Annotated in this window: 53 protein-coding genes (1 of these 53 running past the window's edge); 9 read left to right on the top strand and 44 right to left on the bottom strand. The window is 47.6% G+C overall.

The genetic code is table 11. The features are described from left to right. Window positions 1-1,227, top strand: partial view of an ATP-binding protein gene (locus QM657_RS13805; RefSeq protein WP_415067281.1) — the 3' portion only. 636 nt of this gene lie to the left of the window's left edge; 1,227 of the gene's 1,863 nt are visible here — the last part of the coding sequence; its start codon lies beyond the left edge, outside the window; it ends in the stop codon at window positions 1,225-1,227. 101 nt (window positions 1,228-1,328) lie between these two features. On the opposite strand, the gene QM657_RS13800 is transcribed toward QM657_RS13805, so the two are convergent. The 6 genes from QM657_RS13800 to QM657_RS13775 all read right to left on the bottom strand — a co-directional run bounded on the left by QM657_RS13800 (window position 1,329) and on the right by QM657_RS13775 (window position 8,094). Continuing rightward, window positions 1,329-2,507: a ribose-phosphate pyrophosphokinase gene (locus QM657_RS13800; protein WP_415067280.1), complete on the bottom strand. Its 1,179-nt coding sequence runs from the start codon at window positions 2,505-2,507 to the stop codon at window positions 1,329-1,331. Window positions 2,508-2,588: 81 nt separating this feature from the next. Continuing rightward, the gene (locus QM657_RS13795) at window positions 2,589-3,575 is read right to left on the bottom strand and encodes an ATP-binding protein (protein WP_415067279.1); all 987 of its coding nucleotides are present in this window, start codon (window positions 3,573-3,575) and stop codon (window positions 2,589-2,591) included. A gap of 30 nt (window positions 3,576-3,605) precedes the next feature. Further along, complete coding sequence (locus tag QM657_RS13790) at window positions 3,606-4,595, bottom strand: DnaD domain protein (protein WP_415067331.1); 990 nt, start codon at window positions 4,593-4,595, stop codon at window positions 3,606-3,608. A gap of 506 nt (window positions 4,596-5,101) precedes the next feature. Beyond that, window positions 5,102-6,481, bottom strand: coding sequence for a UDP-N-acetylmuramate--L-alanine ligase (gene murC / locus QM657_RS13785; protein WP_415067278.1), 1,380 nt, complete (start codon window positions 6,479-6,481; stop codon window positions 5,102-5,104). A gap of 220 nt (window positions 6,482-6,701) precedes the next feature. After that, entirely contained in the window at window positions 6,702-7,508 is an 807-nt protein-coding gene (locus QM657_RS13780; RefSeq protein ID WP_415067277.1) for a hypothetical protein, read from the bottom strand. Window positions 7,509-7,590: 82 nt separating this feature from the next. Further along, a complete protein-coding gene (locus QM657_RS13775) occupies window positions 7,591-8,094 on the bottom strand; it encodes a QueT transporter family protein (protein WP_415067276.1) in 504 nt (167 codons plus the stop codon). Between the two features lie 514 nt (window positions 8,095-8,608). Here QM657_RS13775 and QM657_RS13770 point away from each other — a divergent pair. After that, complete coding sequence (locus tag QM657_RS13770) at window positions 8,609-9,652, top strand: FecCD family ABC transporter permease (protein ID WP_415067275.1); 1,044 nt, start codon at window positions 8,609-8,611, stop codon at window positions 9,650-9,652. Window positions 9,653-9,751: 99 nt separating this feature from the next. Beyond that, entirely contained in the window at window positions 9,752-10,894 is a 1,143-nt protein-coding gene (locus tag QM657_RS13765) for an ABC transporter substrate-binding protein (protein WP_415067274.1), read from the top strand. A gap of 198 nt (window positions 10,895-11,092) precedes the next feature. Here QM657_RS13765 and QM657_RS13760 read toward each other — a convergent pair whose 3' ends face one another. The 14 genes from QM657_RS13760 to QM657_RS13695 form a co-directional block, all read right to left on the bottom strand. Beyond that, on the bottom strand, window positions 11,093-11,431 hold the full coding sequence (locus QM657_RS13760; RefSeq protein ID WP_415067273.1) for a cupin domain-containing protein: 339 nt from the start codon (window positions 11,429-11,431) through the stop codon (window positions 11,093-11,095). Window positions 11,432-11,454: 23 nt separating this feature from the next. Further along, window positions 11,455-12,189 carry an SDR family NAD(P)-dependent oxidoreductase gene (locus QM657_RS13755; protein WP_415067272.1) on the bottom strand — a complete coding sequence of 245 codons (735 nt, stop codon included), beginning with the start codon at window positions 12,187-12,189 and terminating at the stop codon, window positions 11,455-11,457. A gap of 23 nt (window positions 12,190-12,212) precedes the next feature. Continuing rightward, complete coding sequence (locus QM657_RS13750; RefSeq protein WP_415067271.1) at window positions 12,213-14,117, bottom strand: heparinase II/III family protein; 1,905 nt, start codon at window positions 14,115-14,117, stop codon at window positions 12,213-12,215. A 20-nt stretch (window positions 14,118-14,137) separates the two neighbouring features. After that, window positions 14,138-16,120 (bottom strand): DUF4962 domain-containing protein, encoded by a 1,983-nt coding sequence (locus QM657_RS13745; RefSeq protein WP_415067270.1) that lies wholly within the window; start codon window positions 16,118-16,120, stop codon window positions 14,138-14,140. Next, window positions 16,095-16,637: a hypothetical protein gene (locus tag QM657_RS13740; protein WP_415067269.1), complete on the bottom strand. Its 543-nt coding sequence runs from the start codon at window positions 16,635-16,637 to the stop codon at window positions 16,095-16,097. The genes QM657_RS13745 and QM657_RS13740 overlap by 26 nt, the downstream gene beginning before the upstream one ends. 7 nt (window positions 16,638-16,644) lie before the next feature. Then, a complete protein-coding gene (locus QM657_RS13735; RefSeq protein ID WP_415067268.1) occupies window positions 16,645-17,046 on the bottom strand; it encodes a hypothetical protein in 402 nt (133 codons plus the stop codon). Beyond that, window positions 17,039-18,142: an ABC transporter ATP-binding protein gene (locus tag QM657_RS13730; protein ID WP_415067267.1), complete on the bottom strand. Its 1,104-nt coding sequence runs from the start codon at window positions 18,140-18,142 to the stop codon at window positions 17,039-17,041. Before QM657_RS13730 ends, QM657_RS13735 begins: the two co-directional genes overlap by 8 nt. A 14-nt stretch (window positions 18,143-18,156) precedes the next feature. Then, window positions 18,157-18,606 carry a hypothetical protein gene (locus QM657_RS13725; RefSeq protein WP_415067266.1) on the bottom strand — a complete coding sequence of 150 codons (450 nt, stop codon included), beginning with the start codon at window positions 18,604-18,606 and terminating at the stop codon, window positions 18,157-18,159. Continuing rightward, entirely contained in the window at window positions 18,599-19,150 is a 552-nt protein-coding gene (locus QM657_RS13720; RefSeq protein ID WP_415067265.1) for a hypothetical protein, read from the bottom strand. Before QM657_RS13720 ends, QM657_RS13725 begins: the two co-directional genes overlap by 8 nt. Before the next feature lie 53 nt (window positions 19,151-19,203). Next, entirely contained in the window at window positions 19,204-21,306 is a 2,103-nt protein-coding gene (locus tag QM657_RS13715) for a hypothetical protein (RefSeq protein ID WP_415067264.1), read from the bottom strand. A 37-nt stretch (window positions 21,307-21,343) separates the two neighbouring features. Continuing rightward, window positions 21,344-22,207, bottom strand: a complete 864-nt coding sequence (locus tag QM657_RS13710) for a carbohydrate ABC transporter permease (RefSeq protein WP_415067263.1) — start codon at window positions 22,205-22,207, stop codon at window positions 21,344-21,346. Window positions 22,208-22,226: 19 nt separating this feature from the next. After that, window positions 22,227-23,192 (bottom strand): ABC transporter permease, encoded by a 966-nt coding sequence (locus QM657_RS13705; protein ID WP_415067262.1) that lies wholly within the window; start codon window positions 23,190-23,192, stop codon window positions 22,227-22,229. Continuing rightward, window positions 23,173-23,751: a hypothetical protein gene (locus tag QM657_RS13700; protein WP_415067261.1), complete on the bottom strand. Its 579-nt coding sequence runs from the start codon at window positions 23,749-23,751 to the stop codon at window positions 23,173-23,175. Before QM657_RS13700 ends, QM657_RS13705 begins: the two co-directional genes overlap by 20 nt. A 283-nt stretch (window positions 23,752-24,034) precedes the next feature. Continuing rightward, window positions 24,035-24,790 (bottom strand): IclR family transcriptional regulator, encoded by a 756-nt coding sequence (locus QM657_RS13695; RefSeq protein WP_415067260.1) that lies wholly within the window; start codon window positions 24,788-24,790, stop codon window positions 24,035-24,037. A 234-nt stretch (window positions 24,791-25,024) separates the two neighbouring features. On the opposite strand from QM657_RS13695, the gene QM657_RS13690 reads away from it, so the two are divergent. The 3 genes from QM657_RS13690 (at window position 25,025) to QM657_RS13680 (ending at window position 27,725) form a co-directional block, all read left to right on the top strand. Next, complete coding sequence (locus QM657_RS13690; protein WP_415067259.1) at window positions 25,025-25,714, top strand: Crp/Fnr family transcriptional regulator; 690 nt, start codon at window positions 25,025-25,027, stop codon at window positions 25,712-25,714. A 123-nt stretch (window positions 25,715-25,837) separates the two neighbouring features. Beyond that, window positions 25,838-26,554, top strand: a complete 717-nt coding sequence (locus QM657_RS13685; protein WP_415067258.1) for a DUF542 domain-containing protein — start codon at window positions 25,838-25,840, stop codon at window positions 26,552-26,554. Beyond that, on the top strand, window positions 26,538-27,725 hold the full coding sequence (locus QM657_RS13680) for an MBL fold metallo-hydrolase (RefSeq protein WP_415067257.1): 1,188 nt from the start codon (window positions 26,538-26,540) through the stop codon (window positions 27,723-27,725). Before QM657_RS13685 ends, QM657_RS13680 begins: the two co-directional genes overlap by 17 nt. Window positions 27,726-27,788: 63 nt before the next feature. Here the strand turns inward: QM657_RS13680 and QM657_RS13675 are convergent, their stop codons facing one another. From QM657_RS13675 to QM657_RS13645, 7 genes are all read right to left on the bottom strand, one after another. Further along, complete coding sequence (locus QM657_RS13675; RefSeq protein WP_415067256.1) at window positions 27,789-28,994, bottom strand: MFS transporter; 1,206 nt, start codon at window positions 28,992-28,994, stop codon at window positions 27,789-27,791. A 42-nt stretch (window positions 28,995-29,036) separates the two neighbouring features. Next, the gene (locus QM657_RS13670; protein WP_415067255.1) at window positions 29,037-30,116 is read right to left on the bottom strand and encodes a spermidine/putrescine ABC transporter substrate-binding protein; all 1,080 of its coding nucleotides are present in this window, start codon (window positions 30,114-30,116) and stop codon (window positions 29,037-29,039) included. 39 nt (window positions 30,117-30,155) lie between these two features. Then, window positions 30,156-30,944 (bottom strand): ABC transporter permease, encoded by a 789-nt coding sequence (locus QM657_RS13665; RefSeq protein WP_415067254.1) that lies wholly within the window; start codon window positions 30,942-30,944, stop codon window positions 30,156-30,158. Window positions 30,945-30,975: 31 nt separating this feature from the next. Beyond that, on the bottom strand, window positions 30,976-31,833 hold the full coding sequence (locus QM657_RS13660) for an ABC transporter permease (RefSeq protein ID WP_415067253.1): 858 nt from the start codon (window positions 31,831-31,833) through the stop codon (window positions 30,976-30,978). Beyond that, window positions 31,830-32,915 (bottom strand): ABC transporter ATP-binding protein, encoded by a 1,086-nt coding sequence (locus tag QM657_RS13655; protein WP_415067252.1) that lies wholly within the window; start codon window positions 32,913-32,915, stop codon window positions 31,830-31,832. Before QM657_RS13655 ends, QM657_RS13660 begins: the two co-directional genes overlap by 4 nt. 238 nt (window positions 32,916-33,153) lie before the next feature. Continuing rightward, window positions 33,154-33,852: a response regulator gene (locus tag QM657_RS13650; RefSeq protein WP_415067251.1), complete on the bottom strand. Its 699-nt coding sequence runs from the start codon at window positions 33,850-33,852 to the stop codon at window positions 33,154-33,156. A 1-nt stretch (window position 33,853) separates the two neighbouring features. After that, window positions 33,854-35,368 carry an ATP-binding protein gene (locus tag QM657_RS13645; RefSeq protein ID WP_415067250.1) on the bottom strand — a complete coding sequence of 505 codons (1,515 nt, stop codon included), beginning with the start codon at window positions 35,366-35,368 and terminating at the stop codon, window positions 33,854-33,856. A gap of 255 nt (window positions 35,369-35,623) precedes the next feature. On the opposite strand from QM657_RS13645, the gene QM657_RS13640 reads away from it, so the two are divergent. Continuing rightward, a complete protein-coding gene (locus QM657_RS13640; protein ID WP_415067249.1) occupies window positions 35,624-36,922 on the top strand; it encodes a TrkH family potassium uptake protein in 1,299 nt (432 codons plus the stop codon). Window positions 36,923-36,932: 10 nt separating this feature from the next. Continuing rightward, window positions 36,933-37,616 carry a potassium channel family protein gene (locus QM657_RS13635; RefSeq protein ID WP_415067248.1) on the top strand — a complete coding sequence of 228 codons (684 nt, stop codon included), beginning with the start codon at window positions 36,933-36,935 and terminating at the stop codon, window positions 37,614-37,616. A gap of 68 nt (window positions 37,617-37,684) precedes the next feature. Here QM657_RS13635 and QM657_RS13630 read toward each other — a convergent pair whose 3' ends face one another. The 9 genes from QM657_RS13630 to QM657_RS13590 all read right to left on the bottom strand — a co-directional run bounded on the left by QM657_RS13630 (window position 37,685) and on the right by QM657_RS13590 (window position 47,200). Further along, the gene (locus QM657_RS13630) at window positions 37,685-38,587 is read right to left on the bottom strand and encodes a class I SAM-dependent methyltransferase (RefSeq protein WP_415067247.1); all 903 of its coding nucleotides are present in this window, start codon (window positions 38,585-38,587) and stop codon (window positions 37,685-37,687) included. Window positions 38,588-38,749: 162 nt separating this feature from the next. Next, window positions 38,750-40,459 (bottom strand): glycosidase, encoded by a 1,710-nt coding sequence (locus QM657_RS13625; protein WP_415067246.1) that lies wholly within the window; start codon window positions 40,457-40,459, stop codon window positions 38,750-38,752. Continuing rightward, on the bottom strand, window positions 40,449-41,423 hold the full coding sequence (locus QM657_RS13620) for an adenylylsulfate kinase (RefSeq protein WP_415067245.1): 975 nt from the start codon (window positions 41,421-41,423) through the stop codon (window positions 40,449-40,451). Before QM657_RS13620 ends, QM657_RS13625 begins: the two co-directional genes overlap by 11 nt. A gap of 36 nt (window positions 41,424-41,459) precedes the next feature. Further along, window positions 41,460-42,161, bottom strand: coding sequence for a tyrosine-protein phosphatase (locus QM657_RS13615; protein ID WP_415067244.1), 702 nt, complete (start codon window positions 42,159-42,161; stop codon window positions 41,460-41,462). 23 nt (window positions 42,162-42,184) lie between these two features. Continuing rightward, a complete protein-coding gene (locus tag QM657_RS13610; protein WP_415067243.1) occupies window positions 42,185-42,955 on the bottom strand; it encodes a metallophosphoesterase family protein in 771 nt (256 codons plus the stop codon). A 118-nt stretch (window positions 42,956-43,073) separates the two neighbouring features. After that, window positions 43,074-43,919, bottom strand: coding sequence for an MBL fold metallo-hydrolase (locus QM657_RS13605; RefSeq protein ID WP_415067242.1), 846 nt, complete (start codon window positions 43,917-43,919; stop codon window positions 43,074-43,076). Window positions 43,920-43,928: 9 nt separating this feature from the next. Continuing rightward, the gene (locus QM657_RS13600) at window positions 43,929-44,783 is read right to left on the bottom strand and encodes a carbohydrate ABC transporter permease (protein WP_415067241.1); all 855 of its coding nucleotides are present in this window, start codon (window positions 44,781-44,783) and stop codon (window positions 43,929-43,931) included. Next, entirely contained in the window at window positions 44,783-45,691 is a 909-nt protein-coding gene (locus QM657_RS13595; RefSeq protein WP_415067240.1) for a carbohydrate ABC transporter permease, read from the bottom strand. Before QM657_RS13595 ends, QM657_RS13600 begins: the two co-directional genes overlap by 1 nt. A gap of 117 nt (window positions 45,692-45,808) precedes the next feature. After that, window positions 45,809-47,200 (bottom strand): sugar ABC transporter substrate-binding protein, encoded by a 1,392-nt coding sequence (locus tag QM657_RS13590; RefSeq protein WP_415067239.1) that lies wholly within the window; start codon window positions 47,198-47,200, stop codon window positions 45,809-45,811. A 285-nt stretch (window positions 47,201-47,485) separates the two neighbouring features. Here QM657_RS13590 and QM657_RS13585 point away from each other — a divergent pair, with 285 nt between their 5' ends. Continuing rightward, window positions 47,486-48,469, top strand: coding sequence for a LacI family DNA-binding transcriptional regulator (locus tag QM657_RS13585; protein WP_415067238.1), 984 nt, complete (start codon window positions 47,486-47,488; stop codon window positions 48,467-48,469). Between the two features lie 62 nt (window positions 48,470-48,531). On the opposite strand, the gene QM657_RS13580 is transcribed toward QM657_RS13585, so the two are convergent. From QM657_RS13580 to QM657_RS13545, 8 genes are all read right to left on the bottom strand, one after another. Next, window positions 48,532-49,347 (bottom strand): carbohydrate ABC transporter permease, encoded by an 816-nt coding sequence (locus QM657_RS13580; protein ID WP_415067237.1) that lies wholly within the window; start codon window positions 49,345-49,347, stop codon window positions 48,532-48,534. After that, window positions 49,344-50,219, bottom strand: coding sequence for a carbohydrate ABC transporter permease (locus tag QM657_RS13575; RefSeq protein ID WP_415067236.1), 876 nt, complete (start codon window positions 50,217-50,219; stop codon window positions 49,344-49,346). The genes QM657_RS13580 and QM657_RS13575 overlap by 4 nt, the downstream gene beginning before the upstream one ends. 4 nt (window positions 50,220-50,223) lie before the next feature. Beyond that, complete coding sequence (locus tag QM657_RS13570) at window positions 50,224-51,519, bottom strand: sugar ABC transporter substrate-binding protein (RefSeq protein ID WP_415067235.1); 1,296 nt, start codon at window positions 51,517-51,519, stop codon at window positions 50,224-50,226. A gap of 84 nt (window positions 51,520-51,603) precedes the next feature. Continuing rightward, the gene (locus QM657_RS13565) at window positions 51,604-52,317 is read right to left on the bottom strand and encodes a phosphatase (RefSeq protein ID WP_415067234.1); all 714 of its coding nucleotides are present in this window, start codon (window positions 52,315-52,317) and stop codon (window positions 51,604-51,606) included. A gap of 13 nt (window positions 52,318-52,330) precedes the next feature. Beyond that, entirely contained in the window at window positions 52,331-52,993 is a 663-nt protein-coding gene (gene pgmB, locus QM657_RS13560; RefSeq protein ID WP_415067233.1) for a beta-phosphoglucomutase, read from the bottom strand. After that, window positions 52,990-55,320 (bottom strand): glycoside hydrolase family 65 protein, encoded by a 2,331-nt coding sequence (locus tag QM657_RS13555; protein ID WP_415067232.1) that lies wholly within the window; start codon window positions 55,318-55,320, stop codon window positions 52,990-52,992. Before QM657_RS13555 ends, pgmB begins: the two co-directional genes overlap by 4 nt. A gap of 46 nt (window positions 55,321-55,366) precedes the next feature. Further along, window positions 55,367-56,374, bottom strand: coding sequence for a LacI family DNA-binding transcriptional regulator (locus QM657_RS13550; RefSeq protein ID WP_415067231.1), 1,008 nt, complete (start codon window positions 56,372-56,374; stop codon window positions 55,367-55,369). Window positions 56,375-56,543: 169 nt separating this feature from the next. Further along, window positions 56,544-57,428, bottom strand: a complete 885-nt coding sequence (locus QM657_RS13545; RefSeq protein WP_415067230.1) for an SDR family oxidoreductase — start codon at window positions 57,426-57,428, stop codon at window positions 56,544-56,546. Between the last annotated feature and the right edge of the window lie 243 nt (window positions 57,429-57,671).

The raw sequence follows: 57,671 nt of genomic DNA, 5'->3' as shown, positions 1-57,671 counted from the left end.
GAATATGAAAACCAGATTCAGTCTTACCAGAAACGGCGTTCTGAGGTGAAGACCACTTTAGATGAGCGGCAGAAGGAAAAGGAAGAGCTGCTTCAAAAAGTCGCCAGAGGGCGGCAGATGCTGACCGGCAACCAGTTTTCTGATCAGGAATCCATCCTCGCCTATTTGGAAAAGGCCCAGGAAACCTTTGACGAGTATAAGGAAGCAAAAGTCTCCTGTGAGAAAAAGCCCAGAAAGGCCCTGTCCATCCTTTCTTTAGTCATCGCTACGCTGCTCTTATGCTGCACGGGAGTGATGTACTATCTGGGGGAATCCAATTATTTTACGGCTTATTACGGATTAGACTTAATCCTTTTAGTAGGGCTTTTTATCGGGGCCTCTATTATATTCTATCTGATCGGCCTGATTCTCTTTCTGCGGATGAGGCACAGCCAGCGGGATATGGAAATGAGCGCCAAGGTTCTTCAGGAAGTCCTCTCCAGGCATCTGGGCAATACCGATATCTCTGAGGACGCCATGAAAGCCTTCCAGGCCAGGATGGCGGAGTTCACCCGCCTCTGTACGGCTGTCACCAAATCAGAGGCCGCTATCGGCCAGAAAGCGGCTGAGATCGAACAGCTTCAAAAGGAACAGGAAGGCTGCGGGGAATCCATTGAAAAGCAGCAGAAAAGCCAGTGGGAGCTGGAGAAAAAGCTGGAGCATTTATCCAACTGCAAGACCCAGGCAGAGGGGCTGAAACACATTTTAGAGGAAAATGACCGCATCCGGGAAGAGATATCCGCCATTGATCTGGCCCTGGAAACCATGACCTCCCTCTCCTCCTCCATTCGTGATTCCTTTGGCCTGTATTTAAATAAGGCCGCCTCTGACTTGATTGCCGGAATCACAGGGGGTATTTATACCAGCATGAGCGTGGATGAAAACCTCAACGTATTTTTAAATACAAAGACCAAGCTGGTTCCCTTAGAGCAGGTCAGCAGCGGCACCATGGATCAGGTGTATTTAGCCCTCCGTCTGGCAGCCTCTTCTCTGGTTCAGGAGAATACGGACCGGATGCCCTTTATCTTTGACGACAGCTTTGTGCTGTATGACGATGAGAGGCTCCGCACTGCCTTAAAATGGCTGGTAAGCACTTATTCCGACCAGATCATCATCTTCACCTGCCATCAGCGGGAAGCCCAGATGCTGACCGCAAATCTGATTCCTTATCATCTGGTAGAAATATAATCATCGAACCGGTGCAAAAAACATGAAAAAATGCACCTCCAGGCTGTTTTTACAGATCAGCTTGAAGGTGCCTTTTTTATGTGCCTGAACAGGGAATTCTATTACCTGTCTCCGGCCCTGTAGCGCTCCAGAATGCGGTTGATTCTGCCCGTTGGATTCAGCAGCTCGCTTAAGGATGCGTCATGGTTTAAATTATCTATAATGAGGGCAATGTACTTGCTCATATCCACATTAATGTAATACGGTCTGGAAAGGAGGTCAGGAGTCTGATATACCAGGTTGGTGGTCAGAATCCGGTCAATGAGGCCTTTCTCATAATACTCATCAAACTTCGCAAGGCCGTTTGTAAAGAGTCCGAAGGTGGAGCAGACAAATACCTTTCTGGCTTTCCTTCTCTTAAGCTCCTTGGCAACATCAAGCATGCTTTCTCCGGAGGAGATCATATCGTCAACGATGATCACATCCTTGCCCTCCACGCTGCTTCCCAGGAATTCATGGGCAACGATGGGGTTGCGTCCGTTGATGACCTGGGTGTAATCCCTGCGCTTATAGAACATACCCATATCAAGGCCCAGAACGTTTGCAAAATATACAGCGCGTCCCATGCCACCTTCATCGGGGCTGATGACCATCATGTGATCGCTGTCAATTTCCAGTTCCTTTTCTACCTTTAACAGGTACTTGATAAACTGGTAAATGGGCTGAACCGTCTCAAAGCCCTGTAAGGGAATGGCGTTCTGCACTCTTGGGTCGTGGGCATCAAAGGTGATGATATTTTCAACTCCCATGTTCACCAGTTCCCGAAGAGCCAGGGCACAGTCTAAGGACTCCCTGCTGGTTCTCTTGTGCTGTCTGCTTTCATATAAGAAGGGCATGATCACATTGATTCTGCGGGCCTTGCCTGCGGAAGCTGCGATCAGACGCTTTAAATCCTGAAAATGGTCGTCCGGTGACATGTGGTTGGTCATTCCGCAGAGGGAATAAGTGAGGCTGTAATTGCACACATCCACCATGAAATAGAGATCATCTCCCCGCACTGACTCCAGCAGGGCTCCTTTTGCCTCTCCGGTTCCAAATCTGGAAGTCTTGGCCCCGATGATATAGGAATCCCTCTGATAACCGGAAAAAGCGATGGTAGATTTGTGCTCGCTCTCCCTCTCATGTCTCCAGGACACCAGGTAATCGTTGACCTTGTTTCCCATTTCCTGGCAGCTCATGAGCGGCACCAGGCCAAGAGGGCCTACCGGAATGGTCTCTATAATTTTCTCTTCGTAAAGCATTATCTTTTCCTCCAACGTATTCAATTGCCTTGCAACGGTTCTTTTATATCATTAAGTCGGTCAATAGTCAAGGCTATCGGCTTATTTTGCCTTCTTCCTGATGCGAATATCATCGCCGTAAAGGGGAATCACCGTGTAGCGGCTGATCAGCCGGGAAGTCACGCGCTCCGTATAGCGGTCTCTCAGCTCGTTCATGGGGTGATTGGTGGAAATAATGGTGGACTTTGAGGAGTTGAGCCGTTCATTGATGCAGTAAAACAGTTCAGAGGAAGTGAAGCTATTGTTAAGCTCTGTTCCCAGGTCATCAATGATCAGAAGATCGCAGTCTAAAATGTACTGATACATGCCCCTCATATCTTCCTCATTCTGGTAATCGAACCTGTTTTTGGAAAACACCTCAAATAAGTCATTGGCAGATAAGTAAATGACGGAATAATACCGGTCCATCAGCTCCTTTGCAATGCAGTTGGTGAGAAAGGTCTTTCCAACCCCTGTCGGGCCTGTAAAAAGCAGGTTTCCATGGTCCCTGGAAAACTTGTCCACAAAATTGCGGCAGATTTCCACCACCTGCCCCATATACTGTTTCACGGTCCGGTTGAGAACGGGAAGCACTCTGGTGTCATCAAAGTATTCATAGGAAAAGGTGCTGAAGTTTTCAACGGCAACAATTCCCTCAATATTGGACTGGGCATAGAGGTACTTCATTTCAGACTGGCGGAAGCAGTGGCACTTTCTTCCATCTCCATATCCTGTATCCTTACAGTCCGAACACCGGTATTTCATTTCCATATAGTCTGCCGGAAAGCCCGCTGATCTTAAAAGCACCCGCTTTTGTTCTCTCAAGTCTGCGATTTCACTCCGCATTTCCTTAAGGGCTTCCTGATCTCCTTCCAGCAGCCTGCGGGCGCTGTCCACCGCCTTGGTGCTGATGGAATCATCAAGCTCCTTCATAACCGGAATCCTGGCATATACTTCTGCTATCCGTTCCTCCTGTTCATGGCGGTTTTTAAACTGCTGCTGCCCATAGGCCCGCATGATGGCATCGTATTGTGAATTGCTCAGAGCCATAACGGCCTCCTTCCCATATATACTGGTATGCTACTGGTCTGCAAGCTGCTGCAATACCAGCGCATCGTAATCGATTTCTCTTTGGGGGAAATTCTGGAACTGGTTCTGGCCGCCTCTTCCCTTTGAAGAAGGTGCCTGCTTATACGTTCCGGCTTTGCCGTCAGATTCCGGCTTTTTGCCTCCCCTTGCATCTGCGTTTCTCATCCGGTCGGCGTGCTGTTCATCCAGCTTTTTCACCTCTTCTAAGGAACGGACACCTGACTTTTTCCAGCCCTCCAGAATCTTGTCTGCATACTGGAAGCTGGGGGAGTGGGTGGCTGCCAGAGTCCGGTTGCAGGCTTCGATTACCAGCTCTCTCGTAAAGCCGTAGGATTTAAACCACCGGTCCATAAAGCCCCGCTCCATATCACCCGGTTTCCTGTCATTGAGTCCAAATGCCTTCATAACGGCAAAGGAATCCTTGGAAAAGGAAACAGCGTGGTTTTTGGCTTCTTCCACAGTCCGAAAGCCCTTTTCATGCCAGCTTATGGCCACGGTTTCAATGTAGCGGATGCTGCTGTGTCCACCCTGGACGCAGTATTCCACCACGTACTCCAAAAGTTCAGCAGGCATGGAAAGGCCGTCGTAGAGATAGGCAAAGACCTCGCATTCCCTCTGGGTAAATACCTTGTTCATATATTTCTGAGCTATGTAGAGAAGCTGGGAAAAGTCTTCGTCGCCGGCAAGGCTGCTGATCTGGTCAGGAGAGTAGGAAGGGCGCTTTAAAGGCGTAGCTGGGGTTTTCTCGGCAGGAGCCGTTCCGACGGCGCAGGCTGTCTCTGAAAAGGCTGGAGACGGTTCCTGTTTTGGGGGAAGGTCTTCCAATAAAACTCCGGCCTTTTTCCAGTAAGATAATGCCCGTGTCACATCCGCTTCCGTATGGTTTAAGGCATCGGCGATCATGGAGATGGTCACTTCCTCGCCTTCGTGGCGCATTAAGTACAAGTATGCTTTTACATACTCTCCGTTGGCGCCTGCCATATGCTCATCAATGAAATCGTTGGATATTATGGTTGCATTTATCTGAAAACTGCTCTTTATATTCACTGGTATAACCTCGCTTTTTGGGGGGGCTGGGGTGTTAGCCGGTTAGTCCGCTGGTCCGCAGTGCCAAGCCAGGAAATCCTGGGGATTTCCTGGCTCACGGGCGTTCGCCCTATGAATCAGGTCATGTGAAAATTTTCTTATGTGCGAGCACAACGAAAATTTTCGCACGCCCTGATTCTGCACTGCTCATCGCTTTCGTGAACATCATAACACAACTCCCCTCAAAAGGAAATAGGGGGGGTTATCCACCAAATGAATTGTGGAAACTGTGGATAATGTGGAAATCAGGTATACATAATTTGTATTTTCTTCCCGATTCCTGTCGATTTGCTGATAAAACCGTGACTTTATAAATTGTAAGACTATAAATTATGTAAATTAAAAAATCCACATAGTTTTCCAGTTAAAAATGTTGAAAACTATGTGGATAATGTGGATAACTACAAGCCTAATAGCTTTTCTCCCACTTTTACAATGTCTCCGGCCCCCATAGTTATCAACAAATCACCGTGTATACAATTTTCTAAAATAAATGTTTCAATTTCATCAAACGACGGCAGGTAATGCACCTTTACCCCTCTTTTTTCAATTTTCTCAGCAATATCCCTGGAACTGACCCCTAAATTGTCGGTTTCACGGGCCGCATAGATGTCCGCCAATATCACCTCGTCAGCAAGAGACAAAGACTCCGCAAATTCCTCCAGAAACGCTTTTGTCCTGGTATAGGTGTGGGGCTGGAACACCACCCACAGCTTATTCTTCGGGTAATGCTGTGCCGTTTCCAGAGTCGCCCTTATTTCCTGGGGATGGTGGGCATAATCGTCAATGATGGTCACGCCGCCCAGCTCACCCTTCTTTTCAAAGCGCCGGTTGGTCCCTGTAAAACGCTTTAATCCCTTTTTGATCATTTCCAGAGATATCCCCAGTTCCATGCCGACTGCGGCTGCGGCCAGAGAGTTATACACATTGTGTTCTCCCGGAACTCCAAGTGTAACCGTATCCACAACCGTTCCGTCTATCTTAAGCTCATAGGAAGCCCTGGCAAGCTCATCGAAGCGGATCGCCTCCGCCTCATACCGGCTTCCCGGCTTTTTGCCGAAGGTGATGATCTTGCAGGGCAGATCTCTGGTGATCTCTTCCACGCTCTCAATATCATTGTTAATAACCAGTACACCTTCCTTTGGAAGCTTCCTGGCAAACAAACGGAAGGAATTGCGGATATCCTCCAAATCCTTAAAGAAATCGAGATGGTCGGCCTCCACGTTTAATATGACTTCCATGGTGGGGAAAAAGGATAAAAAGCTGTTGGTATATTCACAGGCTTCCGTTACAAATAATTCAGAGCTTCCCACGCGGATATTTCCGCCGATGGAATTTAAAATTCCGCCTACGGATATGGTGGGGTCCGTATCCGCTGCCAAAAGGATTTCCGTCAGCATGGAGGTGGTGGTGGTCTTGCCGTGAGTTCCGGAAACAGCGATGGCATTTTCATAGTTTGTCATCATCTGGCCTAAGAGCTCCGCCCTGGTCAAAAGGGGAATTTCTCTTTTCTGAACCTCTGCAAACTCCGGATTATCGGGATGAACTGCCGCCGTATAGACTACCACATCAATTCCATCGGTGATATTTTCAGGCCTCTGGCCGTAAGAAATCCTCGCTCCCTTGGTTTCCAGGTGGCGGGTCAGGGCTGATTCCTGGGCATCAGAGCCTGTGACCGTGAAGCCTTCGTCAATGAGGATTTCCGCCAGACCGCTCATGCTGATTCCGCCGATTCCTATGAAATGAATTGCTGACTGTTTATGAAAATCAATCTGATACATGTTTTTTCCATCCTTAATTTTTCTATTTGGTTGATACTTCTTCTTACTTTTCAGCAGTAAATTGGGTTCCTTCTATTATACAGGAAAGCAGTAAGAAAATCCACAATATAATCTTATAGAAAAACACCTGCCCTCATGCCTCTGTTCTCAAAACAAAAGGCCGAAAAAAAGCCCTCCGGACTTACAGGGTCCGGGGACTTTGAGTGAAAAAGCTATGTAATTACTGCAAAACCGCTTCAACTTTACTGGAATCTGACTCCACCGCCAGGGTGACCATATGAAGCAGCTCCTTAAAGCTTCGGAAGGAAAGCTGCTCTCTGCCTTCCCGCCAGTAGACGACTCCCTGCCACGTAGCCCGCTCCCGGTACATGATTTTAATGGAAAAAGAAGCCTTGATTCCCGGTTCCATGGATAAATCGGAAGACAGCCCTGTACCGTTTCCTTCCATAAAGCATTGCAGGGTAGAGGCTAAGTCCACCGGAGTGTGAAACTGCCTGGTCTTATTGGCGGATATGCTTTGATAGCCGCCAATAAATTTTCCCAAATCGTAATCAGCTACGGTCAGATGGCAGGAATTCAAGCCTCCCTCTTCTCCTGTTTCTGGAAAAGTCCGGTTGACCCCGCCCTTAATCAGTTGAAGCAGTTGGAGTTCGCTTTCAAATGCCTCTCTTTTCTCGCCGTTTCGCCAGCTCACAGTGCCCTGCCAGCCTGCATGGTAGCGGTACTGGATGCAGACCGTAAAGGTTTCTGCATTTCCCTTCCGTGGCTCTCCGCTATATCGATTTACAGTAAAATCAGAAGGAATGATTCCCGGAAAGCAGCGCATCTGAAGCGTCTGTTTGGGGCTTCCCACATCATCAAGGATCTGGTCTATATTCAAAATCAGTTCCTGCACACTGCCAAAGCAGATTCCGGAAACTCTCTCATGAAAGAGGATTCCGTTCATTCTCCAATCGCTGCACTCATCCACTGCTATTGTAAAATAGTGATCCGCATTACTGACTAAGCTCATTCTTCCTACTGACATATTCTCCACCACGATTCTTTTGTAATGTTAACATTATAAGTCATACCGGCTTTATCAGTAATACTCTTCCGGACCGGACATTTCACTTAGCGGAAAAACGTCCGAAAACAATATGCTTATAATGGTTTAAAGCACTCATTAAAATATTTCCCAGAACACCGATTGCAAGTACCTCACCAATGCCCACAGTGATCATGGAATATAGAATGAGATCTTCCGAACCGTAGGCATACCGCAGCACCCATGGAATGACAAGGGTATTTGCCAGAATCGGCGGCACGCATACGAGCCACTTCGTTTTGCGAAACTTATAGGACCCTATCGCTCCCGCCAGAGTCGCCAGGCTGCCGAAAATGACATCCAGGGTAGCCGCGCCGCACAAAAAGTTGGACAGCAGACAGCCGATAAACAGTCCCGGAACTGCCGCAGGCGTAAAAAATGGGAGGATACAAAGGACTTCCGAAACTCGGAACTGGATTGGGCCAAAGCTGATAGGCGCAAATATCAGGGTCAGTACGGTGTAGATTGCGGCAATAGCCGCTGAAAAGACAATAAAATGGGTCCTTTCAGATGTTTTGTAATTCATATTCAATTCTCCTTTAGTTTTGTTTTAGGTGTGGAAGGTCTCGAACACACCGGTCTTTGTTGTGAAATCCCTTTAAAGCCTAGGGTTTCACGGCCTTATTCGGGTGTAACTATAGCATAAAAACAGGGGAAATGCAAGCATGCACCCCGTTTTACCCCATCCTGTATCATATCGGCATAAATCGCCTTTCCATAAAGGCAATATTCAAATTTTCTTACATTTTACTGATCTTTTTTGTTCACTTTCGGTTACTCTATTATATCTTCTTATGGCGTTTTTTTCAATAATGTATTGTCTGAATTGACCTCTGAATGACTTTTATCCGTAAAATACCAAAATTTCTTCCATATATTCCCATCATCTTATCGTGATAACCGTTCCATTCCGCTTTCTTTTTAAAAACTTCTTGACTTCATTACCATAATTCGCTAAAATCGAAAAAGACTTCGAATGTTTTTTAAAAATATATCGTTTGGCGGTGAAAGTAATATCTTCAAGCCGGAAAGAGGAAGCCATGAAAACCGACCAACAAAAAACAGGAAAGAGAGCGCATCCGGGCCGGAACTTCCTTTTTATGGGGATCATCCTGGTTTTTGCCGTTTTGCTGGCCTGTGTCACCGGTCAGTATTATCTCAGTGTGGAAGATATTTTAAAAACAGTATACGATGCTCTGGCGGGCAAACCTGCTGCAGACGAGACGGCGTATACCGTTCTTTTCCACGTACGCCTCCCCAGAATCCTGGCGGCTCTCCTGGTTGGAGCTGGTCTCAGCACAGCAGGGGCCTCTTATCAGGGAGTGTTTAAAAATCCCATGGCCTCTCCCGACCTTCTGGGTGCATCAGCAGGGGCCAGCCTGGGAGCCGCAGCCGCCATTTTGATGAACTTTAACTTTGCAGGCATCCATATGATGAGCTTTGGCATGGGCATTATGGCTGTAGCGCTCACCTTTTTCGTGGCCTCAGCCATCAGCTACGGAGGCAACCAGGTCCTCACCCTTGTCCTCACGGGCATGGTGGTGGGAGCCTTGTTTCAGGCTTTCGTTTCCATTACAAAGTATGTGGCCGACCCTTACTCAAAACTGCCCGTCATCACCTTCTGGCTCATGGGCGGCTTTGCTTCCATCGGTTTTAAGTCCCTTTTGTTTATGCTGCTTCCCCTTCTGTTTGGAGTGATTCCCCTGATGTTTCTCCGCCACCGGATCAACATCCTGTCCTTCGGGGAAGAAGAAGCCTATACCCTGGGTGTGGACGCCCGGCAGATACGCCTGATCATCATCCTCTGCTCCACCTTAATCACGTCGTCCTGTGTGGCCGTAGCCGGTGTGGTGGGCTGGGTGGGTCTGATCATCCCTCACCTCTCCCGTCTTTTGATGGGGCCTAATTATAAAGTGCTTCTGCCCGCATCAGCCCTGATCGGTTCCATCTTTCTGGTTCTGGTGGATACCATAATCCGGGGAATGTTCATCGTGGAACTGCCCATCGGCATCCTCACTTCCATTATGGGAGCGCCTTTTTTCATCCTTCTGCTTTTGAAAGGAAAACGGGATGCTTTAAAATAAAGCCGGAAGCAGACGGCACCTAAACCTCTGTTCATTGCGGACGGCAGCATAAAAAGCTTTATTCTGCTGTTCCGTTAATAAAAAATAAGGAGAATACCTATGAAACGTACTTTATCCCTCATCCTGGCGCTGACCCTCTCACTGTCATCTTTAACAGCATGCGCCCCCCAGCAGTCTCCTACGGCCGCTGCTACCCAGCCCAGCCAGACCGCTGCAAGCACTGAAGCGCCTTCCGCAGAAAGCTCTGAGGCTGCCTCCGGCGAAAGAACTGTAACCATTTTAAGTGACGGCACACAGGCCCAGGTTCCTGCTGTGGTGGACAAGGTGGCCGCCATCTTCGGTCCAGCTTATGAAAGACTGGTTGTCTTAGGCGCTGAAGACAAGATCGTCATGGCTTCCGCCTCCCACAAAAAGGCCTGGCCCTGGTCCAACCTGATATATAAGCGTCTGGGCGAAATCGATGTGCTGGAAAATGGAACCGATCTGGACACGGAAGTTCTGCTGAACAAAGGCACTCAGGTGGCTTTCTGCTTTGGCAATCCCCAGACCGTAGAGGCCATTAACCGGGCCGGTATGGTGGCTGTGCCCTGGGACCCCAGCCCCGAACCGTTTGACAACATCAAGGGAATTCTTTTCCGCTATGCGGACATCGTGGGCGGAGACGCGCCTGAGAGAGCCCAGAAGTATGCCGATTATTTCGATGAGAAGATGAAGCTCATCACAGACTATACCAATACCCTGACCGATGAACAAAAGCCTACAGTCTACTTTGCCAGCAGCGGCATTGAGCGTTCTGTAGGAGCTGACTCCGATGTTACGGAAATGATCGCCTATGCAGGCGGAACCAGCCTTTCCAAGGAGATTCCGGGCCATTCCTTTGTAGATGTTTCTCTGGAACAGATCATTTCCTGGAATCCGGACCACATCTTTGTAGACCACATCGGCGTGTCCCAGGGACAGACCATTGACCAGGTTCTGGCCGAGCTCACAGGCGATCCCAAGTTCGCCTCTCTGCAGGCTGTAAAAGACGGCAGGGTCTATGCCTCCCCGGTGGGCGTATTCTATTGGGATTCCGGCGTACAGTGTATCCTTCAGCTCATGTGGATGGCTCAAAAGCTCCACCCGGAAGCATTTACCGATATTAACATGGCAGAAGAAGTCAAGTATTTCTATCAGGAATTCTTTGACTATGAGCTGACCGATGAACAGGCTCAGAAGATTCTTAACCTGGAAAATCCGTGATTTAAAAAATGTGTAATGAAAGACAAGAAAACGGGCTCAAAAAGAGTCCGTTTTTTCATATCATAGGCGAAAGGATGATAACTGTAATGGATGTTGAAAACCCTTATGAGGATTCCATATACTTAGAAAAAGCATCCCGTTAAAAACGGGATGCTCTTCAATTAAACATTTTCTTAAAACCTTGTTTCCTTAAATCCTTTACACCTCTTTTGCACTCCCAAGAAAATCCTCCCGCTGAGGCGTAAAGATATCCAAAATCACAGAGTCTTCCAGTGCAGCCGCCCCATGGAGCACATCCGGTTCCACATAATAGCTGTCACCGGCTTTCAGCGTATATTTGACGCCATCCGCTTCATACCGGAAGGAGCCGGATACGATATAGCTGACCTGCTCATGAGGATGTCTATGAAGGCTGCCGACAGCCCCCTTTTTAAAGGACGCCTCCACCCCCATCATGCTGCCGCCTCTCGCCAGAATGCGTCTGGTGATTCCCGGCTCCGGGTTTTCAGGGGTTATATCTTCATACTTTAATACCATTTCAAAGTTTCCTTTCTATCCTATTAAATGAACACCTGGCCGCCATTGATCTGGATCACTTCTCCCGTGATAAAGGAAGCTTTTTCAGAAACCAGGAATCCGATGACGGAAGCTACCTCTGACGGTTCTCCAAGGCGTTTCATGAGAATTCCTTCCTTCCAGGAGTCCAAAATCTCACGTTTTGTGGCGGAGTGGAATGCGGTGTCAATGGTTCCCGGTGATACGGCATTTACACGGATTCCATACTCTGCAAGATCCTTTGCCAGCGCCCGTGTCAGCCCTTCAATAGCAGCCTTGCTTGCCGCATAGATTCCTGCGCCTGGGCCGCCTCCGGAGGTGACTGCAATGGTGCTGTAGTTAATGATGGAGGGACTCTTTCCCTTTTTCAGCAGAGGAATCGCCGCGCGGCTTGCGAAAAATGCGCTGTCAAAGTTGAGGGCCATCACCCTTCTCATAAAAGACGTTTCCATCTCTTCCAATCGCTGTCTTCCTCCAAGTCCGCCCACGTTGTTCACCAGCACATCGATGGAATCATATGTCTGGGCAATCTTTTCAAAGCAGAGATTGACGTCTTCTTCCTTCATGGAATCCGCATAAATGAACTCGCCCTTTATTCCATGGCCCTTTAATGTCCCCAGTGCCGTTTGTGCATCCTCCTGATTAATTCCGGTGATAATGATGTCGTAACCGGCCTTTCCCAGCTCCATTGCCGCACTTAAGCCAATTCCGCTCGTTCCTCCTGTGATGACTGCTCTCATATTCAATCTCCTTTTCTCCGTTTTTATTGTTTTGTCTCCAGCATTATTTTCAAATGATAATGGGGAGAAGTTCCTGTACTCCTCAGTAAAATCGTATTTCTCCTCTGATTGACCGGATTGTCCATGGTCTTTAACAGATACAGCCGTTGATTCTCTTGAAGGTCAATCCGTATGCTCCATGCGGCATCTTCTGTTCTGACATGAAGCACAACCTGACTTTCTTTCGTTTTCACCCGTTTCGTTTCAAGGATATGCTGATAGCCGTTTTCCTGAAATCCCAGGTCCCCGTCCTCCAGCTCCAGGTCATATTCCAGACAGAGGCCGGATTCCAAGTGGAAAGCGTAGTCAAAAACTCCATCCTTTTCACTTTCCACCCAAAAATCATCGAGGAAGGAGTCCTCCGTAATCTGCATTGTCCTGGTATAGTGAATCCCTTCATAGACATTTCTGGCTTTTGCAGTGACCTTATTTTCATCATAATACAGGCATTCCCCCGGACTTATGGAGGTGATGTCCTTTCCGTTCCAGCAGACCGTATTATGGGACAGGGTTTTCCGGTGCCATTCATTGCAAAGGCGGGCCCGGTATCCTGCATTCGATAAATCCCTGGATATTCTGTGATCCCCGCACATCAGCTCCACATTCATAATGTCGGGATGGGCATGGGATTTGCCGTTCAGCCCGTATTTCATGAACCCATTCCATGTGTTATTTCTTAAAATCACATAATTGGATTTGGGGAAGTTGCGGGATTTCTGTTTTACCGGGGTGAATTTCCCGTAATCAAAGTCAATGTTAAATAAAAGCTGCTCCAGGCAGACTCTGTTATTGCAGTAATATGGCTCTGACAAGGGCAAAGCCGTGCGAACCGAATCCGATGCTTCTATGTTCTTTAAAAGGTTGGCGACTGCGCTGTCCCCTCCCATGGCCCTGGCAGCCGTGTGGTAGATATAGCTGAACGTCTTCAAATTTAAGTTGGGCCAGCCATCGTTGGGATTGGGGAGAAAATGATTGTCAAATGCATAATCGTATGCCTGTACAAACATATTCTGTAAAATCTCAGTCCCTGTTCTGCCAAAGTCGTAATCGTAAATCCTGCTGAACAAAAACAGGTACGCAATGCCTTCCAGCAAAAAGAAATTATAATGGATGGAGCCCTCATACCAGAAATAGTCCTTGGTCACACCTGTTTCTAACTGTCTTCTGATATTGAACTCACTGCTGAATGCAAAATCGATCATCTCCTGATCCTGAAATGCCAGGCCCATCACGCCGATGGCCGATAAGTTCCAGCAGCTTATATTGTGAATTCTGGTGGCCTGGGGGGCCAGAAGAGCATACATTTCCCGGAACATGCCGTGATACATCAGATCAAGGAATTCCCGGCTTAATTCATCCCTTAAAATCTCAATGGTCTGGACGAAACGGATTGCCACAATGGATTCATTAAGGCCCTGAGGCATCATCCTTCCACAGCCCCACGGCATCGCATCATAGGACTCCCCGGTTAAGTTTTCTTTGTTATGTAAGGGAAACTCCTTATAATGTCCGGCATAAAACTCCATCACCGCCACGGAATAGTCAAAATACTTCTTTTCCTTCGTGGCTTTATAAATAAACGCAGACACCAGAGCCATGATCACCGCTTTATTGCGGTAAAAATAAACCCATACCCCATCAAAAACCTGATCTTCAAATATCTTGCCGCACACCTCACACCGGTGCTTATAGGGGGAATTTAAATCAAAGATCAGCCTTCCTCCGTCATCATCGCAAAAGTAATAGTGCCCCCACCGGCTGAGCCGGTCCGGGGAATCCGAAAAAGAGGGAAGAAATTCGTCCACTTCCTTTTTCATTTCCTCTACCAGCTCCCGGTTTTGGGCGCCCTCATTGATCAGGCGGTAAAACGTGTCATTTACATACTTCATTTTCTTTCCTCACCTTTTCCTCAACATGATGGAATCCGATAGCTCTTTCTCTCCCCGTTTTCGCCGGGGGCCTCTATGGTGATCCCAGCCATTTCATCGCCAAAGGTCAGCCGGTATTCCTTTTCCCTGCACTTAATAAAAAGCTCATTTCCTTCATATATAATTTCCGTATGAACTTCGTCAAAGGTAAAGCATTCTATGAACCTCTGCTCTTTAACCGGCACAGCCGATTGAAATGCCAGGGTATTGATAGAAGCCTTGCAGACTTTGTCCGGTTCCTGGGTCGTCATCACGCTGACTACTTCCTGGGTATACTGTTCTGCGCGGATTTCACAGTCTGAAAAAACCGTATACGTCATGTCTCCCGTTTCCATGGGGTATTTATATCGGTGGCCGCTCTGCTTTTGGGCCGGCATATCCGTATTGGAAATGATGCGGTAGATATGCTCTTTTTCCGATATGCACACGTCTGCAAACAGGAAAAAGGATAATTGGTCCGTAAATAGCAGGCGGCTCACTTCTTTCATGGCAAGCTCTTCCGGGTATATCCCTGATGTCTCGCCTTTGTAAATGACCAAGGAACCGTCCAGCTCAAGGCGGACCACTTCTCCCCTGTAGCGTTCCTCTATGGGGTATAAAGGGTCTTTTTCAAGCCTCATCCGGGCGCTGCTCACATAGATATCATTTTCATCAACTGCATCGGTGTATTGGCCGTCCACTAAAATCACATTGTGGTTATCCGGCATGATATTCCGGTTATACCCGTCTTCACACGTTAAGTATTCACTTCCCCTTGCAAAAATATAGGAAAGATTGTCCGGATGGTGGTGGGAAAGGGAAAGACACTTCACACCCTCCCTGCGGTATAAATCCCAGCCATTGACCCATTGCTTCCTGCCTCCTGGGCAGCCGCATTTTATGGTCAGGACCTTGCTGCTTTGGCTCCAGTCCTCCCTCATATACAGCAGACCTAAATCCTCAAAAAACCTCACCTTCGGAAGATCGGAAAGCCGTTTCTCCAATACCTCAGGGTCATACCATAAAAATTCAAATGCCGCTTCCGGCAAAATGCCCGGCTTGATCTTGCTCTCTCTGGCTTCAGCTTCCAGAAATTCATCAAGAACCAGATTTCCAAAGGTCTGGGCAAATCCATCCTGATATTCCGCAGCCGTTTTATAATAGACACAGGGGACGTGGCCGCTGTGACGGTCGTGACAGTCTCCGAAATTCATCTGCTGCTCAAGATCGCCGCAGGATTGATACAGGCGGTAATAAAAGGTGTTCTTTAAATAACCGCTGGTCTGAAAATAATTGATTCCTTCCTGAACCTTAAGAAGATGGGCATATACAAACAGCCACATGCCTCCGTATCTCCAGTATGGAACGCCTTCATAATTGGAACCGTCATCGGCCAGCAGCGAAAACACCCTGGAAAAGTTGTTTTTCGCCTCCGATCGATACCGGGCAGACCTGCTTTCATCTTCTGAGAGCGCATATCCGGCTGCGGCCAGACCGGTCATATTGATCCAGTTGTGGTTCTGGTAGTAATTGGTGGACCAGCCGCTTCCGTATGTATCCAGCTTATACTGATACATGATGTCCCCATGGTGTTTGATCTTGGCAGAAATCCGCTCCTTTTCTTCTTCCTTTAAATACGGCTTTAACCAGTCGTATCCCAGGGACAGGCCGAATAATATCCAGGAAGCGGACAAATCCACGTTTACCAGATGGGCATTTCCCCATTTCTCATAGGACAGGACCGCTTCCATGAACCGTTTGGCCTCGGACAAGTACCGCTCCTCTTCGCTGAGGCGGTAGGCCAGGGCCAGGTTCATGATTGCAATTCCCATATAAGTGGTGCTCTCCTTCGGGTGCCGGGCGGGCAGCTCACAGGAGGCATACCGGTCTGCCTGCTCAAGAAGCCTTTGATACTGCTTTTTCCTGGCTCCGTTCATCTGTTCCTTATAAGGCTTTAAATCACCGATAAATACGAGACTGTTCATCCTGCTTTTCCCTCCCTTTCCGCTTCATTTGTTCCGCTTTATCCCCCAGCCTCGTCAGCAGATGGTAATAGATGACGTAAATTGCAGCAAAGCCGAAGGGCTCTCCCGGAATGATGACCGTTCCTTTGGGAAGGCGGAGCAGACTCTCCAACAGCAGATTTACGGTTTGATAGGTCATATAGACAAAAAATACGAGAACCATATTTTTCAGGATTTCAGCCAGCTTAAACCTTGCATTCTGCCAGCCGCTCCTCTCAAAGTAAGACTGGTTGTAAACCTTTCCGTTTCTTACAATATCAAACATCCGGTAGGCCACCGGATTGTAAAGAAATAAAGTCGCAATCCCCAGACCCAGGCCCAGGAAAAAAATCAGGTCCAGGGGGTCGGCAAAGCCGCCTGCCTGTGTGCCGAATCCAATAAAGAAGTAGCACATGCCCGCAATCCACCACCGGAATATTCCTGCCTTGACACTGTCCGGAATTTTCTTTTTTCCATACTTCTTTTCTCTGTTCAACATAATCCCATCACCTGTTCTTTATTAAGCCTGCGATCATCAAAACGCCGGAAATGACATAAGCCAGAATAATCCCCATGCTGAAAACCACCGCATTTCTCACCACGTTCACATCGAGAGAACGCTGCAGAGAAATCGCATTTTGGTAAATCGTCACCAGATATAATCCGAGTCCTGCTGCCGCAAAGCATATGAGCGCTGTAAAAATCCGCTCTGCCTTCTCATCTTTCTTAATGCGGGTCGACTCAAACAGGGCAACCAGCCCCATGAGGACGAATAAAAACATCACAAAACCGCACATCTCATGTTCCAGCAGAAGCAATGCCTTTACATGAATATTCGTAAAAATCAGATGTGCGATTGAAACAACCGCGATGACCGCTTTCCCTATACCGGTTAACTGTTTATTCATCGTTTTCGCCCGCCTTTGCATACAGCACTAACTCCGTCGTTTCCTTATCGAAAAAGTAGAGGTGTTCCATTTCAAAATGAATACTGACCTGTTTATCAAACCTGTCTTCTATACTCTCAATCTGGCATGCCAGAACTGTTTCCCCGATTCTCACATACAAAATATAATAATTTCCCAAAAACTCCTTATTTTCCAGCTCCCCCGTCACGGTGTTTTCAGCCGCCCCATCAGAAACGGAAAACTGTTCCGGCCTGACCCCTAATATGAGGCTTTTGCCGGAATATGCTTTTAAGGAATCCGCGGCCTTTTGGGGAAGAGTAAGGGCGTGGGAGCCAAATAAAAACCGGTTTCCCTCAACCGTCCCTTCCATGAAATTCATCTGCGGCGCTCCGATAAAACCGGCCACAAATAAATTGCAGGGTTTATAATAAATCTCATTGGGAGTCCCTACCTGCTGGATGATCCCATCCTTTAAAACCACCATGCGGTCTGCCATTGTCATGGCCTCCGTCTGGTCATGGGTGACATAAATGGTCGTTACCTTCAATTCCCTTTGAAGCCTGACGATCTCAGCCCTTGTGCTGGTCCTCAGCTTTGCATCCAGGTTTGACAGAGGCTCATCCATGAGAAATACTTTGGGCTTTCTCACCACTGATCTGGCGAGAGCCACCCTCTGCTTCTGGCCTCCGGACAGTTGCCCCGGCAAACGGTTTAAAAGACTTTCCAGGCCTAAAATCCCGGAGGCTTCCTTCACCTTATCGTATATGACTGTATCCCTTTCATGTCTGAGGCGCAGGCTCATTCCCACATTGTCATAGACAGACATGTTGCCGTATAACGCATAATCCTGAAATACCACTGCGATATCCCGCTCTACAGGCGGGCACTTATTGATCACCTTATCCTCCAGAATAAGTTCTCCCTCGGATATCTGTTCCAGGCCTGCGATCATGCGCAGAACCGTTGATTTTCCGCAGCCGGAGGGGCCTACGAAAACAATAAATTCACCGTCTTCCACCTCCAGATTGAAGTGATCGACTGCATGGAATCCATTGGAATATACTTTACTGATATTTTTAAACAGGAGTTTCCCCATACCTTTCACCTCTCCTAGCCGGCATTTGACTGATTTAACTGTTCCAGCAGCCGCTGTCTTCTGTTCGTATTCTTCAAGCTGATCAAACCGGCTGCCAGGAGTATGATTCCTCCCACAATATTTGCAGCTCCGATTTCCGTCTGCCTGCCGTAGGGCTTTAACAGGAAAGGCACCAGTACGGACATGCGTACCAGCATATAAATTCCCAGAAAAACAGCGGTGACAGCCCATTTTTTATGGTAGACGCTGACCTTCATGGCGCAGGTGAAGAGGGCAAATAACATCATGATGTTGACCATTACCGTAATTCCCATCAGATAGCTGACAGGCATCACATCCAAAACCATAATCACATAGACCAGTTCCGCCAATATGGAGCATAGAATCAGGGAATACGGCAGCACATTCTTTTTATACAGTGAGACGTACGCCTTTTTTTCCTTTTCAAGTGATCGGCTATCCATTCCTTGTGCCTCCCTTTTTCTGATTATTCAGGAATTTAAAATGACTCCGGCAGATGACAACGCCATAATACAGGCTGCATATGATGCTGGCCCCATAGATTCCCGTTCCTACCCGGAAGGTGGTGAAATGAGGCTCATAATCGCTTGCGCTCTCCAGCCTTAAATACTGGAAATCCATCCCGCTGTAGTAGGCTTCGATGGCCTGGAGATTAAACAGGGCATAGGCACAGCACAAACAGCAGGCAGCCAGTGACAGCTCTATTACGATCAAAGCAAATTTATCAGGTATCTTCTTAAAGGTCTCCAACAGAAAGGAAAGCAAAAGAACGAGAACCCCAAGTACTGCAAATGCAAAGATCTGTTTGTTAAATACCTGCAGGATGGAATCGTGGAAAAAGGAAATCTGGGCATTCTGCTTTAATTTCAGCCCGAATAAGTCTTTATACTCTGTCATAAAGCAAAGAGCATATAGGAACACAGCCACTGCGATTGTACCGTGCAGCCATGCTGCCAGTCTTTGAGTTTTTAAGCACTTCTGCATCATCCGCTTCCACCTCTTTAACAGGGGAGGAGAATTTCCCCTCCCCGATTTTCCTGCTATTTATCCGCTGTCATAACCTCATAAGCTGCCTGATACGTTTCTTCATATATACCGAGGCCCCGCTCATTGAACTTTGCCAAATAATCTTCATAGCTTCCTGCTACTTCTGCTCCCTGAGGCGCATTGCCCTTTGCCTGATAGCGGACGATGTTAAACATGTACTCCACAATATCATCCGTATCCAGGGACGTTGTATCTGATACGGTTTCCTTCTGTCTGGAAGTCAGGGAGAATACCGGAGGCACCATCTTGTAGTAATTGGGGTTATCTCCTGCGATTCCCTTTCCTGCATAAGTTGCAAAGTTAGTCGTTGAATTCTGCAGAAGGGCCCAGCCGTCAAATCCCCGTTCAGAGGTATACTGATATTCAAAACCGATTTCCTTCTGGTATCCGATTGGCATGAGACAGCCCATCCAGTCTCTTAAGAACGTCGATAAGTCTCCTTTTGCCACGTTGTTTGAAGTTTCATATACCCATGGAGTGAACAGCGGATACTGGATTCCGTCCGGTCCTTCATACGTTTTTCCAGCTTCCAGGTTCATAGGCAATCCGTAATTCTGCAGTACGCTTCCTTCTTCTGTAAAGAAGTAATCCATAACCGCACAGGCTCTTTCCACTTCCGCTTCTGTGGAACCTGCTACGGAAATGGCCCAGCCGTCAGGCTTGATGGCTCTTCCGTTGTCCAGGAAATACTGCCATGCGCCGTTTACCTTGGCAACAGGAGGCAGAATCACAACGGTATCGGGATTTAAGGAATCAGCGGTAGAAGAGGCAATCCAGTCGTAAGTCATAAATCCAAAGGAAGGTGCTTCTCCGGTGTCGGTTCCCCATAAGGTGGAGCGGTAATTTGTCTTTTCATTTAAATCATAGGCGTCGGAATAGATCAGTCCTTCCGCTTCCATCATGGATAAGTACTGTAACACCTTGTAAACGCCTTCTTCCGCATAGGTGTACTGCACATCGCCATTTTTATCAATATACCATCTGGCCTGATAGGAGTCGGCTCCATGGACCTTGATGCCGTCAAAGTATGTAGACAGGCGGAGCAAATCCTCACGGTAGGTGGACTGTCTGACAAAGAGAGGCCATACGGCTTCTGCCTTTCCCTCTGTGAGCAGGGCAGGATTGGCTTTGATACAGCGCATCAGGGCGATCATCTCGTCAATGTCGTAAGCAGCAGCTTCTCCAAGGAATAACTCAGACGGATGCTCATAATCGTAATTGTCTGCAATATACTGGATCAGCGCCTTTGTTAAGGTTTCTCCGTTTTTCACATCCAGCGCATTCTGGATTTCAATGATGCTCTGGTCTGTTTTCTTTACAATGTCAATTCCAATCTTAGGAGTAACGGTTCCTCCGTTTTCCCCCACTCTGCGGTTGCCTTCCACATAAAAGCCGTTATAATGCACATCATACGGTTTCTGATCATAAGCAGCGCCTTCTGCATCCAACAGCCCTGTCACCCAGGATTCCCGGATGACAAAGGTTCTTGCGATCTGGTTTAACTCAGCGATGTAAGGCACATGATAGATGCTTCCGTCGTAAGCCGTAACAGCCGCCTTCACATCGGGATTCTTTTCCAGATATTCTTTAAAATTCGGCATATAGCCGGCTTCCATCTTCTCCGTCAGGTTTACAAACTTGCCTTCCGTTCCGTAAAACATAAGGCGCTCTGCAATGGACTCGCCGCCGTAAATATTGGCCCCTGAAAAGTTGGAGGTGGACTCGGTCTGGATCATGTCTTTTGATTTCACATCCTGTATGGTCACGTCGGAAAACTTGCTGTTTAATTCCTTTTCCACGTAGGTCCACATGGGCTTGAGCATGCCGGCGGTGACCACTGTGCCGTCCGGCAGGGTCAATGGCGACTCCTGATTGTAGGTCATGGTTCTCGATTTGTTTCCGTTGGCAATATTGAACTTTAACGGAACCGTTTCTGATAAGTCAGTCTTATCCGCTGCCTCCGTTTCTGTCTGCTGCACTGTTTCTGCAGTTTCTTTCGTTGTCGTTGCCTGATCCACGATGGAAGAATTGCATCCGGATAACAGCGATGTGATCATCGCGGCACAAAGAATACCCCCTGCTACTTTGTTTCTCATAAAAAATCCTCCTTCTGCCTTATGGCAATAAATACATTTATCCTTTTACACCGCCTACATTCACACCTTTTGCAAAGTATTTCTGAATATACGGGTAAATAACTAACACAGGTATGATCGAGCATATGATGATGGCATAAGCCAGACTGTCCGCAGAATAGGCCAGGTTAACCGGAGATTCATCGTACAGCTTCTGATAATTTTCAATTAACTGCCTTAAATACACCTGCAAAGGCTGCTCATAGGGATTTGCCAGCAGCATCTTGGACCAGTAATAACCGTTCCATCTGGAAATGGCATAAAACAGCGTTACAGTCGCAATGCTGGCTGTGGACATGGGTATGTAGACCTTTCCCAGAAGCTGAAATTCATTGGCCCCATCCACAATGGCCGCTTCCTCGATTTCCTTGGGAATACTGCTGAAATAATTTCTGAGAAGAATGATGTTATAGGCCTGAATTCCGAATGCAATGATCATTCCCCACCGGTTATCCACGTGCATGGTCTTATAATTTAAATACAAAGGGATCATACCGGCGCTGAACCACATGGTGAACACCAGCAAAAAGTTCCACTGCCTTCTGAACATCAGCTTTGACTTTTGCAGCGCATAGGCGCCTGTAATGGAAATGACCATGCTCCAGGCAGTTCCAAGTACGGTATAGAACAGGGTGTTGGTATAGGCAATCCAGAAACCCTTGTTGTGAAGCACCATGTCGTAAGCCTGGAAGGTCACTTCTTTTGGCAGGAGTACAATCTGGCCGCTTTCATATGCCACCTTTCCGCTGATCGATACACTGAATGCATATAAAACCGGATACAGGGTGAGCAATGCAAAGATGATCACCATTGTATAGGAGAATACTTTAAATATCTTTTCACTTCTGTTTAATCGCTCCATCAATTCCACCCTTCCATGACTACCACAATGATGTTTCCGATATGCTTCTGCTGATGGTATTGGCCCCGATGACCAGCGCAAAGGCAATCAGCGAGTTGAATAAGCTGACCGCGGCTCCGATTCCGTAATTGCCCGCCAGAATACCGATTCTCTGTTCAAAGGTGGAAAGCACGTCTGCCGTCACATAGATATTGGCATTGTACAAAAGCAGAACTCTTTCATAGCCGATGGTCAGCATGCTTCCGATCCTCATAATGATCATGATGATCAGAGTGGGCGCCATGCCGGGAAATGTGATAAAGCGGATTTCCTGAAACTTGTTTCCTCCGTCCACCTTAAGCGCCTCGTACAGGGAAGGTGAAATTCCCATGATAGCCGCAAAATAAACGATGGAATTATATCCGCTTTCCTTCCATATTCCAGCCATAATGTAGAGAGGCCTGAAATAATTGGACTTTTGCATCATGGACATCCCCGGTTCGATGAGCCCCAGATGCTGAAATAAGGAAGCGATGATTCCGCTTGAGCGGACGCCGCTGTATACCAGCATGAGGGCGATTCCCGTAATGGTAACCTCAGAAAGGAAATGAGGAAGATATGTAGCTGTCTGGGTCAGTTTTCTGACCGTATCATTTCCGATCTCCGCAAACAGCAGAGCCAGGATAATGGGGACAGGAAAACCGAATATGAGGCTGTAGGCGCTGATGATAAAAGTATTTCTGAATGCCTGCCAGAACTCGACCTTATTGACCCCTGAAACCAGGTTGATGAAATTGTCGATGCCTTTAAACTCACTTCCCCAGACACCGAACTGAGGGTCAAACCTCTTAAATGCAATCAGCAGTCCTCCCATGGGCTTATAGGCCCATAAAGCAAACCAGACCACCAGGGGAAGCAGGAGCACATACAATCGCCAATCCTTTTTCACTGCTTTCCATATCTTTTTCGCCTGAGGCTCCCGCATTTTAACTTCTTCCGTTTCCATTGCCTTCTCCTTCCGTCTCAGTAAAGTAATATCTCATATCGCAAATGAGTCCGTTCCGCATTTGCAGCACACAGCACACGATGGTGTTGATGATCAGGGTAAAAAATGCTGCTCCAAAGTAATCCATGGCCCCCGTTGTCTCCCCTGTCAGCAAAAATATGGCGACTCCCTTTCCGACAGACAGGCTGCAATGGGAAAGGAAGATATAAAGCAATAAAAAAACGTGGCCCTCTGCAATGGTATCCCTGTTCCGGTCCCCATAAACCGCCATGGGAATGGCTATGAATGCATTAGACAGGACGTAAAACAAAATTCCGGACCAAAGGGGCATATCAGAAAACAGGATGCCCGGTATTCCTCCGATCATGGCTGCAATAACACCGGTCCAGCCCCAGCGGATCATGGCGATGAGGCAGAGAACTGTAGAAAAGCTGAAATGAAAACCGCTGTTCCAGACTCCCAGCATCCCATAACTCATAATTTCTGAAACAGCGGCGAGTATGGAAAAAAACAACAGATCCAAATGCCGGAAGGAAAAAACCTCTTTTTCTCTGTTCATAATTAAGAACTCCGTTCATGATAATGTTTAATAAGTGAGATCTCTTTAAAAGAGATCTTAAAATTCATAAAGTTCATATATAAGAACTAGGTTTTCAATATGAGCATATTATACATTTCATTTATGTTTTTGTCAATATAAATGTGCATTTTATATTATTCCTTCACAAATATACAGGGCGTACAAAGAAAAAATGCGAGAATTCCCTTTATGTTGTATTTCTCATCACAAGTAAAAAGGATATTTCTCGCATAACACATGCTCACCGGCATACACCGGGCTGTTACGGGTGGGGATTGTATCCCAAATTTTTTGATATGTTCATGGCCACTTCTTTCAGTTCCTTGGCAACCTGCTCATTGTCAATTTCTTCATTATAGATATCCGACAGGGAGACAGCCGCTATCACCCTTCCCGTATAGTCAAAAACAGGGGCTCCGCAGCAGCTCGTTATGTTCTCCAGCTCCCGCTGGTCCAGGGAATATCCGCGTTCCTTTGTCTTTTTCAATTCTTCCAGCAGCTTTTCCTTGGAAGTGATGGTGTAATCGGTTAAGGGCTTAAAGTCAATCTTATCCAGGACCGCGCTCTGCTCTTCCTTTGGCAAAAATGCCAGGATGGCCTTTCCAAGAGAGGTTGCATGGGCATCCTTTCTGGTTCCGATGGCGCAGGAGGCCAGTCTGGCGTTCTGCGCCACGTACTTATGCACATACACGATCTTGGTTCCATTTAAAACTGCCACGAAAGCGGTTTTGTTATACTTTTCAGCGATTGGCTGTAAATTCACGCTGCATTCCTGTATCAGGCTCATTTCATCCACATATTTCATGCCCAGGGAAAAGGTCTCTATTCCCAGACAATACTTCTTATCATTGTCCCGAAGTGTTGTAATGTAGTTCAGTTCCAGTAAAGACTGAACGATGACAAAAACGCTGCTTTTGGCCATCCCCATTTCATTTGTGATCTCCTGCAGGGTTATGCCCCTTTTCCTGCCGGCGATCAACTGCAAAATCATAAATGTGCGCTCCACGGTCCGATTCATCTCATACCTCCAAAAGTTTATATATACGAATCAAATTCATAATTACATTGATTGTATTCTGTTTTTGCCATAGTGTCAATATTGAAGATCAATGTTCTGGAATTCCTTTCCATTATTTTCTGCCATAACCTTGTAAAACCGGTTGAAAAAACCATTCAGGTCCGGTATAATTTTCAGCAACAGACACTGATTCTGATGTAAAAGGCGGGTCGTCAGGAACCGGAAAGGAATCCCATGGAACACCACTGCAACTGCTGCAACCGATTATGCACCTCCAGAATTCCCCTTTTTCAGCCTCTTTCCGTGGAAGAGCAGAAAGCCTTGATATCCAGGGCCCTTCATCTGGATTACAGAAAAGGGGAAACCCTCCTGCATGAACACGATCCTGCGGAAAAAATCATGATCATCCGGTATGGAAAAATCAAAATTAATCACTATTCCCTGGAAGGAAAGGAATACGTTCTGGACATACTGACAGAAGGGGATATCTATGGCGAACAGAATATTTTCGGGGGAAAGGATTTGGAGGCAAACGCCATTGCCCTGGAAGAAAGCGGAGTATGCCTCATCTCCCTGGCCGATATCCAGGACCTGATTTTGAAAAAACCGGAAGTCGGAATTAAAATGTTAAAAGTTGTGGGAGAGAAGCTTTCTCTGGCCAATGAACTGACCCAACTGTTATCCGTCAACGATGCAAAGGCCAGAATTGCCGGATTCCTCTTATTCCGCAGCAACCGGATCAAAGGGGAGGCCATTGAGCTGACGAGAGAAGAAATCGCCGCCTATATCAACATCCGGAGGGAAACCATAAGCCGGAAGCTGGGAGAGCTTCGGGCAGAGGGAGCCATTGAACTTAAGGGAAACCGGATGATTCTCATTCAGAATAAGGATATCCTGAGAAACATTCTTGAAAATGGAAGCTGAAAATTTAAAAAAAGTTAAAAATAATGATTTAAATCACATTTTTTCTCCTCTGATCCAGGTATACTGGCCTTACAAACAAAACAAAGCGTTCTAAAGTGAGCAGGAATCTGAGGAGGATAAATTATGATTACAAATAAAATGAGGATTACCGATGTTGTAAAAGCTTATCCCAGAGCAGTAGAAATCTTCAATGACTTTCACATTGATTACTGCTGCGGAGGAAAAGATTTTTTAGAAGATGCCATACAGGAGCTGGGAATTGACTCCAAAAGCTTTATTGATCTGCTCAATAAAAAGCTCGCTAAAACAGCCGGGGCAGCCGATACCGGGCAGGTGCTTCCCATAGAACGGCTGGAAAAGATGAATGTCCCTGAACTGATCGACTATATTATGGAAACTCACCACACAAAGGAAAGGGACCTTCTGGCAGAATGCGATGAACTGATGAACCGGGTGCTTCTGGCCCATTACGGACACCATCCGGAACAGGTAATCCCCCTTCACGGACTTTTTTCAGACTTGAGAAAAGAGCTTCAGGAGCATTTTGCAAAAGAAGAGAAGCTGGTCTTTCCTTACATGAAGGAAAGCTGTCTGGGCAATGGAAACAGCGGATATGTGAAGGAGCTGGAGGATGAGCACGATGCAGCCGGAAACCTGATTAAGGAAATCACAGCCTGCACCAATGACTTCACTCCCCCAAAGGACGGATGTGCCTCTTATCATCTGCTCTTTCAAAAGCTTCAGGAACTGGTAAAGGATATATACATTCATATATTTACAGAAAATTCACTATTATTTCAAAAGTATGAGGAGGAACAAAGCGATGAAAAAACTTGTTAAAAATAATGTTTACTGGGTTGGATTTATGGATTGGGAGCTGGAGTCCTTTCACGGAGCGGATTACTCCATCAACCACGGCTCCAGCCAGAATGCCTACTTAATAAAGGAAGAAAAGACAGTCCTCATTGACACGGTCTGGAAGCCTCACTCCACCGAGTTCATTGACAATCTGGAGAGGGAAATCGATTTAAAGGAAATCGACTTCATCGTTGCAAACCATGGAGAGGTGGATCACAGCGGTTCCCTTCCTGCCTTGATGGAAAAAATACCGGGCACCCCCATTTACTGCACGGCAAACGGCGTGAAATCTCTGACAGGACAGTACCACCATCCGGAATGGAATTATCAGGTGGTGAAGACAGGGGATTCCATTGATATCGGAAACGGCAAGAAGCTGGTCTTTGTTGAGATGAGAATGCTTCACTGGCCTGACAGCATGGCAACCTATCTGACAGGGGATAACATCTTATTTTCCAACGATGCCTTTGGACAGCATTTTGCAGTAGAAGAATTGTTTAATGACAAGGCCGACCAGTGCAAGCTTTGGGAAGAGGCCCTTAAGTATTACGCCAACATCCTGACCCCCTTCTCCCCTCTTGTGAAGAAGAAAGTCGAGGAAATACAGGCCTTAAACCTGCCTATCGATATCATTGCCACCAGCCACGGTTCTATCTGGAGGGAAAATCCCTTACAGATCGTGGAAAAGTATTACGAGTGGTCCCAGAATTATCAGGAAGATCAGATTACCGTGGTTTATGATACCATGTGGGATGGCACAAAACAGCTCGCCCATAAGATCAGCGCTGAAATCTCACAGATTTCACCGGAGACCAGAGTGAAGATTTTCAACATTTCCAAGACGAATAAAAACGATATTATGACAGAGGTCTTTAAGTCCAAAGCCATTGCCCTTGGCTCCCCCACCGTAGGCGGCAGCATCCTCTCATCGGTAGGCGGCTGGCTGGATTTCCTGAAAGAGCTGAAATTTAAGGGAAAGAAAGCGGCTGTATTCGGCTGCTACGGCTGGAGCGGAGAAGGCACTAAGGTTCTTCGTGAGAAGCTGACAGAAGCGGGATTTTCCGTAGCAGAGGCAGAAGCCAAATGCCAGTGGAACCCGGAGGAAGAAGACTTTAACAATGCGGCAGAGGTTGCCAAAGCTCTTTGCCAGTAAGAATAGAAAAGAAAAAATCTCCAGCCTGCAGGATTACAGTTCCTGTTGGCTGGAGATTTTTTATCACACTTTGATGCTTCTTACAGAAGGGGTAAGCATCATGGCAGATGCGAGCCCTATGGACAGAATGCCGCAGATAAAGAAGCAGTAATTGACTCCTATGAATTCAGAAACAGTGCCCCCAAGCAAAAGCCCCAGGGGAGCGGCAAATAAGCTCACGCTGTAGGCCAGGGAAAGAACTCTCCCCAAGTATTCTCCCGGCACGCTGCTTTGAAAAATGGCAGTCCGCAGCCCGTAGAAAAAAGGAAGGGTAAAGCCCATAATGCCCGAAAACACAATAAACGGCTTCAGTCCATCAGGCGGCAGCAGACCGGAGAGCATGACGCCCACGCCGTATATGCCGATGGAGGCGGTGATCGCATAGACCTTATTCACCTTATTTCCCACGATTCCGAGGATGAGGGCCCCCACCAGAGTGCCACCGGAAAAGACGATTTCCACCACGCTGGACTCTGCCACGGTTCCCCCAAAATAAGTCATGGTGATTAAGGGATACAGGGAGCCGATGGGGAAGTAAATAAACGCATACATGGTGCTGATGACCATAATCGCCATCAATCCCTTCTGCCTGCGGAGGACTTCAAACCCTTCCCTGGTATCCTGCCAGATGCGCAGGGACTTGCCCTCTTCCTCCCCACCATGAGCCGGTATGGGAAGAATCCATACAATAGAAATGGCGATCAGCGCTCCTGCCACATCTAAAAATATGATGGAGCTTAAATCCCAAAATCCAAATAAAAAGGCTGCGATAGCGGGGCTGAGTATGAGGGATACGGATTCAAAGCCCTGGGTGATTCCTGCGCAGCGGGCCAACTGCTCCCTGGGGACAATGGAGGGAACCACTGCATTAAAGGAAGGAGTATGAAACGCCGCACCCATGGACCGGACACACAGCATGACAAAGATCAGCCACACCGGAATCTCTCCCCAAAAGGCCACAAGCCCAAGGGATACGGCTGCCAGGGCAATGATGAGATCGGAGAACATGATGATCTTTTTCCTGTTGAACCGGTCGATAAAAGTTCCGGTAAAGAGTCCCAATACTGCCCTGGGCAGGTATCCGGCCAGGGTTGACATGGTCACAATGGCAGGCGAGCCTGTTTTTTGAGTTAAATACCATACGATTGATATTTGAAGGATTGAGCTGGTCAGCATGGATACTGCCTGCCCGATCCCCAGAAATATAAATTTTGCTTTCCAGTTTTCCATGGGTCCTCCGTGAAAAATTCGGGCTGCCTGCATTTCGTTGTTTTATTGTCCGCAGGCAGTTTTAAACTCAGTCCAGATTTTGGCATGAAGGTCCTGAGCCTCTGAACCGATATTCTGGATCATTTCCGTATCACCGCTGAAATCAGCAGGAAGGGTGAGGAAATCCCGGTATTCCTCGGCAATGAGTCCGTCGGCAGCCTTGTTGGTGCTGTAATATCCCAGCCATTCAAAGCATTTTGCCGCATTTTCAGGCTTGAGCACGTATTCCAGGAAGCTGTAGGCCGCATCCGGGTTGGGAGCCTGGGAAGGGATAAATGAAGGCATGATTCCAAGGCCGATTCCCTCTGTCGGGAATACGACTTCCAGCTCAGGATTTGCCATCTTGGCCTGGGTCACCTGAGAGGTGTACATGATGGCCGCATTGATTTCTCCGGAAATCAGGTCATCCTGCAGATTATCATCCTTGATCAGACGGATATTTGGTGCCAGGGTGAGAAGCTTATCTCCTGCTGCCTGGATTTTATCCGTATCCTCTGTATTATAGCTCTCACCCAGAACCTTGAGAGCCATGCCGTTGATAACCCGGTAATTGGCTACAATTCCCAGGCTGTCCTTTAAAGAAGAATCCCACAAATCAGCGTATCCGGCAATAGGAAGGTCAACCGCCGCCGGGTTGTATACAATGGTCTGCACGCCGGCACCGTAAGGCACGGTATACTCATCGCCTGGATCAAAGAACTGTCCCTGGAAAATGGGGTTCACATTGCCGATGCCTGGCAGCTTGCTCTTATCCAGTTTCTGAGCCAGGCCCTCGGCAATGACCGTCTCCACAATATAGTCATCAGTGATCACAAGGTCATATTCACCGCCCTTTGCCGCCTGAAGCTTGGTGAGCATGGTTTCACCGAAGTCGTAATTGGAATAATTGATCTTGATTCCCGTCTCCTTTTCAAAGCCGTCCAGCACTTCCTGGGGGAACATTCCTTCCCAGGTGTAAAGATTAAGCTGGCCTGCCTCTTTTTTCGGCTGATCGGCACTCTGAGAGCCACCGGAGCTGCCGCAGCCTGTAAGAAGGCCGGCAATCAGCAAAGAGGAAGCGATTTTTATCATAGATTTTTTCATAGTATCATTCTCCTTTTTTCTATATTTCATTTCCCGGTTTCAGACGCGATCCTTCCGCGGCCTTCCAATCCACATGGAAAGGAGCCCTAAAAGCAGGGTAAAGCCAAACATCAGGGCGCATAAGGCGTTGGTTTTTGGGGTCACGCCTGTCTTTAACTGGGTATATATCTTAATGGGCAGAGTATTGGTGTTCACATTGGTGAGAAACATGCTGATGATCACATCATCCATGCTCATGGCAAAGGAAATCAGCATACCTGACACAATGGCGGGCCGCAGAAGGGGAAAGGTAATGTCCCAGAAAGCCCGCATATCCCCTGCTCCCAAATCCCTGGCAGCTTCCACATAGCTTTTATCCATTCCGGCCAGCCGGGCCTTTACCATGGTAAATACATAGGGAATGCAAAAAACCGTATGGCCGATGATCAGGGACGTCATGCCAAAGGGCAGACCGATCAGGGAAAAGAACACCAGAAATACCATACCCAGAATAATTTCAGGAATCATAATAGGCAGTGTGGAAAGATACTCCACCGGACCGTTAAAGCGGCAGATGGTCCGGGCCATGCCTGCTGCACCAAGGGTTCCGATTGCCGCCGCACACGTGCTGCTGGCGGCTGCTAAAATTATACTGTTGCGCAAAGCCTCAAAGATGGAGCGGTCCCGGAAGAGCTCCTGATACCAGCTGAGGGAAAAACCGCCCCATACGGAGCTGATGCGGCTGGCATTAAAGGAATAGAGAATGACCAGAAGCAAAGGGATATATGTAAGAATCAGGATTACCGCCAAATACAGGCCGGGAAACAGGCCTCGTCTTTTCTGTTTCATGTCATCCTCCCTTCTGTACATTTACAACGTATCATACAAGACCCTCCAAATCCTTTACCTTGGTTATGCGGCGGTAAAGGTAAATAAGCAGGCTGGTAAGAACCATGAGCACCACGGAAAATGCCGCTGCAAAGGGCCAGTTATGGGCTTTCATTAACTGCTCCTGTATCACGCTTCCCACCAGCACCACTTTATTTCCCCCTAAAATATCAGCCACAAAGAACAGGCCCATGGAAGGGATAAAGGTCAGCACAACACCGGAAAGCAGGCCGGGCATGGTGAGTTTAAAGGTGATGGTGAGAAATGCCTGCATTCTGCTGGCACCCAAATCCCTGGCAGCCTCCACCAGGTTCCAGTCCATTTTTTCCGCATTGGAATACACGGAATAGATCATAAAGGGCAAAAGCACATACACCATGCCAGTCACCACGGCGGGATAAGTATAGAGCAGTTTTAAAGAATCCTGTATCACTCCTGCTTTCATAAAAATTCCGTCCAGCACTCCTCCGGCGCGGAAAATAATGATCCAGCCGTACAGACGCATCAGGGAACTGGTCCACATGGGAATGATGAGGAAAAAGGAAACTGCCCTGCGCTGCCTCTCAGGCAGCCTTGCCATAAAGTAGCCGAAGGGATATCCGATGAGGGCAATGAGAGCAGTGCAGAGAAAGGCCAGTTTCAGGGACTGGCGTATGGTTCCCAGGTATACAGGTTCCAGAATATTGATGTAATTGCGCAGGGTCACGGTGTTTTCCACGCCCCAGGTCTCTGAACGGCTTAAAAAGCTGAGAGCCACCATATAGGCCAATGGGCCTGCCACAAAGACCAGGGTGGTGATATAAACAGGCAAAAGCGCCAGGATGGATGGAAGCTTCACTTTACCTTTCATACGCTCTCCTCCAGGTCAATGAGCGCCCCGTGCTCTGCCTCCCAATCCAGCCAGACCCGGTCTCCCGCTTCCACATCAGCCTTAATGCCGCACCGGCTCACGACCATCTCTTCCCCGTCATCTAAGGATACGAGAATGCGCAGCATGCCGCCTGCGAGGTTTTTCTCCAAAACTGTGCCTGAAAGGCCGCGAAAACTGCCTTCTTCCGCTTTTCGTATGTTCACCTGCTCACCGCGGACGGCTGCATTCACCTTCTGACCCGGCTTTACACCGGCACCCCGGCGCTGGATGGAAAAGCTTCCGTTTTTATGTCTGATAAAGACCTCATCGTCTTCCACCTTCTCAATCCGCCCTCTCAGGATGTTGGCACTGCCCACAAAGCCTGCCACAAAGCTGGTTTTAGGCGTGCTGTATATCTCATCAGGAGCGCCGATCTGTTCAAACTGCCCTTCCCTCATGACGACGATGCGGTCGGACATGTTGAGGGCTTCCTCCTGATCGTGGGTGATGTAAATAAAGGTAATTCCAAGCTGTTTTTGCAGCCGCTTTAATTCGCTCTGCATCTGGCGCCGCAGTTGAAGGTCCAGAGCCCCCAGAGGTTCATCCAGCAAAAGAATGCGGGGGCGGTTGACAATGGCCCTTGCTATGGCGACTCTCTGCCTCTGTCCCCCGGAAAGCTCGTTAGGCATGCGCTTTTCATAGCCCTCCAGTTGCACAAGGGATAAGGCTTTTTCCACCTCCCGGCTGATTTCCTGTTTGTTTACGCGTTTCAGGCGCAGACTATATCCTATGTTTTCCTCCACCGTCATATGAGGGAACAGGGCGTAATTTTGAAATACCGTATTGACATCCCGCTTATTGGGCTCTGCCCACGTCACATCCCGTCCTCCCACCAGCACACGCCCCTGATCCGGCATTTCCAGGCCGGAAATAATGCGCAGAGTCGTGGTCTTTCCGCACCCGGAAGGCCCCAGCAGCGTGATAAATTCCCCGCTGTAAATTTCCAGATCAATGCCCTGAAGCACCTGGTTTTTGCCAAAGCTTTTGGCAACCTGCTCCAACTGTAAAATCACTTCACTCATTGTCCTACACCCGCCGCCTTCCATATCCGCATTCCCCATGGCGCTGATTATAGGAAATCATTGCCTTTTATGGGAATCTTTTTCAATAAGATAGATGATTACTATCATAGTACTCTTTTTTTGCTGTGTCAATATCGGGAAGAGGCCGGGACAGCCGTCTCCGAGACGCAAAAATGCTGTTTCTGCCATATGAATACGGAGAAACAGCACCTTATGAAATATCCCTGTTTTTGCTTCCTCACTCATCCACCAGCCGGTAACCAACCCCAATTTCGGTCATAATATACCGGGGCTTTGAGGGATTCGCTTCTATTTTTCTTCTCAATCCAGCCATCAATGCCCGCAGAGCCTGGGTATCACTGCCGTAATTCACCCCGTAAAGCTCCTTTAAAATATTTTTTGTCGTCAAAACCTTTCCCATGTTTCTAAAAAATAAAGAGAGCAGGCTGTACTCCAGGGGCGTCAAATGGATTTCCTGTCCATTCAAATATGTCAAATGCCGCTCAAAGTCGATTTTCAGCTCCCCCACCTGACGGACGCTGTGTTCTACTCCTGCTCCCTGCCTGTATAAATGGCGGAGGGCAACCCGGATGCGGGCCAGCAGTTCGGTGGCGGAAAACGGCTTCGTCAGATAATCATCCGCTCCCATATCCAGCACAACCGCCTTTTCCTTGTCCTGATCCCTGGCAGAAACCACGATAATGGGGATTTCAGACCATTCACGCACGCTGCGTATGACCTCCATGCCGTCAAAATCAGGAAGTCCCAGGTCAAGAAGAATCAGATCAGCCACCCCTTCCTTCACGCAGCTTAAGGCCTCTTTTCCGGTGCTGACTGCCACGCATGAAAAGCCGGCCATCTGAAGAGAATATTCTATAAAATTCTGTATTTGTTTATCATCCTCCACTACGAGAATGCGTTCCCTGTACTGATCCATCTTATTCTCCTTCTAAGGGCAATGTAAAAGTAAACTCTGCGCCTGAATCAGAGCCGCAGTTTTTTGCTGTGATCGTCCCGCCGTGAGCCTTGACAATGGTGTCGCAGATAGAAAGCCCCAGACCGATTCCCGGCCTGGCAGTGGAATGAGGAGGCATCGATGTGTAGAACATCTGGAATAAGTGGGGTAAGTCCGCCTCCTTAATTCCCGAACCATTGTCCTTCACTGAAAATACCGCCTGATTTTCCGTCTTATCCTCCATAACTGAAATGCTGATTTCACCGGAGGGCTGGGTGTGCTTTACGGCATTGTCCAGAAGATTGATCAGCACCTGGCTGATCAGTTTTACATCCATAGGCACCCAGAACGGCTCCTCCGGCGCAAAGACTGCAATATCATATTGGGGATAACGCCGTGATATCTGGCCCAGAGCCCCGGCGAGAACCTCTTCCACCGCCTCGATCTGCTTATCCACAATCAGCTTGCCGCTCTGTAAACGGGTCAGGCTTAAGATATTTTCAACCAGCGAGTAGAGCCAGCCGGCATCATTTCCGATTCCCTCAATCAGCGGATACCGCTGGTCCTCCTCACCCGTCATGGTGAGAAGCATTTCCGTAGCTCCTAAAATACCGGAGAGAGGCGTCCGCAAGTCGTGGGAAATGGAGTGGAGCAAATTGCTGCGGTAACGCTCCTGTTCTGTTTCCTCCCGCAGCTTAATGCGCTGCTGGGCCGACCGGAAACGGTCCATAGCCAGTGCAATGCTCTCGATCATGGAAAAAAGCAGCCGCTCCTGGGACTTATTTAAAAACTGCGCCGTTTCCTTTGGCAGCCGTATGACTCCCAGAGTCATTTCCCTGCCGCAGATGGGCCAGTCGTAAAATTCCTCTCCCACACAAGCCCCGCCATTTGCCTGTTTCATTTGGCGCAGAAAAGCTTCCCGGTTATCCAGGCTGCGCTGTATCTGTTTTTCAGGGGTTATCTGCTGGACAAAGGTTTTTTCCGGCATCCCTTTTTCATCAAAACACAGGCACCCGGCCTGGCCGCAGGTGACACCGCTGATAGCGCTGACGGCAATTCCTGCAATATCATGGATATCGGAGGCGTCAGTCAGGCACTTGGTCAGCCCGTGCAGGGCCTTTGTTTCCGCTTCGCTCTCCTGGGCCCTTCGCTCGCTCAATTTTGTATGGGATACCAGGGTGCTTGTAATAAACGCTGTCACCACCATGATCACAAAGGTAATGATGTAGCTGGAGGCATTGACTGTAAAGGTAAAATGAGGCTTCATAAAAAGAAAGTCAAATGCAAAAGCCGAAAGAACCGATGTGATGAAACCAAAGAGATATCTTGGGATCAGGAGCGTGGAAAGCAGCACTGCCAATAAGTAAACGATGGCAACATTGGCCTCCGGAAGGCCGAAACCGAGAAATATGAATCCAATAACAGAAGCTGCTCCAAGCAGCATCAGCATCGCCGCTATGCGCAGCGCATAATTTTTGAAAAACAACCTTACTTTCATATGTTCCCTCCTGATAAATCAGACGGATATGCCTGCATCTGTATTTCACATATATTGTTTGATATTGTACTTCTAAACTTCAAACTTTACAAGATGGACTTTTTTGAACAGGCGCTTCCCTCACAGCTTTCTCACATACCGGAAGCTATTCTCACACCGCCCTCACACCATACCCGTTATAATGCTATTTAGAAGCTGCACAAAGCACAAATTTCCTACAGAGATAGGTATGTGCAAAAATAAAACACAAGGAGTGTGACATCGTTGAATACAAAATGGTTAAGTCCGGAACGGTTTATAGCCCTGGGTTTTGCCTCTGTAATCCTTTTGGGAGCTCTTTTACTGCTTCTGCCTGTTTCCGCCAATCCGGGCGTTACAATCCATCCGGTGGATGCGCTGTTTACTTCCACCAGTGCCGTCTGTGTGACCGGGTTGATCGCCATCGATACGGCTGATCATTTCAATGTTTTTGGCAGGACTGTAGTGGCGCTGCTGATTCAGATCGGAGGGCTGGGAATCACCTCTGTGGGCGTTACGTTTATTTTGCTGGCAGGAAAAAAGGTGGGGTTAAAAGAGCGTGTCCTTGTAAAAGAATCCCTGAATCTGGATACACTTCAGGGCATGGTGCGGCTGGTGAAAGCGATTATCATGATGACGCTTTGTTTTGAAGGGGCCGGTTTCATTCTCAGCTATCTCGTATTTTCCCAGGACTATCCCCCCTTATCAGCCTTGGGCATCAGCGCCTTTCACACCATCGCCTCATTTAATAACTCAGGTTTTGACATCCTGGGAGGCTACCAGAATTTGATTCCTTACCGGGATGATGTGCTGCTGAATTTAACGACCTGCGGATTGATCATCTTCGGCGGTCTGGGATTTTGTGTCATACGGGAAATCCTGCATAAGCGGTCCTGGAAAAACCTCAGTATGAATACAAAAATCGTACTTACCATGACAGGTTCCCTGCTTTTATCAGGTACTGTCTTGTTAAAGCTTACGGATGACGTGACCTGGCTGGGCGCCTTTTTTCAAAGCACATCTGCCAGGACAGCAGGCTTTAGCACTTATCCTCTCGGTGAATTTTCCACAGCAGGACAGTTTATTCTGATCATCCTGATGTTCATCGGAGCTTCCCCAGGTTCCACAGGCGGCGGTATCAAGACCACCACCACCTTTACACTGGTAAAAAGCCTTCTTTCCTCTGCCACAAACCGGGAATGCACGGCTTTCCGGCGTAAAATTCCTCACGAAAGCATTATTAAAGCGTTTACCGTGACCAGTATGGCAATGATCACCGTCTGTATCATAACCCTTTTGATCTGCGTGATCGAGCCGGAGCTTTCTTTCATGCAAGTTCTTTTTGAGGTGGTTTCAGGCTTTGGCACTGTGGGTCTGTCTACAGGCATCACCCCTCATCTGACAGACGGCAGCAAGCTCTTGTTATGTCTGATTATGTTTATCGGGCGGATCGGTCCCCTCACCATGGCGTGTGTCTGGGTGTACCGGCCTTCATCAAGTATTTCCTACGCGGAAGAACGAATAACCATTGGATAGGAGAATCATTATGTTTGATTATAAAGCGAGTATCGCCTTCGGGGTGATCGGATTAGGACGTTTCGGATTTGCTCTTGCTGAGACCCTTGCGGAAAACGGCCAGGAGGTTCTGGTTTTGGACAACTGCGAAAGCAAAATAAGACAGATTCAGGATAAGGTTCAGCAGGCCTTTGTGGTGCCGCAGCTTGATAAGGCGGCCTTAGTAGAGGCGGGAATACAAAATTGCGGCACTGTCATCGTTTGCATCGGGGAGCAGATTGAGGTCAGCATCCTGACAGCTCTCAACGCGATTGAGCTGGGAGTTCCCAGAGTCCTGGCAAAGGCCATAAGCGCCGAACACGGCCGGGTACTGCAAAAAATCGGTGCAGAGGTGGTGTATCCGGAAAGAGACCGGGGCATACGCCTGGCCAACTCCCTGACAGCCCCCAGAGCACTGGATTTTATTGACCTTTCCAGCGAATATTCCATATCAGAATTGAGGCTCACGGACAAATTTTCCGAAAAGAGCATTCTGGAGGTGGATTTCCGCAAACGGTTCGGGCTCAATATCATTGCAATCGTAAGGGAGAATGAAACCATTGTGGAGATCACTCCTGATCTCAAGCTGCACACCGATGATTTGATCGCTGTGGTTGGCCAGAAAAAAAGCATTTTAAAATTTGAGCATCTCTTACTGACAAAGGATGGCCGGTAAGCAGGGCTGTTCCTCATGATGTGATAATGGAGCGGGGTTCAAAAGAATCCCGCTCCAGCTATTAACAATTACCCCCTCTCCTCCACCTTCCCCCGCACATCCCACAAAAGCCACGCATACCAGCGCTCCGAGTTCTGGTCCACCATTCCGTTTTCATCTGCCATAGATTTGAGATAAGAAAAAACACGTTCCGCATTAACTTCCAGTTCTGCTCTGTCTTTGGTAAAGATTCCGGCGTAATATCTGGCCAGATCAATATTGACCTCACCCTTATCCTCAATCTTCTGCTTGTGGTAATGAGACTCCGGGTTATATCCCTTCAGAAACAGAATGTTAAACAGGGAATAGTGCCAATGCCAGTCCCACTTCTGATGGGGACGCTGGCCCGCACCGAAAACCGCCTGCCCAATCTGATTTTCAAGCTCGTCATTCCAATACAGGAAATTGCTGTGAAAACAGTAACCCCGGCTCATTTTCATGGATTTTTCCAGGCCTTCCATGGAATTGATTGCAGGGGTGATGGAGGAGAACACCAGATCAAAAGCGCCTTCCCAGCCCATTTCACTGATGTCCGCTTTGCTGAAATCGCAGGGAGTAAAGGTTACGTTATTTACTCCCTGTTCCTTTGCATAGCCCGCAGCCAATTCCAGCATCTTTTCCGAAATATCAATTCCAGAGGCATGATCTGCGCACCTGGCAAATTCAACCACATAGCGGCCCGGACCGCATCCGATATCAATTGCCCGGCTGTCCTTATTGAGCAATCCTCTTCCGGTTAAATACTCCACCGCCGCACGGACCCTGTCATCTATAGTCCGCCGGAATGGGCAGTCCACACTCAGCTCCCGTCCCCAGCTTTCTGCCCGTTCATCCCACATCTGAGGCGTATGAACAGTTTTATCACTTCCGGGACGGCCTTTTTCGAACATATCCACAAAATAGGCCAGATCGCTGCCTTTATTTAACTCCATCAAGATTCCCTCCGTCTTCCTTTATTTTATAATCAATCGAACTGTTTTAAAAAACCATTTGATACATATTATATCTTACAGAAGCAGGGAAAACAAGCACTTTACCCATAAAAACAGGCCCTCCATCTTACGATGAAAGGCCATATATGGTATAGAAAACCTTTAACGGAAGTTAAGGCAAACGGCTCCATCCTCACCGATTCCCGTTATCTCATATTCGCAGGTCTTTAAGTCAGCCTTTAATCTGGCTTCATACCCATTATTTTTCCAGACAATTTCCAGCCCTGATCCATCACCCTGTATTTCCATTTCTGAATCAAAGCCAAAAGCCGGAAAGCTGTTTCTAAACCGCAGCATTTCAATCTGCTTTTTCACCACATCAAGCTCCAGCTTCTCTTCCATCTGCTCCCTGGTCAAATTGGTGCGGTTCACTTCCTTATGACCGGCTGCACCGGCTTTTTTTACGGCTTCATAATCATTTTTACCGGCAAAGAGGTCCAGATACCACACCTGAGGCTTTCCGGGCATAAAGAGCTGCAATGCCCTTGCAAACAGCATCTTCTGGTCGTCTTCTCCAAGAGCGCTGTAATACGTCGCATTCACCTGATAGTAGACGTTTTTCTGTCCATGGAGGTTTTTGACAAAACCGCCCCGGCCTACAACTGCCTCAATCAGCTTCTCAATTTCCTCATCAGAAATCAGGCCTTTTAAGTCTAACAGAGGAATTCCGTCGTGGCAGCCCAGCATGTTCACCACTTTGATCTTCTTTTCCAGCAGTTCCTTTGCCCAGCGCACCAGATGTTCCCCGCTTCCAATTTCCAGGGCATGAATGATGAGGCCGGGAAGGAAAAAGTCGTAGGTCATATAGCCCTTTTCAGACAGCAGCTCAAACGTCCTCTCCCCGTAGCTGGAGTGTATTTCCGGCAGAAGCTGTACGCTGTACTGATCCGCCAAATCCTGTACCCGTTTCAGCAAATCCCAGGTTCCCGGATCATTTAAAAAGTTCTTTTCTCCGGTCGCCTTGGGCGCATACGCAAATGCATCGAGCCGCACAATTTTAGCGCCGTACTGGGAAAGGGTTTTTAAGGTATTGTCATAATGTTCCCAGACCAGAGGGGACTGAATATTCAAATCCATCTGTCCAAGGTACTTCCGCCTTGATTCCAGCAGCTCTGTTAAGCCGGCCTTATACTTTTCATATTTTCCCAGTTCCATTTCAGAGGGCTTTTTCCCCTCTTCCAGGGCCTTGTTCACAATCTCTGCCAACTGTTCTGCCGATGCGTACTGGATTTCCATTTCCTGCATCAAGTCCCAGGCATCTACCTCTTTGTACCGGACTTCCTGATAAAAGGTATTCCAGTAAGGCACATTTTTCCCGTCAGGCAGGCGGACCATTAAAATGGGCAGACCGGGCTTTCGGAAAAACATGTCCTTTATGAGGGCTTCATCAGGCTGGATATAACCTTCCTCTGTCATGGTTCCGTGGCCTTCCCAGAACTTATTCCAGTCAATAAAGAAGTCCCTGTACCTGGATTTCTCCCCATGCTTTAAAATGTCCTGAAAGGGCTTTGACAGCACGGAAGAATGGTTTAAGATAAAATCCAGCTTCAAATCAATATCCAGGCCCTTTAAGTCCTCGATATCCTTTCGGTCTGCCAGCAGCTCATTTAACCCGTAATCGATCACGGAAAATCCCCGGTCCAAGTCGGTGTTAAAAATACTGGGCAGGATGTAAAAGGTGCTGAATACGTCTTCCAACTCCGGTTTTTTTAAAAAGTCAGCAATATGGGACAAGGTGCCGCCCATGCTGTCGGGATAAGCATTGAGCATTACCCCATTGTCAACGGATTTTCCGGCCTTCTTACTGGTCATGACTGCCTCCTTTGCTCTCTTCCATCTGTCTGCAATACTGCTCATAAGACAGCAGTTCCCCGCCTTTGGAAAGGATGATGGCTGCCTTAGGGGCCTGGGCCTCCAGCATGGCCTGTTCCAGTTCCAAAACCATCGTGGTAAATGGGCTGTCCGTAGCGCCATCTCTGTTTCTGGCCCTCCGGTGTGCCAGAGTCTCCTCAGGTGTGCTGTTTAACAGAATGGGAATATCCACTCCCTGATAATTTCCACTGTTTCCATGAGTCCATTCAATGATTAAAATATTGATATTGGAAAAGTCCACCCGGCTGTACCAGAGTTCTGTATCCTCTCTGCCCATGCGCTTTAACCAAATCTCTTCTTTTCCGCTTTTAAACTGAGTCAGAATCTCTTCTATTTCATCAAAGGCGATTTCCTTAACGGTCCCAAGGTAATTTCTAAGCCCGTCCCTTCCTCCTGATAAATAGGACTCATACCAGGGATATTTGCCGGCATGGGCTGTGTTGGCATCGTCATCTTCCTTTTGAAGCTGATGGATGATCTGAAACCGGTCTTCATCAAAGGTCCCGGCTTTAACCATGGCTTTTAAGGCCGATTCCCGGAATATGTGAAGGCGTTCCGCATCGTTATACTTTGGAATCCTGTGAGGATAGTTGTCTCCGGAAAGGGTATAGCTTCCAATGCCAAGCTGATTAAAATAGTAGGACAGCAAGGAAGCGATCTCCGATTTTCCCACGCCTGAACCGCCGCATACAGTCAGAACCACTTTTTCCGTTTTCCGCTTTTCCAAAATTTCTGACAGTTTTAATAACAGCTCCGGGAAAATGGTATTGGCCTTTTTAATATGTACCTCTCCAATTTCGACCTTATCCCCCGGCATGTCCCCGTGAGGAATGTCTCCCGGTATTTCAGGCCCTTTCCAGTTCCCGCTTTTTATAATAGCTTCAACCGCTTGCTTCAATTCCATCTTTCAAAGCCTCTCTTTCCTTCTAAGCTTGCTCCTTTACCCAAAAAAATCACAGGGTATCACAAATTTCTCATTGAGACGGGACAGCTCTTTTTCAGAAATGCCGCATTCCCGCAAAAACCCTGTAACAGATCCCCATTCCTCCACAATCTCATCAAACAGCTTCTGCATATTGCTGCCGTGAGAACCGGAAATATCCTCTGTAAAGCTTCTGATATAGTGATGGCTCATCTCATAATCCGCGATAATGTCTTCCCTGCTCACTCCCACTGCCCCCAAAAGCAGCATGGCCAAAATCCCGGTTCTGTCCTTGCCTGCCGCACAGTGGAACAGGGCCGGCCCCTCAGCCTGAATCATGGCCTGAACAGAATCCCTTATCTCAGCCCTGGAGCTGCCGATGATCTGGCGGTACATGTTGATCAGCGTCTTTGTATCCTCTTCCTCATCATTGACATCAAGGTCTTCCACAGGTATGGTTCCCAGCAGAGAAATTCCCATCCAGTCAGCGCCCTTAACCGGCACATCCGGTTTCTCTTCCCGCTCTCCGGGATAGCGCAAATCCAGAATACGGGAAATCCCCGCCCGCTCCATGATGGCCACATCCTCATCCACCGCCTTATAAAGGCTGGTGCTGCGGAAAAATACTCCCCATTTTGTCATGCCGCCGTTACAGGAATATCCGCCCAGGTCCCTGAAATTAGCCACTCCCTTCATGGGATAACGCCGGTAAGTCATCATATCTATTTCCTCTTTTCTTAAAATTATTGTTCATCCTCCGCTGGAAGGGGGTCTCTCGTGGTTTTCGCATCTCCGAAAAAGAAGAAGAAATCCTGAAGCTCTGTTTCCATCATTCCATGAATCCGGTTTAGCTCCCTGGCCTCCTTTAACGGCTGGCTTCTGTCATAGGGAACACGGCCAAAGCGGATTTCTCCGTCCTCAATGATCATATAATGAGCGGTCTTTTCCGGATCATCCGGCCTGCGGTAAGAAACGCTTCCCGGATTGAGCCACATCATATCCTGATCCAGAGCGTGAATAGACGGGCGGTGGGTATGGCCGAATATCATCCGCCTTTTTTTGCTGTCAGCGTATTCCTGCCCGGCGTGTTTTTTCCAGAACTCTTCAAACTGATACCGGCTTTCAATGGTTCCGTAAGCGTGGTCATACTGATGCTGCATCATATAGACATAACCGTCGGCCTCAAAAGTCTTATGAACAGGAAGCATTTCCAAAAAACTGATCCGGTCCTCATCCAGCCTGCGGCAGTTGTGATGAACCCATTTATATTCCTCAGGAGATACATCCTGATAATTTCCCTGTCTCCAGATATCAGCCGTATGGCGGTCATGGTTGCCCTGAACCACCACTTTGGACCCGCACTGCCTGATCCGGTCCACGACCTCGCGGGGAGCCGTTCCATAATCCACCAGGTCCCCTGCACAGCATAATAAATCAATATCCTGTTCCGTTTCCAGCACCTTTTCCAGAGCCCAGATATTGCTGTGTATATCAGATATCACCAATAGCTTCATAATACAAACCCTTTTCCGCCTTTCTTCCAAAAGCAGCGGACCTTTCTTCCGAGTTATTTTACCATAAAATTCCTTTTTGGATAATAGAAAAGGAGGAAATATGCTCCCATCCTCCTCCTCAGCCAATATAAACGATCATACCGTCATAGGACACGGTAAAGCCCTCCGGTGCCATCAGCTTTTGAAGGTCATCATGGATGATTCCGCTCATATGGGATAAATGGTTTAAATAATACCGGGTTTTTGAGTCCGCACACCCCATCTGCTCCAGCCGTTTCCTAAGCTCCCGGTTTTCCTTAATTCCCATATGCCCGTCTCCCGGCAGGGTTCCCCTTGCGCAGTCCATACTGACCGCATCAAAAACCAGGCCAAGGCCGCCGATCATCTGAAGAGTCTCTTCCGAAAGGGTTCCCGTATCATTGGCGTAAAGCAGACTTCCAGTCCCGTCCGTCACCGCATAAATGTGGCACAGCTCATCCTTTTTATGGTTTGCCTTTAAGGGGCAGAACCTTACGTTTCCGGCCTGAAACCATTTTCCCGGCTCTGCATTCACAAACCGGATTCTGGCATCATTGGCGTAAGGCTCCTCTTTTAAGGCCTTGTCAACAGCCTCCTTTACAAAGCTGCTTCCATACACGGATAAGTAATTTTCCTCTTCTTTTTTATCCGGCAGCACAGTGGCTCCATCCCTTGCCCTCAAGCCCAGGAAAAAGGAGTCAAAATGATCCTTATGAGTATGGGTCACAACCAGCTCCTGAACCTGGGAAAGCTCCAGCCCCAGGTTCAGGGACTGGGCATACAGATCAGGTGATAAATCGATCAGCACATGGCCGTCGATCAATGCACAGCTTCTGGTCTTTAAATTACGGCCTCCGGCCTTTCTTGCTCCCCGGCAGGCGTCACACTGGCAGAACATTCCCGGAAATCCTTCTGCGGCTCCGGTTCCGATATACTGAAGCTTCATAAGATTCTCCTAACCCTTAATTCCCGACATGGTCAGAGACTGGATGAACTGCTTCTGGAACATGAGGAAGATGACGAACACAGGAATGGTCATTAAAGTGGCAAATGCAAAAATCTGTCCCCAGAAAATATACACGTCCGTAGAAAGAGCCCGCAAAGCCAGCGGCAGAGTCCGGTATGTCTCATCTCTCGTCACCAGCGTAGGCCATAACAAATCGCCCCAGGTGCGGATAAATGCCATGATGGTCACAGTGGCGCAGATCGGCTTTGATAAAGGCAGCATGATCCGCCAGAATATTCCTGAGTAAGACTCTCCATCCACAATGGCCGCTTCCATAAGCTCCTTTGGCATCCCTTTAAAATGGTTGTAATAGAGAAAGATGTACATGGGATAACCGATGGTAGGCAGAGCCAGTCCTGCATAGCTGTTGAGCATACGGAATTCATTGGCTATCATGAAACGGTTGATGACAACGGCCTCAGTCGGGATAATGGACAGTGCGATGATCAGGGAAATCATTAAATCCTTTCCCTTAAAGTCCAAAAGACCCAGGGCGTATCCGATCATGGCATTTACAATAACCACCAGGGATACGTTGATCACGGCTACCACAGCGGAGTTTTTAAAGAACTTCATAAAATCCACACGCTGAATGACCTGTGTAAAGTTATCAAAGGTCAGAGTTCCCACCGGGAGAAATGCCTTGAAGGTGGACATATCCGCTACGATCTGAGAGTCTGTTTTTAAGGAGGAAACCGTCATATAGACGATGGGGGCGATAAATATAAATGCCACCAGAATATAAGCTGCGTACATCAAAAACAGATACATCATTTTCTTTTCTTTTGACATGGCTGATCTCATCAGTTATCCCTCCCTAACACTTTATTTTGAATCAAGGATATTGTGAGCACGATCAGGAAGAACACAACGGCGATTGCAGAAGAATAGCCAAGCTGATTGTTCACAAAGCCGGATTTATACAGCAGGTAAATAACCGAGGTGGTAGACCCCTTGGGTCCTCCGTTGGTCAGCACATATACCTGTGTAAATAATTTTAAGGTGTTGATGGTAGTGGAAATCAAAACGTATACCAGAGTATTTTTAAGCATAGGAACCGTAATGTACCAGAACCTCTGGGATGCGTTGCAGCCATCCATTCTTCCGGCCTCATATAAGTCCTCTGAAATAAACTGAAGTCCGCCTAAGATGATGAGCATTTCCATTCCAAGGGACTGCCATATATACATGACCGCAATGCAAAACAGCGCCCATCTGGAATCCTGAAGCCAGGCCTGGGGCGCCATTCCAAATGCCCTGAGAGCGGAGTTCATCAGTCCGTCAGGTCCGGGGGAGAAAATAAAGGACCACACAATAGCCACGACAGTCATGGTGATGATCTGGGGGCTGAAATAAATGGTACGGAACAGCTTCACCCCTTTTAAGGAGTTGTTCACTAAAACCGCCAGCATGATTCCTAAAATCACAATTACCGGAACTACCAACAGGGCATAAACCGCAGTATTGAGAAATGCCTGCTGGGCCGCTCCGTTTGTCACCAGCTTGATAAAGTTTTTCAGGCCCACGAATTCAACGGCCTTTCCCGCCTTCTGCACCAGCATCCTGTTTGTGAAAGAGTAAACAATGGACATGCAGAAAGGCAATATAATAAACAGCGTAATGGGGATCAATGCGGGCGCACAGAACATCCAGGCTGTCCGCGTCTGGCCGTCCCGAAATCCCCGTCTGGCTCCTGTTTTTTGTCCTTTCATCTTTTTTCCTCCTCTGATGAAGCCTGTAAATGACGGCCTCTGACCGCCTCCTTCAATAAACCGCCCTCCGCCTGCAAAGACAGCCGGCGGAGGGGGTTATTAGTTTCTGACAATTAATTATTTAAGATTCCATTCATTTTCAAGGATGATCTCATCAATGGATTTTGCTGCTTCCTTTAATGCCTCTGCTGCGTCAGCTCCTCCGATGATATCAGAAGTAGCAGATTCCATAGCGCTGTAAATGGTCATGTGGGCAGGAGTCAAAGGTCTTAATACAGAAATGCCTGCTTCTAACTGCTCACGGTATAAGTACAGACGTCCACCTTCTTTTAAGTCTTCTCTTGTGTCGAGAACGGATTTTCTGGAAGGAATAGCTCCGTTAAAGTCTACCATCTGAGTGATGTATTCAGGCTGAAGGGAAGCTTCCATAACAGACCATACGGCATCTGCAGTTTTGTTGTCCTTTGCTGCTGTGGTCATAGCCCATACAACAGAACCGGAACAGGTGTAAACGCCCTTTCCAAAGTCAGGAACAGGAACTAAAATCGCATCGTCTCCAAGGTTGGTCACGTGATCGGTGTATTTCCAGTGGCCTAAAAGAGCAAGAGCACTTTCTTTTCTTCCGTAAAAAGCATCTTCATAATCGCAGGCACCGTTGATATATCCCTGGTCAACCAGCCAGGTGATGTAAGAATAAGCTGCAATGGTTTCTTCGCTGTCTAAAACGCCCTCTGTCAGCATGGTGTCACGGTTTACATAGTCACCGCCAAAGCTGGCAAGAACCGGCATAAAGGTGAAGTACAGGGAAGAAGGCTTGTTCTGGCGGATATAAAGAGGATATTCCACTCCGCTCGCTTTCAGCTTTGCAAGCACGTCTTCAAATTCAGCCTTGTCCCAGGCGTCCTTATAGCTGGTAGGAATGCGCACACCTGCTGCCTCCAGCATGGACTTGTTAGCCCAAAGAGCCATACCCGCATCAAACTGGGCAGTTGTGATCATGTGTCCGTCATAAGTGGACTCATCTACGATAGACTGAAGCAGGTCAGACTTGATATCAGCCGGTACACGGTCCTCTAAAGCTTCGATCATGCCTGCCTCATAATAAGAGGGAATCTGAAGGTAATCGGCGATGATCATATCAGGAGCATCTCCAACGACAGGAGCTACCTGCATCTTGCTGTCCAACTCATCCTTTGGATAGTACTCGTCATTGATTTCCAGTTTCAGCTCTGTTTCCATTTTCTTAAACATCTCACGGTAGATGTCATCCTCTGCACCGGAGCTGACCCATACCTTGATGCTTCCTGCTCCCTCAGCAGCTTCGCTGCCTTCGGACTGGCTCTCTGCCTGGCTTCCTGCTTCACTCTGGGCGGCAGTGGTAGGAGTATCTGTCACCTTTTCTCCGCAGCCGGCTGCTGAAACTGAAAATGCCAGCACAGCCATACCAACTGCTGCTTTTTTCCACAATTGTCTCATAGTCTCTTCCGCATGACGGTCTGGAGCCGTCACGCTTCCTCCTCTTTTATTTGATAGGCCCATTATATATCTCTGATTACAATATGTCAAGCGGTTGATATAAACTTTGTATAATTTATTTGTCTTATTTTTCACGTTTTTAATGCTATTTATACAGGAATTGATTCGCTTATTTTCTTCAATTCTCTGTTTTGTATATTCTTTATGGGAATTTGTATGACTTTACTATCCTGGTTTGCGCATCTTTCTCTTTTGTGGTATGATAGGGATAAGTTAAACGATTAACACGACAGAACCATCACAATTCAGGAGGAGCTTATGCCGACATTAAAAGATGTGGCTGAAAAGGCAGGCGTTACCGTGACCACTGTTTCACGGGTGATCAACAACAGAGGGTATCTCAGCGAAGAGACGAAACATAAAGTAAAAAAGGCCATGGATGAGCTCCATTACCGGCCCAATGAGCTGGCCCGCTCCCTTTCCAAGCAGGTGACCAATACCATAGGCATCATAACCCCCCATATTACACACCCCTATTTTGCCCAGCTCATCAGCCAGTTGGAAAATGCGGCTTCGAAACGGGGTTTTAAAATTCTGCTCTGCAATTCCAAGGAAGACCACTCACGGGAAGCGGAGTACATCGACTTATGCAAAAGCAACCGGGCGGTGGGGATTATTTTCTGCGGAATGATTCTGGCTTCAGAGCAGTACACCCAGCAGGGAATTCCCTTTGTAGCCATTGAATGCAACAGCTCCTTATGCGCCTCCACCATCTTATGTGACAACTACGAGGGCGGGCGGCTGGCGGCAGAGCATCTGATCGCCTGCGGCTGTAAAAGCTTAATCCATTTCAGCGGAATCATTGACCAGGAAATGCCCGGTGACAGCCGAAGCCAGGCATTTAAAGATGTCTGTCAAAAGCACGGTGTTGATTTTGAAATCGTATGGACCAGGGACAATACGTATTATTCCATGGATTACCGGGACTCCATCAGACAGACCCTTTTAGGCCTTCCAAATACGGACGGCATCTTCGCCAGCAGTGATTTGATTGCCGCTCAGGTCATCCAGGTCTGTGCAGATATGGGAAAACAGATTCCCCAGGATATAAAATTGGTGGGCTTTGATGACGTTGCCCTCTCCTCCCTGACCACCCCCCAGATTTCCACCATACACCAGCCCACAAAGGAGATGGCGGAAATGGCCGTGGACTCTTTAATCAGATCCAGCAGCCGGGAAACGGTTCCCAGCAAGCTGGTCCTGCCCGTGTCCTTAGTCAAGCGGCAGTCTACAGGCTGGTAAACGGTCTTTATAACGCGAAAAAGGCTTCTGCAGTATAATTGCAGAAGCCTTTTTATCATTTTTTATCCCTTTACAGAACCGCCTAAGTAGTCCGGCTTTAAATACCTTTGAAGCACGAAGGTAAGCAGGATGACAGGAATAGCCAGAATGGTGGAGTAAGCCGCCCTCTCAAACACGCTTCCTCTTGACACATAATAGTAAATCATGAGGGGCAGGGTCTTTGAGTTGGTGGACAAATACATGGCATACGTGAATTCATTCCATGCATTGAGCCACACATACATGGCAGCCACCGCAATTCCCTGCATGGCAACCGGAAGGATGACCAGACGTATGATCTGGAACTTGCCCGCCCCGTCAATGGCCGCGGCCTCATCCAAAGTGACCGGTATCCCGGAAAAGGAGGATACCAGAATCCAGGCCATAAAGGGAATCTGGCTTATCATATTCGCCAGGATCAACCCCTGCACCGTATCCGTCAAATTCATCTTGATAAAGGTAACAGAGATGGGAAGGGCAATGGCCACGCTGGGAATCATCCTGGTAAAGAAGAGAGACAGGATAAAAACATACCTCATCTTCTTTGACATTCTGGAAACCACATAGGAGGCCGGAACCACGATCACCATGGCAAGCAGGGTCGTGCCTGTGGAAACCACCAGGCTGCGCTTTAATGGCTCCCATAGATTCCCGGCCCGGAATACATTGCTCCAGTGTTCCAGGGTGGGATTGTGAAGGAGCAGGGTCGGGTGCTGGGTCAAAACCTCGGCCTTGGCGCTGAAGGAAACCTTAGCCAGAATATAGACCGGGCTGATCATGATTAAGCAGACCAGTATCATCAAAGCATAAAACAGCGCTTTTTTCACACTCTTTTTCATGGCCTCTTCACCTTCCTTTCCCGTTCCACAAAAAACATATAAAGCGAAACAATCACCAGAATAATCATCAGAAGCAGAGTCGACGCCACCGCCGAGTTGGCGTGATTGTTATAAGAGTATTCTTCATAGGCGATGGTGGCTAAAAACGGAGTGCTCTGCCCCACTAAAACCTTGGGAAGTTCGAAAATCCTGAGAAGGTCCACCACTCTGGTTAAAACCGTCATGGTCACCGTAGCTTTCAACTGAGGGAGGGTGATGTGCCAGAACTTAGCCATGGTTCCCGCTCCATCCACATTGGCCGCCTCGTAAATTTCCGTTGGAATGGCCTCCAGCCCGGCCAGAAAAAGCATGACTACCATGGGCATGACCTTCCAGCTATCCGCAACTGCAATCACCAGGAGGCTTCGCAGCTTGGTAGCTGTCCAGTCAATGGGAATGGGCGCAAGGCTGAGCCGGTAGAGGACTTCATTGATATAGCCTGAGGTGCTGAACAAATAGAGCATGGCAACACCGGATACCATGGTGGGGACTCCCATGGGGAGGAGCACAAGAGTCCTTGCAAGCCCCTTCCCTACAAAAGTCTGCCGAAGCATGGTGGCAATGAGGTATCCTAAGGTCATCTGTAAAATAAGCCCGATGACGGTAATGGCAAGAGTATTGAAAATCGCCTCCCCAAAAATACCTCTCGTAATAACGCTTTTATAATTATCAACGGTCCAGGCTGAGGTCGCCGGGTTCTGAAAGCTGATCAAAACAGTTCTTATAATCGGTACAATGGTAAAGCTGAAAATAAATACAATAAGAGGAAGAATCAGTAAAATGTTAAAGCCATTTTTCTTTAAAAATTTCTTCGTATCCCTCTGTTGTTTCACTCAATCACTCACCCTTCTGAGCCTTTGCCGCCTCAATCTGATCATGGTACTTATCAAGGGTACCCTGAACGTCCTTATTTCCGTCAATTACAATATCCTTAAATGCGTCGTTGATCGCTTTATCCACATCAGACCAGTATGGCACGATGGGTCTTGACTGTGCAAACTGAAGAGCTTCCTGTACATCCTCAACAAAAGGCTTCTGCCACTCTTCGATTTCTCCGAAGGCATCGCTGCGTGCCGGAGCCCAGCCCAGCTTGCTGAATAAGGTGTTCTGAACCGGCTCTGACATTAAGTACTCTAAGAACTGAACTGCCTCTTCCTTATTAGGCGTTCCGTTTACAATGCCCATAACCGTTGTTGTGGTGACCTTGGAAATGCCCTTTGGCCCTTCAAATCCAACGTAAGAAACAACCTGGTCTTTTCCGCCATCCTTAACAACCACTGTCGCACAGTAGGGCCAGTTGGCACCGTAGTAAATGGATTCCGTTGCAAGGAGCTCATTGATCACGTTAAAATCAGCCCTCTTGGATTCCGGAGACAGATAAGGCCACAGCTCCTGGAGGAAGGTAAATGCCTTTACAGAGCCCTCATCATTCAGTACCAGGGGATCGCCGCCTGCGGAGCGGATGAATTCAAGGGATGTAATGGTAAGAGCTGACCCGGAGTTGGCCTGAATGGCAACGCGGCCTACGCCTTCCTCTTCATAGAGCTTCTTCGCTGCATTCAGCAGCTCATCCCAGGTCTTAGGAGCTTCCAGACCGTATTTCTCAAACTTGTCCTTGTAGTAGTAATTGGTCTGAACATTGGGGCGAAGAGGAACGAACTGCACTTTGCTGTCAAACTGGAACTCCTTATATAAGTTCTCCGGAATGGCATCAGGAATCTCAATTCCGCCGGTTAAATCCTCTGCCAGCTCCTTATCAATAATTCCCGGAAGATATACGGTGCTGGGCGCAAAAATGTCGATCTCATGCTTTCCCGCCTGCTTTAAGGCATCCAGCTTGTTCTCCATGTCCTTATTTTCCATCTGGATTCCGTTGATCTTGATTCCTGTTTCCTCTTCAAAAGGCTTAAACACGTCCTCACGGAATACCTGCCACTCCTCTTCTGCCAGCGGAATGGCAAAATTCAAGGTCACATCCTTTTTCTCCTTTGCCGTCTCCTGTCCTCCCTCTGCTTTTGAAGCCTCATTCGCCTTGGTGGCTTCTGCCTTTGGAGCCCCGCCGGAACACCCGGCCAGTGCAAATGCCGCTGTCATCACAGCCGCTGCTGCTGTTACTAATGCTCTTGATTTCATAATAAACCCTCCATTCATTTTTGTTAAATATTTATCGAAACCTTTCATGCCCCCTGTTTTAACAGGCTGTATAAAAGATATCTCTTATGGTCTTTTGCGGTTTTCCAGGTACCGGAAAAACCGTTCCTCATTCATGTTTAAAATCAGCTCCTCCGGAAAATCAATGCTCCGGAGCATTTCCATAGCCAGGTCCACCCTGCCTATTTTAGCTGCAAAGTGGGCATCTGTGGAAACGACGACCCAGACTTCATGCTTCTTGCAAAGCCCTGCAATGATGGGGCACCGCTCCTTTGATCCCGGCCTTCCGATGGGAGAATGAGCATTGATCTCAATGATCTTGTTGTATTTTTTAGCCTCTGAGATCACCTTCTCATAATCGTAAACGTAGTCGTCATTTCCGGAATGCCCCAGAACATCCACATAGGGATTGCGGATCACATGGAAATATCCTCTGGTGTGGTCCTCCGGAGTTCCCGGTGTGCAGCATGGAACGTGGTAGGACGCAATGACCCAGTCCAGCTTCTTTAAGAACTCCTCTGTAATATCCAGTTCTCCCTCAAAGTTCATAATATTGGCTTCCGCACCTTTGAGAATTCGGATTCCGTCAACCTCAGGCCCTATGGCGCTTTGATTTCCAAAATGCCATATATGAGGGGCTCCCGGCATCTCTGGCCCGTGATCCGTAACTGCCAGTCCCTTCATCCCATACCGTTTGGCATATGCCACGCCCTCCAGCACAGTGCTGTAAGCGTGTCCCGATGCAACGGTGTGGTAATGTGTTTCGATCACAGAATACATTCACTCATCTCCTTTAAAATTGTCTGATTCTATTCATAAGCTGTTCTGCACTCATTTCCTCAAATCCCCTGATCACAAAATCAGCATTAGGAAGAGCCTGTTCACTTCCGATCCCCACCGCCAGCATTCCGGCAGCCCTGGCCGCTTCAACTCCAGTATAAGCATCCTCAAACACCACACAGCAGGAAGGTTCTGTTCCTGTCTCAGCAGCTCCTTTTAAAAATACCTCCGGGTCCGGCTTGGCCCTTACCACCTTGGTGCCGTCAATCACCGCATCGAAGTAAGTCCAAAGCTTAAGCCTGTCTAAAATAATCCCTGCATTTTTGCTCACCGAGCCCAAAGCCGTTTTAATTCCTTCTTTTTTACAATATTCTAAAACACTCAAAACCCCCGGCAATATCTCATTTTTGTCCATTGCACTGATATAGTCCACATAATTCTCATTCTTCTCTTTTGCAAAGGAAAGCTTTTCCTCTTCCGTATAGGTCCGGTCCGAAAGGCTCAATAAAATTTCCAGAGATTCCATCCGGCTCACCCCCTTCAGCCTTTCATTGTCCTGTTCTGTAAAAACAATTCCAAGCCGGTCCCCAAGCTTTTTCCATGCGTAAAAATGATATTTGGCCGTGTCACAAATCACTCCATCCATATCAAAGATGCAGGTCTTTATCTCTCTCATCCCTCTTCTCTCCATTTAAACACTCTTTTATTTCCAAAGGCCACATCCACCGCCTCTCCCCAATGGGTTACGGTAAGCTGCCCTTCTGACTTCATCTCATAGGAGACTCCGCTTCTATCCGCCTGGACCCTGATTTCTTTCCCCCTGTATCTTACAGAGAATTCATACCCTTCCCACTGTTTCGGGAGCTTTGGCTTAAAGGATAGCTCCCCATTTGCTGCATTCATGCCTGCAAAACCATGGACAATGGACATCCACGCACCTGCCATGTTCGCCATGTGAAGCCCATCCTTTGTATTCTTCTGCATGTCGTCAAGGTCTGTCCGAATGCACTGCATGAAATAATCATAAGCCTTGTCCACATCTCCGGTTTCCGCCGCCATAACCGAGAAAATACAGACAGATAAAGAGGAATCGTGGGTTGCCAGCTTTTCATAATAGTCAAAGTTCCGTTTCTTTTCCTCATCCGTAAACCGGTTAAAGAGGAAAAATTGTGCCAGCAGAAGGTCCGGCTGCTTGCATACCTGATGGCGGTAAATAAATAAGGGATGGTAGTGAAGCAGAAGCGGAAAATTCTGTTCCGGAATTTGATCTAAATCCAGCACCTTTCTATAGAGGAAGGTGTCGTCCTGCATATGAATCTGCAAATTCTCATCATAGGGAACAAACATCAAATCCGCCGCCTTCCGGAATTCCTCCAGCTCCTGTGCCTTTAAGCCGATTTTTTCTGCAATTTCCTCATATCTCTTCCCGTTTTCCGACTTTAAAAGCCCGGCATATTTTACAGCATTCCAAAGGTTTTCCCTTGCCATCAAATTGGTGTAGCAGTTGTTGTCCACAATGGCCGTATACTCATCAGGCCCGGTGACGCAGTCAATGCAGAACTTTCCGCCTTTTAAATCTGAGTAATGGCCCATATCCGTCCAGATTCTGGCAGTCTCCAAAAGAATCTCCAGACCGAATTTTTCCAGAAAATCCATATCAAGCGTCGCATCCAGATACCGCACTACCGCAAATGCGATGTCCCCGTTAATGTGATACTGGGCCGAACCTGCCGGGAAATAGGCGGAAGCCTCTTCCCCATCAATGCTTCTCCAGGAATACAAAGCCCCTGTCTTATGGCCCATAAGCCTGGCCTGTTCCCTGGCCTTATCCAGTATGGTATAGCGGTACTCCAGCATGCTTTTCGCAATGGTTCCGTCTAAGAACATAAACACCGGAGCAATATAAGCCTCAGATTCCCAGAAATAATGGCCGCCGTAGCCCTCTCCGCTCAGTCCTTTAGAGGCAATGCTGGTAAAGGAATCCCGCCCCGTTGACTGCAGAAGGTGAAATAAGTTAAACCTGATCGACTGGGTGAGGGAAGGGTCTCCTTTAATCACCACATCTGCGTGACTCCAGAACTCTTCCATAAAAAGAGCCTGTTCCTTTAAAAGCTGTTCAAAGCCCGCGTCAGCCGCCTCACACGCCTGATCAGCGGAAGTCTTTTCATAACACTCCTCAAACTCTCTCTGACTGGTCACATAGCTGATATATTTCTGCAGCTTTACCGGCTCATTTTCCGAAGCATTGATCAAATATCTGGTGAGAAGCCAGTCGTCTTCTGCTTCCCGCACCTCATCACAAGCCTGTGATATGCTCTCAGTTATTGTACAGGCAACAGAAAGGCCGGAATTCTTTGCAGACTGCTTCATAAAAGCCGTTTTCCTTCCACGGTGTTCCCTGTGGGCCTTCTCCTTTACCTGAAAATCTCCATCCCCCAAGCCTTCCTCGACTCTGGGATCGTCTGTCTTTTCTTCTATGTACTTACTGCCTTCCAGATAAGATTCTATCTGCATGGGGCCTGAAAAGTTGAGAGGCGTCACACTGCATTCTCTGGCAGCCACAAACTTGCGTGTCATGCTCACCAGATTCCGGTTTTCAATGAGGACCCTTTTCCCGGATTCTGTGATCCAGACCACTTTTCTGATCTCAATTGCGGATTTCATATCCAGCTCTCTGTAATAAGACCCCATTCTGGAATGCTCCGGATGAAACTCCTCTCCATCCACCACGATGGTCAACTGCTTTGCATTGCAGACATTTAACATGATCTGCTTGTTTTTTGCAAATCCGTAGGCTGACTCTCCGTAGACAATGGCCGCCTTTTCAAAAAAACCGTTGATAAAGGTGCCCGGCTTGCTAAATCCGTCGGAGACCGGCTCCTCTCCGTCCCCTCTCATGCCGATAAATCCATTTGCAAGGGTAAATAGTGATTCCTGGTTGGCATTGTGGCAGAGCTTAAATTCATGTTCTACGATTTTCCAACTATCAATCTGACTGTTCAATATTATGGCCTCCCAACTTGAAACGTTTCATATTTATTCAAAATTTTTACCAGTGATCTTTCACTGATTTATTTTCAATCAAACGAAATGGCAGTACTTTGTGAATGTTATTCTTCCCTTCCCCGATACAGCTCATGAGAATTTTCGCTGCTTCACTTCCCAGCTCATAAAAAGGCTGTGAAATGCTGCTGATGGAAGGCTCGATATAATCAATCATCTCAATTCCGTCAAATCCAAAAACAGATACATCCTCAGGAACCCGGATTCCATTTTCCGTCAAAGCCTTTACAGCACCTATGGCAACCTCATCGGACACGGCAAACAATGCAGAGAACTCCTTTTTGCCTTGAAGGAAGCCCTTCATGTCCTGATACCCTCTCTGAAGCCGGTAGCCTCCGTGATGAATTAAGTCCAGATCAGGTTCAATTCCGTGTTTTTTCAATGCCCTTAAATATCCCTTTAAACGGGGAGCACCGGCATTGGGGTCATCTTTTTCTCCCGCCATCATAAGAATGCTCCTATGCCCTCTGCTGCAAAGATGGTCCACGGCCACAAAAGCAGCCTCCTCATTATCGATGGTCACACTGGAAAATGCCTCGTCCTGGTAGCTGGTCATAATGAACACCACCGGTATTCTGATTTCCTTTAACCGCTCTGCAATCTGGGCTTCAACCGTATTTCCAATATAGAAAATACCGTCCACCTTACTTCTGACAAAGGTTTCAATGGCCTGCTTTTCTCCGTTAAGCTCTAAAGCCGTCTGGTAAATAATGCCGTTATACCCTTTCTGCCTGTTGAAATCCTCAATTCCCTTCACCACCTTGCTGATGACAGGGCTTGAAATATCGGGAATCATGATTCCAACCGTTTTTGTGGAATTGACCTTTAAGCTTCTGGCTATGACATTGGGCGTGTAGTTCAGCTCCTTCACCGCTTCCTCCACACGGGCCCGAAGGTCCGGCTTTACATAAATGTGATTCAGCACCTTAGAGGCTGTCCCAAGACTGACTCCGGCCAGCTTTGCAACATCTTTCAAGTTATATGTTTCTTTCATACAATTCCTCCAAACTTGAAACGTTATAAATAATATATATCACAGTATTTTATTTGTCCATTGACTAATCTTCTATATTTTGTATTGCTTTATTGTCTATATTTCACATTTTTTAGCTATTGTTTACAATTTCACAAAGTTGAATAAACCTGCTTTGTGTTTTTCCCATTTACCTGAGCAAAGCCATGACGTATTCCGGGCTGTTTTCAAGGCATTTTTCAAACCCTGATATGGTGTCCGGAAAATCCACTCCTTGAGATTTCAGCTTTCCTATGTCCATTGCCAAGTTTCTGATTCCGCCTGCAAAGCTGTCTTCATTGGGAAGAACAAGCTTTCTTTTGTCATTATTATGAGCCAGCAAACCAAGAACCTGGATTCCTGTTTCATAGGAAGAACAGGTGCTTTCACTGCCAAAATTATAGATTCCGCCGGGCAGTTCCATGGCAGGCTCTATATTCTTCACCACCTCCTGAACCCAGGTGATTCCCCTGTAATCATGAACCGGCAGGCAGATTGGCTGGTTCTGAAGCATGGCCTTCAGCAAACGGGCCAGAAGATTATTGCTGCTTTTCAATCCCCTTACAGGAAAATCATACATCCAGGAAAGCCGCAGACATATTCCGTCCGGCAAAATCTCCAGAATTTTTTCTTCCGCCTGCTTCTTGTGCCGGCCGTAAACATTGATCAACGGTATCTGGTCAGTCTCCAGATTTGGCCTTTCCAGCCTGCTTCCGGCATAAATCTGGTCGGAGCTCATGAAAAGAAGTTTGATGCCGCTTTCCTTACACGCTTTTGCCAGGTTTACAGTTCCATATAGATTAACTGTTTCAGAGAGTTCCGGATTATTTTCACATGTGCCCACATCAGATATTGCGGCGCAATGAATGACTGCTGCCGGGGTTTTTTCCCTTAAAAATTCCGCAACAGCATTTTCGTCTGTAATATTCAAATCACTGCGTCCGGCCCGTATCACCTCATATTTCTTTTCATAATATGCTGCAATCCTGGACCCAAGAAAGCCGTCCGCTCCAGTAACCATCATTCTCTTTTTCATATGTTCCGCTCCCGTTTGTTTGATAAGTCCATTATATCAAATGCAGAAAGTATTTCTACTCTTTTTCGCTATTATACCGTCTTATGATAACAAAAAAACTGTAGCGTGATTACAGCCTGCTGCCAAAGAAAATGATTGAAAAAACAATTGTACTCCGAAAAAGGATATGGTATCATGATGACATGGAGCAATCGTGTCACTGCAAGGGCGTTGGCCTTCCATCATTACATAGATGGGAGGTGG

The organism is Lacrimispora sp. (assembly GCF_047605665.1).
GTDB lineage: Bacteria > Bacillota > Clostridia > Lachnospirales > Lachnospiraceae > Lacrimispora.
This window is presented reverse-complemented; position numbering and strand designations above follow the sequence as displayed.

Coding starts and splice junctions, on each gene's coding strand:
- QM657_RS13800 (WP_415067280.1), bottom strand. CDS start 2,507: ATGCTTTACGAAGAGAAAATTATAGAGACCATTCCGGTAGGCCCTCTT.
- QM657_RS13795 (WP_415067279.1), bottom strand. CDS start 3,575: ATGGCTCTGAGCAATTCACAATACGATGCCATCATGCGGGCCTATGGG.
- QM657_RS13790 (WP_415067331.1), bottom strand. CDS start 4,595: ATGGCAGGCGCCAACGGAGAGTATGTAAAAGCATACTTGTACTTAATG.
- murC (WP_415067278.1), bottom strand. CDS start 6,481: ATGTATCAGATTGATTTTCATAAACAGTCAGCAATTCATTTCATAGGA.
- QM657_RS13780 (WP_415067277.1), bottom strand. CDS start 7,508: ATGTCAGTAGGAAGAATGAGCTTAGTCAGTAATGCGGATCACTATTTT.
- QM657_RS13775 (WP_415067276.1), bottom strand. CDS start 8,094: ATGAATTACAAAACATCTGAAAGGACCCATTTTATTGTCTTTTCAGCG.
- QM657_RS13770 (WP_415067275.1), top strand. CDS start 8,609: ATGAAAACCGACCAACAAAAAACAGGAAAGAGAGCGCATCCGGGCCGG.
- QM657_RS13765 (WP_415067274.1), top strand. CDS start 9,752: ATGAAACGTACTTTATCCCTCATCCTGGCGCTGACCCTCTCACTGTCA.
- QM657_RS13760 (WP_415067273.1), bottom strand. CDS start 11,431: ATGGTATTAAAGTATGAAGATATAACCCCTGAAAACCCGGAGCCGGGA.
- QM657_RS13755 (WP_415067272.1), bottom strand. CDS start 12,189: ATGAGAGCAGTCATCACAGGAGGAACGAGCGGAATTGGCTTAAGTGCG.
- QM657_RS13750 (WP_415067271.1), bottom strand. CDS start 14,117: ATGAAGTATGTAAATGACACGTTTTACCGCCTGATCAATGAGGGCGCC.
- QM657_RS13745 (WP_415067270.1), bottom strand. CDS start 16,120: ATGAACAGTCTCGTATTTATCGGTGATTTAAAGCCTTATAAGGAACAG.
- QM657_RS13740 (WP_415067269.1), bottom strand. CDS start 16,637: ATGTTGAACAGAGAAAAGAAGTATGGAAAAAAGAAAATTCCGGACAGT.
- QM657_RS13735 (WP_415067268.1), bottom strand. CDS start 17,046: ATGAATAAACAGTTAACCGGTATAGGGAAAGCGGTCATCGCGGTTGTT.
- QM657_RS13730 (WP_415067267.1), bottom strand. CDS start 18,142: ATGGGGAAACTCCTGTTTAAAAATATCAGTAAAGTATATTCCAATGGA.
- QM657_RS13725 (WP_415067266.1), bottom strand. CDS start 18,606: ATGGATAGCCGATCACTTGAAAAGGAAAAAAAGGCGTACGTCTCACTG.
- QM657_RS13720 (WP_415067265.1), bottom strand. CDS start 19,150: ATGATGCAGAAGTGCTTAAAAACTCAAAGACTGGCAGCATGGCTGCAC.
- QM657_RS13715 (WP_415067264.1), bottom strand. CDS start 21,306: ATGAGAAACAAAGTAGCAGGGGGTATTCTTTGTGCCGCGATGATCACA.
- QM657_RS13710 (WP_415067263.1), bottom strand. CDS start 22,207: ATGGAGCGATTAAACAGAAGTGAAAAGATATTTAAAGTATTCTCCTAT.
- QM657_RS13705 (WP_415067262.1), bottom strand. CDS start 23,192: ATGGAAACGGAAGAAGTTAAAATGCGGGAGCCTCAGGCGAAAAAGATA.
- QM657_RS13700 (WP_415067261.1), bottom strand. CDS start 23,751: ATGAACAGAGAAAAAGAGGTTTTTTCCTTCCGGCATTTGGATCTGTTG.
- QM657_RS13695 (WP_415067260.1), bottom strand. CDS start 24,790: ATGAATCGGACCGTGGAGCGCACATTTATGATTTTGCAGTTGATCGCC.
- QM657_RS13690 (WP_415067259.1), top strand. CDS start 25,025: ATGGAACACCACTGCAACTGCTGCAACCGATTATGCACCTCCAGAATT.
- QM657_RS13685 (WP_415067258.1), top strand. CDS start 25,838: ATGATTACAAATAAAATGAGGATTACCGATGTTGTAAAAGCTTATCCC.
- QM657_RS13680 (WP_415067257.1), top strand. CDS start 26,538: ATGAAAAAACTTGTTAAAAATAATGTTTACTGGGTTGGATTTATGGAT.
- QM657_RS13675 (WP_415067256.1), bottom strand. CDS start 28,994: ATGGAAAACTGGAAAGCAAAATTTATATTTCTGGGGATCGGGCAGGCA.
- QM657_RS13670 (WP_415067255.1), bottom strand. CDS start 30,116: ATGAAAAAATCTATGATAAAAATCGCTTCCTCTTTGCTGATTGCCGGC.
- QM657_RS13665 (WP_415067254.1), bottom strand. CDS start 30,944: ATGAAACAGAAAAGACGAGGCCTGTTTCCCGGCCTGTATTTGGCGGTA.
- QM657_RS13660 (WP_415067253.1), bottom strand. CDS start 31,833: ATGAAAGGTAAAGTGAAGCTTCCATCCATCCTGGCGCTTTTGCCTGTT.
- QM657_RS13655 (WP_415067252.1), bottom strand. CDS start 32,915: ATGAGTGAAGTGATTTTACAGTTGGAGCAGGTTGCCAAAAGCTTTGGC.
- QM657_RS13650 (WP_415067251.1), bottom strand. CDS start 33,852: ATGGATCAGTACAGGGAACGCATTCTCGTAGTGGAGGATGATAAACAA.
- QM657_RS13645 (WP_415067250.1), bottom strand. CDS start 35,368: ATGAAAGTAAGGTTGTTTTTCAAAAATTATGCGCTGCGCATAGCGGCG.
- QM657_RS13635 (WP_415067248.1), top strand. CDS start 36,933: ATGTTTGATTATAAAGCGAGTATCGCCTTCGGGGTGATCGGATTAGGA.
- QM657_RS13630 (WP_415067247.1), bottom strand. CDS start 38,587: ATGGAGTTAAATAAAGGCAGCGATCTGGCCTATTTTGTGGATATGTTC.
- QM657_RS13625 (WP_415067246.1), bottom strand. CDS start 40,459: ATGACCAGTAAGAAGGCCGGAAAATCCGTTGACAATGGGGTAATGCTC.
- QM657_RS13620 (WP_415067245.1), bottom strand. CDS start 41,423: ATGGAATTGAAGCAAGCGGTTGAAGCTATTATAAAAAGCGGGAACTGG.
- QM657_RS13615 (WP_415067244.1), bottom strand. CDS start 42,161: ATGATGACTTACCGGCGTTATCCCATGAAGGGAGTGGCTAATTTCAGG.
- QM657_RS13610 (WP_415067243.1), bottom strand. CDS start 42,955: ATGAAGCTATTGGTGATATCTGATATACACAGCAATATCTGGGCTCTG.
- QM657_RS13605 (WP_415067242.1), bottom strand. CDS start 43,919: ATGAAGCTTCAGTATATCGGAACCGGAGCCGCAGAAGGATTTCCGGGA.
- QM657_RS13600 (WP_415067241.1), bottom strand. CDS start 44,783: ATGAGATCAGCCATGTCAAAAGAAAAGAAAATGATGTATCTGTTTTTG.
- QM657_RS13595 (WP_415067240.1), bottom strand. CDS start 45,691: ATGAAAGGACAAAAAACAGGAGCCAGACGGGGATTTCGGGACGGCCAG.
- QM657_RS13585 (WP_415067238.1), top strand. CDS start 47,486: ATGCCGACATTAAAAGATGTGGCTGAAAAGGCAGGCGTTACCGTGACC.
- QM657_RS13580 (WP_415067237.1), bottom strand. CDS start 49,347: ATGAAAAAGAGTGTGAAAAAAGCGCTGTTTTATGCTTTGATGATACTG.
- QM657_RS13570 (WP_415067235.1), bottom strand. CDS start 51,519: ATGAAATCAAGAGCATTAGTAACAGCAGCAGCGGCTGTGATGACAGCG.
- QM657_RS13565 (WP_415067234.1), bottom strand. CDS start 52,317: ATGTATTCTGTGATCGAAACACATTACCACACCGTTGCATCGGGACAC.
- pgmB (WP_415067233.1), bottom strand. CDS start 52,993: ATGAGAGAGATAAAGACCTGCATCTTTGATATGGATGGAGTGATTTGT.
- QM657_RS13550 (WP_415067231.1), bottom strand. CDS start 56,374: ATGAAAGAAACATATAACTTGAAAGATGTTGCAAAGCTGGCCGGAGTC.
- QM657_RS13545 (WP_415067230.1), bottom strand. CDS start 57,428: ATGAAAAAGAGAATGATGGTTACTGGAGCGGACGGCTTTCTTGGGTCC.